Source organism: Yoonia sp. MH D7 (genome assembly GCF_054439475.1).
This window is the reverse complement of sequence record NZ_JBTJCF010000001.1, coordinates 57672-115342: the sequence shown is the minus strand read 5'-3', so window position 1 is coordinate 115342 and position 57671 is coordinate 57672. Positions and strand designations below refer to the sequence as shown.

General features: G+C 53.4%; 38 protein-coding genes, 3 tRNA genes, 3 rRNA genes, 4 pseudogenes and 1 riboswitch (2 of these 49 cut by a window edge). Of the genes and pseudogenes, 21 read left to right on the top strand and 27 right to left on the bottom strand.

The window, feature by feature from the left end; translation table 11 throughout:
• Positions 1 to 217, bottom strand: the 5' portion of a protein-coding gene (locus ACXLHR_RS00535; protein WP_458789606.1) for a cupin domain-containing protein. Its footprint begins 209 nt before the window's first position; only the first 217 of its 426 coding nucleotides appear in the window; its start codon is at positions 215 to 217; its stop codon lies off the left edge, out of view.
• A 339-nt stretch (positions 218 to 556) separates the two neighbouring features.
• Between ACXLHR_RS00535 and ACXLHR_RS00530 the strand changes: the two genes are divergently transcribed.
• The 12 genes from ACXLHR_RS00530 to ACXLHR_RS00475 all read left to right on the top strand — a co-directional run bounded on the left by ACXLHR_RS00530 (position 557) and on the right by ACXLHR_RS00475 (position 13991).
• Positions 557 to 1351 carry a cyclase family protein gene (locus ACXLHR_RS00530; protein ID WP_458789605.1) on the top strand — a complete coding sequence of 265 codons (795 nt, stop codon included), beginning with the start codon at positions 557 to 559 and terminating at the stop codon, positions 1349 to 1351.
• A 9-nt stretch (positions 1352 to 1360) separates the two neighbouring features.
• On the top strand, positions 1361 to 2926 hold the full coding sequence (locus tag ACXLHR_RS00525) for a phytoene desaturase family protein (protein WP_458789604.1): 1566 nt from the start codon (positions 1361 to 1363) through the stop codon (positions 2924 to 2926).
• Positions 2923 to 3369 (top strand): MarR family winged helix-turn-helix transcriptional regulator, encoded by a 447-nt coding sequence (locus ACXLHR_RS00520; protein WP_458789603.1) that lies wholly within the window; start codon positions 2923 to 2925, stop codon positions 3367 to 3369. The genes ACXLHR_RS00525 and ACXLHR_RS00520 overlap by 4 nt, the downstream gene beginning before the upstream one ends.
• A gap of 11 nt (positions 3370 to 3380) precedes the next feature.
• Positions 3381 to 5525, top strand: coding sequence for a thiamine pyrophosphate-dependent enzyme (locus ACXLHR_RS00515; RefSeq protein ID WP_458789602.1), 2145 nt, complete (start codon positions 3381 to 3383; stop codon positions 5523 to 5525).
• Between the two features lie 11 nt (positions 5526 to 5536).
• Positions 5537 to 7087, top strand: a complete 1551-nt coding sequence (locus ACXLHR_RS00510; RefSeq protein ID WP_458789601.1) for an indolepyruvate oxidoreductase subunit beta family protein — start codon at positions 5537 to 5539, stop codon at positions 7085 to 7087.
• Positions 7088 to 7092: 5 nt separating this feature from the next.
• The gene (locus ACXLHR_RS00505) at positions 7093 to 8640 is read left to right on the top strand and encodes a phytoene desaturase family protein (RefSeq protein ID WP_458789600.1); all 1548 of its coding nucleotides are present in this window, start codon (positions 7093 to 7095) and stop codon (positions 8638 to 8640) included.
• A 149-nt stretch (positions 8641 to 8789) separates the two neighbouring features.
• A complete protein-coding gene (locus ACXLHR_RS00500) occupies positions 8790 to 10328 on the top strand; it encodes an ABC transporter substrate-binding protein (protein WP_458789599.1) in 1539 nt (512 codons plus the stop codon).
• Between the two features lie 74 nt (positions 10329 to 10402).
• The gene (locus tag ACXLHR_RS00495; RefSeq protein WP_458789598.1) at positions 10403 to 11410 is read left to right on the top strand and encodes an ABC transporter permease; all 1008 of its coding nucleotides are present in this window, start codon (positions 10403 to 10405) and stop codon (positions 11408 to 11410) included.
• A 73-nt stretch (positions 11411 to 11483) separates the two neighbouring features.
• Positions 11484 to 11879 (top strand): ABC transporter permease, encoded by a 396-nt coding sequence (locus ACXLHR_RS00490; RefSeq protein WP_458792436.1) that lies wholly within the window; start codon positions 11484 to 11486, stop codon positions 11877 to 11879.
• On the top strand, positions 11786 to 12265 hold the full coding sequence (locus ACXLHR_RS00485) for an ABC transporter permease (RefSeq protein ID WP_458789597.1): 480 nt from the start codon (positions 11786 to 11788) through the stop codon (positions 12263 to 12265). The genes ACXLHR_RS00490 and ACXLHR_RS00485 overlap by 94 nt, the downstream gene beginning before the upstream one ends.
• Positions 12262 to 13161: an ABC transporter ATP-binding protein gene (locus tag ACXLHR_RS00480; RefSeq protein WP_458789596.1), complete on the top strand. Its 900-nt coding sequence runs from the start codon at positions 12262 to 12264 to the stop codon at positions 13159 to 13161. The genes ACXLHR_RS00485 and ACXLHR_RS00480 overlap by 4 nt, the downstream gene beginning before the upstream one ends.
• On the top strand, positions 13158 to 13991 hold the full coding sequence (locus tag ACXLHR_RS00475) for an ABC transporter ATP-binding protein (protein WP_458789595.1): 834 nt from the start codon (positions 13158 to 13160) through the stop codon (positions 13989 to 13991). The genes ACXLHR_RS00480 and ACXLHR_RS00475 overlap by 4 nt, the downstream gene beginning before the upstream one ends.
• A 720-nt stretch (positions 13992 to 14711) precedes the next feature.
• On the opposite strand, the pseudogene ACXLHR_RS00470 reads toward ACXLHR_RS00475, so the two are convergent.
• From ACXLHR_RS00470 to ACXLHR_RS00460, 3 genes and pseudogenes are all read right to left on the bottom strand, one after another.
• Positions 14712 to 14896 (bottom strand): annotated as a pseudogene (locus tag ACXLHR_RS00470) (IS3 family transposase); the annotation flags it as partial.
• Positions 14897 to 14912: 16 nt separating this feature from the next.
• Positions 14913 to 15965, bottom strand: a complete 1053-nt coding sequence (locus ACXLHR_RS00465) for an IS110 family RNA-guided transposase (protein ID WP_458789594.1) — start codon at positions 15963 to 15965, stop codon at positions 14913 to 14915.
• Positions 15966 to 16159: 194 nt separating this feature from the next.
• Positions 16160 to 17184 (bottom strand): annotated as a pseudogene (locus tag ACXLHR_RS00460) (IS3 family transposase); the annotation flags it as partial.
• A gap of 313 nt (positions 17185 to 17497) precedes the next feature.
• On the opposite strand from ACXLHR_RS00460, the pseudogene ACXLHR_RS00455 reads away from it, so the two are divergent.
• Together ACXLHR_RS00455 and ACXLHR_RS00450 are read left to right on the top strand one after the other, a co-directional pair.
• Positions 17498 to 18651, top strand: a pseudogene (locus ACXLHR_RS00455) (IS3 family transposase).
• A gap of 31 nt (positions 18652 to 18682) precedes the next feature.
• A pseudogene (locus ACXLHR_RS00450) lies at positions 18683 to 18868 on the top strand (glycosyltransferase); the annotation flags it as partial.
• 35 nt (positions 18869 to 18903) lie between these two features.
• Here ACXLHR_RS00450 and ACXLHR_RS00445 read toward each other — a convergent pair.
• Positions 18904 to 20246, bottom strand: a protein-coding gene (locus tag ACXLHR_RS00445; protein WP_458789593.1) for an IS3 family transposase whose coding sequence is annotated in 2 segments (ribosomal slippage) — positions 18904 to 19919 and positions 19919 to 20246 — 1344 coding nt in all. Because the reading frame shifts where the segments join, the coding sequence is not laid out codon by codon here.
• Positions 20247 to 20605: 359 nt separating this feature from the next.
• On the opposite strand from ACXLHR_RS00445, the gene ACXLHR_RS00440 reads away from it, so the two are divergent.
• From ACXLHR_RS00440 to ACXLHR_RS00420, 5 genes are all read left to right on the top strand, one after another.
• Complete coding sequence (locus ACXLHR_RS00440) at positions 20606 to 21787, top strand: tyrosine-type recombinase/integrase (RefSeq protein ID WP_458789592.1); 1182 nt, start codon at positions 20606 to 20608, stop codon at positions 21785 to 21787.
• A gap of 13 nt (positions 21788 to 21800) precedes the next feature.
• Entirely contained in the window at positions 21801 to 22580 is a 780-nt protein-coding gene (locus ACXLHR_RS00435) for a hypothetical protein (RefSeq protein WP_458789591.1), read from the top strand.
• A gap of 148 nt (positions 22581 to 22728) precedes the next feature.
• Positions 22729 to 22929: a helix-turn-helix domain-containing protein gene (locus ACXLHR_RS00430; RefSeq protein WP_458789590.1), complete on the top strand. Its 201-nt coding sequence runs from the start codon at positions 22729 to 22731 to the stop codon at positions 22927 to 22929.
• Positions 22926 to 23234: a hypothetical protein gene (locus ACXLHR_RS00425; RefSeq protein ID WP_458789589.1), complete on the top strand. Its 309-nt coding sequence runs from the start codon at positions 22926 to 22928 to the stop codon at positions 23232 to 23234. Before ACXLHR_RS00430 ends, ACXLHR_RS00425 begins: the two co-directional genes overlap by 4 nt.
• Entirely contained in the window at positions 23231 to 25297 is a 2067-nt protein-coding gene (locus ACXLHR_RS00420) for a P-loop NTPase family protein (protein ID WP_458789588.1), read from the top strand. The genes ACXLHR_RS00425 and ACXLHR_RS00420 overlap by 4 nt, the downstream gene beginning before the upstream one ends.
• Positions 25298 to 25543: 246 nt before the next feature.
• Here the strand turns inward: ACXLHR_RS00420 and ACXLHR_RS00415 are convergent, their stop codons facing one another.
• The 8 genes from ACXLHR_RS00415 to rpsD all read right to left on the bottom strand — a co-directional run bounded on the left by ACXLHR_RS00415 (position 25544) and on the right by rpsD (position 35563).
• The gene (locus ACXLHR_RS00415) at positions 25544 to 28003 is read right to left on the bottom strand and encodes a hypothetical protein (RefSeq protein ID WP_458789587.1); all 2460 of its coding nucleotides are present in this window, start codon (positions 28001 to 28003) and stop codon (positions 25544 to 25546) included.
• A gap of 436 nt (positions 28004 to 28439) precedes the next feature.
• A tRNA-Met gene (locus ACXLHR_RS00410) sits at positions 28440 to 28516 on the bottom strand.
• Positions 28517 to 28566: 50 nt separating this feature from the next.
• A 5S ribosomal RNA gene (gene rrf / locus ACXLHR_RS00405) occupies positions 28567 to 28681 on the bottom strand.
• A 137-nt stretch (positions 28682 to 28818) separates the two neighbouring features.
• Positions 28819 to 31653 (bottom strand): 23S ribosomal RNA (locus ACXLHR_RS00400).
• A 441-nt stretch (positions 31654 to 32094) separates the two neighbouring features.
• Positions 32095 to 32171, bottom strand: a tRNA-Ile gene (locus ACXLHR_RS00395).
• Between the two features lie 4 nt (positions 32172 to 32175).
• Positions 32176 to 32251, bottom strand: a tRNA-Ala gene (locus ACXLHR_RS00390).
• A gap of 171 nt (positions 32252 to 32422) precedes the next feature.
• Positions 32423 to 33891, bottom strand: a 16S ribosomal RNA gene (locus tag ACXLHR_RS00385).
• Together the 16S, 23S and 5S rRNA genes with 3 tRNA genes alongside form the textbook arrangement of a ribosomal RNA operon.
• Positions 33892 to 34942: 1051 nt before the next feature.
• Complete coding sequence (gene rpsD, locus ACXLHR_RS00380; RefSeq protein WP_458789586.1) at positions 34943 to 35563, bottom strand: 30S ribosomal protein S4; 621 nt, start codon at positions 35561 to 35563, stop codon at positions 34943 to 34945.
• A gap of 188 nt (positions 35564 to 35751) precedes the next feature.
• On the opposite strand from rpsD, the gene ACXLHR_RS00375 reads away from it, so the two are divergent.
• On the top strand, positions 35752 to 36216 hold the full coding sequence (locus ACXLHR_RS00375; RefSeq protein ID WP_458789585.1) for a DMT family transporter: 465 nt from the start codon (positions 35752 to 35754) through the stop codon (positions 36214 to 36216).
• Entirely contained in the window at positions 36213 to 36677 is a 465-nt protein-coding gene (locus ACXLHR_RS00370; RefSeq protein WP_458789584.1) for a DMT family transporter, read from the top strand. The genes ACXLHR_RS00375 and ACXLHR_RS00370 overlap by 4 nt, the downstream gene beginning before the upstream one ends.
• Here ACXLHR_RS00370 and ACXLHR_RS00365 read toward each other — a convergent pair.
• The 14 genes from ACXLHR_RS00365 to glgB all read right to left on the bottom strand — a co-directional run.
• The gene (locus ACXLHR_RS00365; RefSeq protein WP_458789583.1) at positions 36641 to 37729 is read right to left on the bottom strand and encodes an NADH:flavin oxidoreductase/NADH oxidase; all 1089 of its coding nucleotides are present in this window, start codon (positions 37727 to 37729) and stop codon (positions 36641 to 36643) included. The two genes, ACXLHR_RS00370 and ACXLHR_RS00365, sit on opposite strands and share 37 nt — an antisense overlap.
• The gene (locus tag ACXLHR_RS00360; protein WP_458789582.1) at positions 37729 to 38553 is read right to left on the bottom strand and encodes an NAD-dependent epimerase/dehydratase family protein; all 825 of its coding nucleotides are present in this window, start codon (positions 38551 to 38553) and stop codon (positions 37729 to 37731) included. The genes ACXLHR_RS00365 and ACXLHR_RS00360 overlap by 1 nt, the downstream gene beginning before the upstream one ends.
• A gap of 18 nt (positions 38554 to 38571) precedes the next feature.
• Positions 38572 to 39777 (bottom strand): NAD(P)/FAD-dependent oxidoreductase, encoded by a 1206-nt coding sequence (locus ACXLHR_RS00355; RefSeq protein ID WP_458789581.1) that lies wholly within the window; start codon positions 39775 to 39777, stop codon positions 38572 to 38574.
• A 144-nt stretch (positions 39778 to 39921) separates the two neighbouring features.
• Positions 39922 to 42765 carry an aminomethyl-transferring glycine dehydrogenase gene (gene gcvP, locus ACXLHR_RS00350; RefSeq protein ID WP_458789580.1) on the bottom strand — a complete coding sequence of 948 codons (2844 nt, stop codon included), beginning with the start codon at positions 42763 to 42765 and terminating at the stop codon, positions 39922 to 39924.
• Positions 42766 to 42777: 12 nt separating this feature from the next.
• Positions 42778 to 43137 carry a glycine cleavage system protein GcvH gene (gene gcvH / locus ACXLHR_RS00345; RefSeq protein ID WP_458789579.1) on the bottom strand — a complete coding sequence of 120 codons (360 nt, stop codon included), beginning with the start codon at positions 43135 to 43137 and terminating at the stop codon, positions 42778 to 42780.
• A gap of 14 nt (positions 43138 to 43151) precedes the next feature.
• Positions 43152 to 44267: a glycine cleavage system aminomethyltransferase GcvT gene (gene gcvT, locus ACXLHR_RS00340; RefSeq protein ID WP_458789578.1), complete on the bottom strand. Its 1116-nt coding sequence runs from the start codon at positions 44265 to 44267 to the stop codon at positions 43152 to 43154.
• A gap of 125 nt (positions 44268 to 44392) precedes the next feature.
• Positions 44393 to 44478: riboswitch (glycine riboswitch) on the bottom strand.
• Positions 44479 to 44581: 103 nt separating this feature from the next.
• Positions 44582 to 45652, bottom strand: coding sequence for a Hint domain-containing protein (locus ACXLHR_RS00335; RefSeq protein ID WP_458789577.1), 1071 nt, complete (start codon positions 45650 to 45652; stop codon positions 44582 to 44584).
• A gap of 115 nt (positions 45653 to 45767) precedes the next feature.
• Positions 45768 to 46670 (bottom strand): lipid A-modifier LpxR family protein, encoded by a 903-nt coding sequence (locus tag ACXLHR_RS00330; protein WP_458789576.1) that lies wholly within the window; start codon positions 46668 to 46670, stop codon positions 45768 to 45770.
• A gap of 135 nt (positions 46671 to 46805) precedes the next feature.
• Positions 46806 to 49214 carry a glycogen/starch/alpha-glucan phosphorylase gene (locus ACXLHR_RS00325; protein WP_458789575.1) on the bottom strand — a complete coding sequence of 803 codons (2409 nt, stop codon included), beginning with the start codon at positions 49212 to 49214 and terminating at the stop codon, positions 46806 to 46808.
• 73 nt (positions 49215 to 49287) lie between these two features.
• The gene (locus ACXLHR_RS00320; RefSeq protein WP_458789574.1) at positions 49288 to 50919 is read right to left on the bottom strand and encodes an alpha-D-glucose phosphate-specific phosphoglucomutase; all 1632 of its coding nucleotides are present in this window, start codon (positions 50917 to 50919) and stop codon (positions 49288 to 49290) included.
• Positions 50920 to 50924: 5 nt separating this feature from the next.
• On the bottom strand, positions 50925 to 53018 hold the full coding sequence (glgX, locus tag ACXLHR_RS00315) for a glycogen debranching protein GlgX (RefSeq protein ID WP_458789573.1): 2094 nt from the start codon (positions 53016 to 53018) through the stop codon (positions 50925 to 50927).
• Positions 53018 to 54448 carry a glycogen synthase GlgA gene (glgA, locus tag ACXLHR_RS00310; RefSeq protein WP_458789572.1) on the bottom strand — a complete coding sequence of 477 codons (1431 nt, stop codon included), beginning with the start codon at positions 54446 to 54448 and terminating at the stop codon, positions 53018 to 53020. Before glgA ends, glgX begins: the two co-directional genes overlap by 1 nt.
• Positions 54445 to 55701 (bottom strand): glucose-1-phosphate adenylyltransferase, encoded by a 1257-nt coding sequence (gene glgC, locus ACXLHR_RS00305; protein ID WP_458789571.1) that lies wholly within the window; start codon positions 55699 to 55701, stop codon positions 54445 to 54447. The genes glgA and glgC overlap by 4 nt, the downstream gene beginning before the upstream one ends.
• Positions 55702 to 55726: 25 nt before the next feature.
• On the bottom strand, positions 55727 to 57671 hold the 3' portion of the coding sequence (glgB, locus tag ACXLHR_RS00300; RefSeq protein WP_458789570.1) for a 1,4-alpha-glucan branching protein GlgB. 257 nt of this gene lie beyond the right edge of the window; only the last 1945 of its 2202 coding nucleotides appear in the window; the start codon falls outside the window, past its right edge; the stop codon is at positions 55727 to 55729.

The window sequence follows — 57671 nt, the reverse complement described above, 5'->3', positions numbered from 1 at the left end:
CGTGGCCCTTTAGAACGTACCCGCCTGTTTCGCATTCGTCGTGGTGATGTGGGGGGGAGCGGTGCCCGGGCTCGTTGGAAACTCGGCCAAACCAGATTTTGGTTGCAGGCGTATGTTGTGGGCTTACGCCGGATTTACGAACGCAATCACCAGACTGCGACGTTCCATCATCAAGCTCGGCTGCACGTGTAACAACGGGTACAACTTGTTCAGTCATAAGAACTCCTCCTAAGGCAATATAATTATTCAGTTAGATGCGAGTGAACGTGCCATCATTAATTTTAGACTTCAAGTAATTTATTGCGAACCTTGGATTATACGCACGCAAACGCCATTCCTTCTACATAAGATAAAAAGCTCAATACTGCGCAATTATTGCTTTTTATCGCGACATTACAGCCGCAACTCTAATCAAAGAGTGCAACCTAACCACATCTTGTCATGTAGAATTACAAAAAATATCACCAAAAATAAATTTTGCTCTTGAAGAATATATCTACATGCATTTGCATACACCTAAACAATACAAAATAAAACCAACGGAGGATTCCCCCTAATGAACGCTACAAACCTACTCGCCGAGGTCGCTTCGGGCCTGCTAGATGGCTCAGTTAAGGTCGTCGATTGCACCGCGCCCCTCGGCCCGGACACACCCTTGTTGAAGCTGCCCGAAGATTTTGCTGATAATACGCCGACCATCGAAATCCACAAGATTTCCAAATACAGTGATCGCGGTCCTTGGTGGGCATGGAACTGGCTCAAACTAGGCGAACACTCCGGCACCCACTATGACGCGCCACACCACTGGATCACCGGCAAAGACTATCCCGATGGCTCCGTAGACACTATCGCGCCACAGAATTTCGTCGCCCCCGCCAATGTGATCGATTGCTCAAAAGAGGCCGCAGCGGACCCCGACTTCCTGCTCACCCTCGAGCACCTCAAGGCATGGGAAGCGGAACATGGAGAGATCAAAGAAGGCGAGTGGGTCCTGATGCGCACGGACTGGGATCAATACAATACAGACGCAGGCAAGTTCCTGAATGCTGACGAAAATGGCCCGCATACACCCGGCCCGAACGCTGAAGTGATCATGTATCTTATGGAAGAGAAAAAGGCGCTTGGCTGGGGCACACAGTGCATTGGTACGGATGCCGGTGCGGCACTTGGATTTGACATCCCTTTCCCCGCACATAATTTACTCCACAAGTTCAACCGCTATGGCCTCGCGTCCTTGACAAACCTGAGTGAATTGCCTCCAAAAGGTGCGATCCTCATCGCGGCACCGCTTAAAATTGTCAAAGGGACAGGCTCGCCAATTCGCGCACTTGCCCTCGTTCCAAACGCATAGGAACGCGCAATGACCACATCAACTGACATCGCCATCATCGGCTCCGGGATCAATGCTTTGGTTGCGGGGGCTATGCTCGCGAAATCCGGCAAATGCGTCATGCTTTTTGAGCGCGAAGCGATTGCCGGCGGTTGCATGCGGTCCGAAAATCTGGCCGAGGGGGTGACGTATGATCCCCTCGCCACAACATTTGTGCTTTGGGTCACTGGCGCGGCGCATGGCGCATTGGGCGCAGACCTCGCGCGGCACGGCGTTGAATTTTGCGCGACCGATACACCGACGGGGGTTTTGATGCCCGACGGACGGGCGTTGACGTATAAAACCGATCGCGCGAGTAATGTGGCGGCTTTCAATGCTGCACAGACCGGCGACGGTATACAACTCGCGGCTGACCTTGACGCTTTTGGCGAGAATGCAGAGCTGCTGTTTGGCCTTATGGGTGGTGATCCATGGTCAAGATCGACAGCCAAACTCATGGCCAAAGAGACTTGGAAACGAACCCCCCGCGGCCTCGCCGCAACGATGGGCGATACACTAATCTCCATGCGTGGCTGGCTTGAGACCTCCTTTGACGGCGATCTCACACGTGCACTTTGGGCGCCATGGTGCCTTCATGCAGGACTTAGCCCCGAGGCTACATTCTCTGGGCAAATGGGCCAAGTCATTGGTTTCGCTCTTGAAGCGGCGGGTGCCCCAATTGTCAAAGGAGGCGCCGCAGAAATGGTGCGCGGCCTGATCGCTGTCATCGAAGAACATGGCGGAACCGTTCGAACCTCCGCCGAAGTCGCAAAAATCACAACAGAAAACGGCAAAGCAACAGGCGTTAAACTGGCCTCAGGTGAAGAAGTTTCCGCCAAAACGGTGTTAGCCTCAACCACGCCAAACCAGCTGTTCGAAACATTGCACCCCACGCCAGAGAAACAAGAAGACCTTCGCAAGTATCGCTATGGCAAGGGTAATTTTCAACTGCATTATCTTCTCGATGGCCCCGTAAATTGGAAAACCGATGGTCTGGAAAACGTCCAACTGCTGCATTTAACGGCCGGCATTGATGCTGTCTCAAAGGCTGGCAATGAGGCCGAGCGCGGGATGCTGCCAGAGCTTCCGACCATCTGCGTTGGCCAACCTTGTGCCGCTGATCCTAGTCGCGCGCCCGAGGGCCAAACTGTGCTCTGGTTGCAAATGCCTGAAGCGCCACGTTTTATTAAGGGTGATGCGAAAGGCGAGATCGAAGTTCCCGCCGATGGGAAATGGAACGAGGAATTGCGCGAGGCCTACGCCGACCGCATTCAAGCAATCCTTTCTCAACACATCGAAAACCTCGACGCACGTATCCTGACTCGCCGCGCCATCTCTCCTGCGGATTTACAAACATATAATATGAACCTTGTCGGCGGCGATCCGTATGGCGGCGCGTGCTCGGTTGAGCAGTTTTTCCTGTGGCGGCCCTTCAAAGACAGCGTACGGCACGAAACGGGCATCAAAGGCCTCTATCATATCGGGGCGTCAACGCATCCTGGTCCGGGCCTCTCGGGGGGATCAGGCTTTTTAACGGCCAAGGAGCTCGGCGCATGAGCAATCCCTCTGAGTCTCTCGAAAAATTCACCCCCTATCTGATGAACCGCATCGCCGCGCGTTACAATAAAGGCGTCGAATCCGCCCTTAAGGAGGCTGGTGTTTCAGTCGCTCAAATGCGGACATTAGCGTCTCTGGCGGAAAACGGCCCCTGCACCATCAATGCGCTGTCAGTGTTGACTGTTATCAAACAATCTACGCTCTCTCGGACACTCGACACGATGGAAAACGCGGGCCTGGTTTCACGCGAAGCGCCTGAAACAGACAGCCGTTACCGCCTCATCAGCCTAACCACAGAAGGCCGCGCCGTGCATGACGCCGCGTGGCCTTCAATGCAAACAATGCGCGACACGATGCTGGCCTCCCTAAGCCCAGACGAGCGCGAAACCTTCAACACATTTCTTGTGCGGATCTTCTACGACATCCGCCATCACGACTTTTAGAGGAGTAAATCATGGCAGAACGCTCATTCGCCAAGGAAGTTCAGAAACTAAAAAAGGGAGAGGGTGAAACCTTTACAGGCGAAGGCATTCTCGCCATCACCAAGGCCCTTTTGCAAAATGGCGTCGGCTATGTCGGTGGCTATCAAGGCTCCCCGATTTCGCATCTGATGGACGTCCTCGCGGATTCTCAAGAGATCCTAAGCGAGCTTGGCGTACATTTTGAGGCTTCCGCTTCTGAGGCTACCGCGACTGCAATGCTCGCCGCGTCCGTGCACTATCCCATTCGCGGAGCGGTTACCTATAAATCCGTTGTTGGCACCAATGTGGCCTCCGATGCATTATCGAACCTCGCCTCTGGCGGCGTGACCGGTGGCGCGTTGATTATCGTCGGCGAAGACTACGGCGAAGGCTCCTCCATCATGCAAGAGCGCACCTATGCGTTCGCGATGAAATCACAGGTTTGGATGCTTGATCCACGCCCCAACCTACCCTCCATCGTTAAAGCTGTAGGCGACGGGTTTGAACTGTCGGAAATTTCAAATACCCCCGTGATGCTCCAAGTTGGCATTCGCTCCTGTCACGTCCACGGCCACTTTATTGCCGAGGACAACAAGCCGCCAAAAGTGACGGTCTCGGACGCTTTGGAAAACCCGCAGCGTAATCTCGACCGCATCGTTTTGCCCCCTGCAACCTATATCCACGAGGAAGAAAAGCTCACCAAACGGCTCCCTGCCGCGCAAAAATTTATTATCGACAATGAAATCAACGAGCGGTTTGGCAAAGACAGCAGTAAGGTCGGCATCATCCTGCAAGGCGGGACGTATAACACAGTTATCCGTGCCTTAAACCGTCTTGAAATGGCCGATATATATGGCGATACCGATGTGGATATGTTGGTGCTCAACTGTGTTTACCCGCTGGTTCCCGATCAGATTCTAGACTTCTGTGAGGGCAAGGACGCCGTTTTGATTGTTGAAGAGGGCCAGCCTAACTATGTCGAGCAACAAATCGCACATATGCTCTATCAAAACGGAAAAACTCTCAAATTAGAGGGCAAAGGCGTTCTGCCAATGGGCGGCGAATACACCGGCCAAGTGATGGTCAAAGGGCTTGGAACTTTCTTCTCTCAACACGCACCAAATATGGTGCCAACCGCCAAAGTCATGAGCAACGAAGAGCCTGTAGCGATCCCCGATCTCTCCAAAAGCTTGCCCTCGCGCCCGCCCGGATTTTGCACGGGCTGTCCAGAGCGCCCGATCTTTGCCGCAACGAAGCTGGTTGAAGAAGAGCTTGGCGAGCATCACATTGCGTCCGACATTGGTTGTCACCTGTTCTCGATCATGCCGCCGTTTGACCTCGGCGCGACAACCATGGGCTATGGTCTCGGCCCCGCTTCGGCGTCTGCCCTTCAGAACGTAAATAAATCTGGGCGTCGCTCAATTTCCTTCGTGGGCGATGGTGGATTTTGGCACAACGGCCTGACCTCATCAGTCGGTAACGCGGTTTTCAACAAGAACGACAACGTGATTGTTATCGTCGACAACTTCTATTCTGCGGCGACGGGCGGCCAAGATAACTTGTCTTCCCGCGCGGATAACAAAACCAAACAGACCCAGAACTCCATCGTTTCTGCCTGTAAGGGGATGGGCGTCAAATGGATCCGTCAGTTGGACAACACCTATGACGTGACAAAAATGCGCGACACTTTGAAGGAGGCACTGACCACGGATGCCGAGGGGCCAAAGGTCATTGTTGCCTCGTCAGAATGCATGCTCAACAAACAACGCCGCGTCAAACCCCAGATGGCCAAAGCCGCCAAAGAAGGCAAACGCGTTGTGCGTCCGCGCTTTGGAGTCGACGAAGATATTTGTACCGGCGATCACGCCTGCATGCGCCTGTCTGGTTGTCCGTCCCTGTCGGTTAAAGACACAGGCGACCCTTTGCGCGACGATCCCGTGGCCGCGATTGACCAGACATGCGTTGGCTGTGGCAACTGTGGCGAAGTGGCGGATGCGGCGGTCCTTTGTCCGTCATTCTTCCAAGCGGAAATCATCACAAATCCAAGTGCGCGTGAAAAACGTCGCGCCAAAGGCACGGGCAAAGTTATCGCGTGGCTTCAAACACGCCGAGACGCCAAGCGCGTCACATTTGCCTAAGGAACTGAACAATGAACATTCAAAATAAACCGATTGTCGCCCGTCGTTCCCCCGGTTCCACTGGCGAAAAAATCATCACGCTGGCGGCTTTGGCCGTTGGGGGTCAGGGTGGTGGCGTCCTTACAAATTGGATCGTGGCCGTCGCCGAAGCCAGCGGTTACCGCGCACAATCCACTTCCGTCGCGGGCGTCGCACAGCGCACAGGTGCAACGATCTACTATATCGAAATGTGCCGCGATACAGGGCGCATGCCCGTGTTTTCGCTCTCGCCATCGATCGGCGACGTCGACATTTTGATGGCATCAGAATTGATGGAAGGCGGCCGTGCAATCATGCGGGGATTTGTAACCCCCGGTCGCACGACGTTGATCACATCCACCCACCGGATCGCTGCGGTTTCGGAAAAAATCGCACCGGGTGACGGCCGTGTCGATGGCGCCGACGTCATTGAAGCCATGGGCATTGCGGCGGATCACGTCGTGGCCTTCGACATGGAAACTGTGGCCAAGCGAGCAGGATCGGTGATCTCGTCATCACTTTTGGGCGCATTGGCGGGATCGGGCGCATTGCCGTTTGAGCGTTCCAGTTACGAAGAGGTAATCCGCGCGTCTGGCCGAGGCGTCGAGGCGTCCTTGCGTGCGTTCGGCGACGCTTATGACATCGCCAAGGGCGACAAACCCGCACCGGAACCAGAGGTCGCCGCGGCCCTACCCGTTGCCGTTTTGAATGTGCCAAACTCCCTCAAGAAGGCTTGGGGCTCACTCGAAAAGCGCCTGCTGGCTTTGCCAGGCGAGATCCAAGTGATGACTGGGCTTGGCATTAAAAAAGTCGTCGATTTCCAAGATATCCGCTATGGCCATCAGTATCTTGATATGGTCGAGAAAGTTGCCGCACTTGATGCGAGCCCTTTCGATATGAGTAACAATGCCGCCAAATATTGCGCGCGCGCTCTGGTTTATGATGATCTATTGCGGGTTGCCGATATTAAAACGCGCGCCTCCAGATTTGAGCGCGTAAAGGACGAGGTCATCGTCAAGGACGATCAAGTGCTACACCTCACCGAATATTTTCACCCGCGTTATGAGGAGTTTACCACAACCCTTCCACGCGCTCTTGGTCGGTTTATGCAACGCCGTAAAGGTATCGACGCCTTTTATTTCAAGCACTTTGACAAGGGCCGACGTATTCGCACCGACAGCTTGTTTGGCTATCTGTCCCTTTGGTTTGTGTCCTCTCTGCGCCCGATCCGCCGGAGCCTTTTGCGCCACGACAGCGAAATGGCGCATATGAACATGTGGTTCGCCACCGTTCTAAATATTGCCGAAACGGACACCGCGCTTGCGAGCGAAACCCTTGCCAATTACCGGCTCATCAAAGGCTATTCGGATACACATGTTCGCGGCATGTCCAAATTTGCCCGCGTTATGAGCGCGGTTGACCTGCTCAACGGACGCGCGGATGCCGCAGATTGGATGCGCCGTCTACGGACTGCGGCGCTTGATGATGTCGAGGGCGACAAACTCGACGGCGCGCTCGAAACCGTCAAAAGCTTTGCGAGGTAAGTGATATGCCTGCACCCATTGTTATCATCGGCGCGGGCATCAACGCGCTCGTCGCCGCTGCGGACCTCGCAGCGCGCGGGAAATCCGTGCACATCTTTGAGCGCGGCCCCACTCCGGGCGGCGCGGTTCGCACGGAAGAACTCACCGTGCCAGGTTTTCGCCACGACGTCGCGGCGATGAACCTGTCGATGTTTGCGGGTTCTGCGTTCATGTCCAAACATGGCGCGGAACTTGCTAAACACGGCGTCGAATTCGTGCCCATCACCCGCCCCTTCGCACAAGCCTTGGCGCCGGGTGACCATTTAGGCGTGACAACGGATGTCGACGAAACGCTTTCGACCTTTCACTCTGACGCAGATAAAGAGACATGGCGCAATTTGATGGAAGCTTTCCCTCAGCGGGCCAGTGTTGTGGGTGGCCTGCTAGGCACCCCCATGCGGCCAGGTCCGTTGCTAAAGTTTTTCTGGAAAACATGGCGTGTGCTGGGCACCGCGAAAAGCCTTGAGATTGCGCAGTTTTTGCTGACCTCGCCTCGTGCTTGGCTTGAAGAAAACTTCACCGATCCGCGCCTGCACACGGCCTTGTCCACATGGGGTATGCACCTCGATTTTGCGCCCGATATCGCTGGCGGCGCAATCTTTCCCTACCTCGAAGCCATGGGCGGTCAGGCCATGGGAATGGTGATCGGCAAAGGCGGCGCCGATACTGTCACCCGCGCGCTGGTTTCAATGATCGAGAGCCATGGTGGCACGATCACCTGCAATGCCGAAGTCGACGAGATTTTGCACAAAGATGGCGTTGTCACGGGTGTGCGTATTAACGGAAAAGAAATAGAAGCTTCAACTATACTGGCCGGACTTGCCCCGAAACACTTGCTTCGTTTGATCGGCGAAGACTCTGGAAATACCCGCTTTAACAATGGACTTAAAAAGTTCAAACATGCGCCAGGGACGATGATGATTCACCTCGCGCTGAATGGTCCCGTCCCATGGCAAGCCGACGCTCTCAGGGCATTTGCCTATGTGCACATCGGGCGCACAATGGAGACGGCTTCCTTCGCATATGCGCAGGCATCGGCAGGCCTTCTTCCTGAAACTCCCTTACTTGTCGTCGGACAACCCACAGCCTTTGACACCAGTCGTGCGCCCGAAGGGAAACACGTTCTTTGGGTGCAGGTACGCATGGTTCCCTCCGACATAAAAGGCGATTCTGCGGGCCAAATATCAGCAAAATACTGGGATAAAGCGAAAATACCAATGGCGGAACGGGCGCTCGACTTGATCGAGGAGCAAGCTCCCGGCTTTCGCAAAACCATCTTGGCGCAATCCGTTGCGTCCCCACTTGATCTGGAAAAAGAGAACCCTAACCTTGTTGGTGGAGATCAAATCTGCGGCTCTCATCACCTCAACCAAAACTTCCTTTTCCGTCCCGTGCGTGGTTTTGCTGATGGACGCACACCGCTGAACGGGTTGTTCATGATCGGAGCCTCATGTTGGCCCGGTGCAGGAACCGGCGCAGGATCGGGCACTTTTGTGTCTCAAATGATTAAATAGCCTCGGAAACCAGAAAATTGAGCCGTTTGCGAAATATTACTTTAATTATAAAATTTTTAGGCTCAAACTAATATCCAAGAATAAGTAAACGCCTAAAATCGGACCAAGAGCCCTACAAAGGGCCCTTATCAACCAACGGGAGTTAAAAAATGATGAAAAAAACACACCTTACAAGACGTGGCTTTGTGGGCGCGTCTACCGCGCTCGCCGCATTATTAGCCACGAACGTACCAGTCTTTGCCCAAGACGCCGACACCTTGACAATCGCCTATAATACCTCCGTTCAAAGCTGGGACCCAACCACCGGTCCAGCCGCCGTAAACCCCGCGCTGCAATCCGTGTATCTTGCGGTTTTCGACCGTTACATCAACCAAGCGCCGGACCTTTCGTTCGGGCCTGGCCTTTTGACGGACTGGGGCTTTAACGACGACAAGACCAAAGTGACTATGACCGTCCGCGAAGGTGTCAAATGGCACAATGGTGACGACCTGACGCCAGAAGATGTGGTTTGGTCCCTCACGCGCGCAGCAAATCCACAAACCGGCAACCCCATGCAATTTGTTTGGTCCAAGATCGGGAATTTCACGGTTGAGGGCAACACAGTCACCGCCGATGTGTTTGAATTTGAACCCGCACTTTTCAAATGGATGGCCTTCTTGACGGCCTTTATCCTACCGAAAGATTATTACGAAGAAGTTGGCTCTGAAGGATTTGAACAAGCCCCCATTGGGTCGGGGCCTTATATGGTCGACGCATTCGAGCCAGGTGCCTATGTACGCCTAAAAGCGTTTGAAGACTATTGGGGCGGTGCGCCAGAATTCAAATCCGTAACGATCAAATTCGTAACTGATGCGGCCTCGCGCGTGGCGGAAATAGAGTCGGGCAATGCCGATATCACAACCAACATTCCATATGAAGAATATGACCGCCTGATCGCCAAAGACGGCCTCTCTGGCAAGGCGATACCGATCACCGATATCGGCATGATTTTTCTCAACGATATTGACGTCATGACGGATAAGAACGTGCGTCTTGCGGCCCACCACGCGATCAATAAACAACTTCTCATCGACCGTCTTTTGCACGGCTATGGTGTCCCGCTTTCGACACTCGAAGCCCCCGGTTATGCGGCCTATGACGACAGCATCGAAGTTGCTTATGACCCAGAAAAATCGATCGAGCTTTTGGCGGCATCAGGGTACTCCACTGACAATCCAGTGAAGTTCACAATCCAGACCACGCGCGGCTTTAAGCCCAAAGACTACGAAATGATCCAAGCCATCGTTGGCATGTGGCGCAAAGTGGGGATTGAGGCCGAAATCGAAGTCTACGAGATCGCAAAACACTATGAATTGCGCGCGACAGACACGCTCGCTCCCGCGGCCTTCTACAATTGGGGCAACTCGATTGGCGACCCGTCCACATCCACAGGCTTCTCGATGTTTGGCCCTTCCCCCCACGCGGTTTGGGATACACCAGATCTCGTTGAAAAAATCGGTCCACTATTTGTCGAAGCTGACGAAGAAAAACGGATCGCGGGCTACAAAGCCGTGTCGCGTTACATCGCCGAAGAGGGCTACGTCATTCCGCTTTTGCAATATGTGACACCGATTGTTTTCAACTCGAACATTGATGTTGAACCTTTCGCGTCTGGCGATCTTCTGCCGCAAGCCGTGAGCAAAAACTAATCATACTTGCCCATCAATGATACCTCGGACCGCAATACATACGCGGTCCGAAACCTTATCCTAATGAGGCTTCTATGCTTTTGAAAACCATTCTTATCCGGCTGCTCAGCACCATGGTCACACTATTCGGCGTGGCCGTTGTTGTGTTCGTTCTGGTGCGCGTCGCACCCGGAAACCCGATTTCGATGATGCTACCGCCGGGGGCGACGGATCAAGACATCGCAAATCTGACGGCGCTGTATGGCTTTGACAAAAGCTTGCCTGAACAATTTTTTATCTGGATGGGGGGGGTGCTGCATGGTGACTTTGGCACCTCAATTACCCTGCGCCAACCGGTCGCAGGCCTCGTCCTTGGACGGCTGCCCGCCACGTTGGAACTCTCGGTGATGGCGCTTTTGATTGCGGTGTTCCTTGGCGGCTTGATCGCAACTATCGGCGCGCGCAAACGGGGAACCGGCGTTGAAACCGGTCTTGATTTGGCCAGCGGCGCGGTCCTGTCGATCCCTGATTTTCTGTGGGGTTTGATATTTGTTCTCCTGTTCGGCGTTCTCTGGCCTGTGCTGTCCATTTCGGGGCGGGTTGATCCACGGATCGACATAGATTTCACTACAAATTTCTACCTGATCGAGGGCTTACTGCGTGGCCGCTTTGATGTGGTCGGATCCACTCTTTCGCACATGTTGATGCCCGCCACGTCCTTGGCGCTTCCGTTGGCCGCGATGATCGCCCTGCTCCTGAAACAAAACCTCAAGGAAATCCTGCTTCAGGATTACACAACCCTTGCCCGCGTCCGTGGTTTTAGCGAAACCTCGGTGATCATGCGCGAGGCTCTTCGCAATGCTGCGCTGCCAACAATTGCGCTGATCGGGGTGCAGTTTACCTTTCTCATTGGCGGTACTGTGATCGTCGAGCGCCTCTTTGCCTACGAAGGCCTTGGCAACATGGCCATTGATGCCGTGATCAATCGCGACCTCCCATTGGTACAGGGCATTGTGCTTTTATTTGCGGCCCTTTTCACCGTGATCAACCTGTTGGTCGATCTCTCTTACACTCTTTTAAATCCGAGGTTCCGGCATGGCTGATGTCACGACACCAACCGTCCGCGCGTATCGAGCGGATGTAAATTTACGGCTGTGGTTGCCGCTGACGTGGATCATGATTGTTGTGATCGCCGCGCTTTTTGCACCGCTGATTGCACCTCATGACCCCCTCTCTCAAGACCTCATGCTCGAACGTCTTCCCCCCTTTTTCATGGAGGGCGCCGAGGCTGGTCATTGGCTGGGTACAGATAGCCTTGGGCGTGATGTTCTCTCGCGGATCATTTACGGCGCGCGCATCGCTCTTTTCGTCAGCGTCGTCGCGGCAACAACAACCTGTATTTTTGGCTCCACTTTGGGCCTGATCGCAGGATATTATGGCGGCTGGCCGGATCGCATCATTTCACGGCTTGTGGACATTTGGATGGCCTTTCCCCCGTACTTTTTGCGGTGCTTCTGGTGGCCGTCATCGGCACTGGTCTTGGTTCCGTCATTGCGGCCATCGCCCTTATAGACTGGACACGTTTCGCCCGTGTTATTCGCGCCGAAACCATGGTGCAGGCCCAGATGGATTACGTCGACAGCGCACGGATCGGCGGCGCACGTCGGGCTGCGACCTTGTTTAGTGAAATCCTACCCAATGTCCTGCCTTCCATTATTGCGCTTCTGATGCTGGAAATGGGAATTGCAGTGATCGTCGAGGCCATCCTGAGCTTCGTCAATCTTTCGATCTCGTCAGATGACCCGACTTGGGGCAGCATGATCGCCGAGGGCCGTGGCTCTATTCATTTCGCGTGGTGGGTTCTGCTGTTTCCGCTTATCACCCTTTTCTTGTCCGTCCTGAGTTTCTCGACCCTCGGAGAAGGCCTCAAACAACAATTTGATCCGGTGCTCCAATGACCACACCCTCCCCTCACGCCAAAACTCTGGACATCATCAAGCTCAATATCGCCCTCCCCAGCGGCCGACGCCTGTTGCGTGACGTCTCTCTCGACCTAAAGCCTGGCGAAGTGCGCGCATTGGTCGGCGAAAGCGGCGCGGGCAAGTCGATGATAGGCAAAGCCGTACTTGGAATTCTGCCCAATAAGGTTCAAGTGACCGAGGGCGAAATCCTGCTGGAGGGCGCACATTTAAATGCCATGTCCGCCAAAACGCGCCGGCAAACCGTAGCAAAAATGTCGGCGCTGATACCCCAAGATCCCCTCACAGCCCTCAACCCTGTGCGCAAAATCGGCCCACAAATCACCGACACATTGACCCGCATTCATGGCTGGAGCACCGACCGCGCCTTGGCGCGAGCCCGTGAGCTTTTGGACCGTGTACATATTCAAGCGCCCGAACGCGTGATGGCTAGCTATCCGCATGAATTATCCGGTGGGATGCGGCAGCGGGTTTTGATTGCGGCGGCTTTTGCGCCTTCGCCGCGTTTGATTGTGGCGGATGAGCCGACAACCGCGCTTGACGTCACTGTGCAAAAACAAATCCTCAAACTAATCCGCGAGCTGCAACACGAAACAGGAACCGCTGTCCTGTTTGTGACCCACGACATGGGCGTCGTCGCCAAAATCAGCCAGAAAGTGACCGTTCTGTTTGCTGGCCGCGTGATGGAGGATGCGGTGACGCGCGACATTTTTGAAAACCCAAGCCATGCCTATACAAAAGCCTTGATCGAGGCGACGCCCACGACCAAATCAACCGCGAAATCCTTTTCCCCTGTGCCTGCGGAATTGATCGCTCAACTTCATAGCGACATTGCCCAGATCGACGCCGCTTACGCCAAGGGAGATCGGACATGACCCAAACGCAAAACACCGCTTTGCTTTCTATTCACAACCTCTGTTTGTCCTTTCCAGACCGCGCCCATAAACCGCTTCTCGGTCCGGCTCCGCGCATTGAGGTGCTCAAAAACCTAGACCTTGATATTGCAAAGGGAAAGATCACCGGAATCGTCGGGGAATCCGGATCTGGAAAATCCACTTTGGGTCGGATATTTGTTCGTCTTCTGCAGCCTGACTCTGGGCAAGTTATCTTTGACGGTATAGACATCAGCACGTTAGACGAAGTAGCGTTGCGCCCTTTGCGTCGCGACCTTCAGATGATTTTTCAAGACCCGATGTCTTCGCTCAATCCACGCCACAAGGTTTGGCGCATTATTGCCCAGCCGATGAAGCGATATGGCCGAGGCGGCACACGCGCCGATGCCTTGGCGGCGCTTAAAAAGGTTGGACTCACGCCAGACTTTGGCGATCGCTACCCGCATGAGCTGTCCGGCGGTCAGCGCCAGCGGGTGGGTATTGCGCGCGCCATCGCGCTTGAGCCGCGCTTCATCTTGGCCGACGAAATCGTCTCGGGTCTGGATGTATCGAGCCAAGCCCAAATCCTTACACTCTTGCGCGATTTGGCAAGGGACATGGACCTCACTGTCGCGTTTATTAGTCACGACCTCTCGGTTATTCGTTACTTATGCGACGACGTAATCGTGTTGAATCATGGTGTTATCGTGGATAAAGGTCCCGTTGATAAAGTGTTCGTATCCCCAAAATCTGCAATTACAAAAACACTTCTGGCCGCAATCCCACTCCCCGAAATTGATGAGGATTGGTGGGAAAGCACCGCAGAGCTTTAACGGAAAAAGCGAATATTGCGGAAATCAAGGCTTGCTTCACTTCAAGTGATTGCCGCGACCTAGCGCAGAAGTCTAGTATTGCCCGATCCTACCTTGCCGACAATCGCCTTAATCGTGGCGGTTTTCACAGTCATAAAGACCGGAGCCACCACGCGTTTTCCATCATAAAACTTGGTGATCCGGACTATCTCGATCGTGTTTTATGCTCCAGTATGGGGCCGGCCAACGCGACGAGGAGGCAGGACGGCACAGAACCGCGATGCTCTCCTCACCGCGCAGACCCGCCAAAACAATGCGGATTTTTCTCTCCGTTGAATAGGCCTAGCGGTCTTGCGCCGGTTGCTCCTGATCTATCGTCTAATCGAAAAGATGAACCAGAAACTCTCCCTTATTCAAATTATCAAATCTACCCTACGGGTGCTGACGCCTTTAATTTATCATTCCCGCACCTAGCGACGTTTCGGAGCGATTAGGTGTCAGCACCAAGTCACTTTACACGTGGAAGGGCCAGTTTTCGCAACCGCGCAAGCAGATCATCGAGACCGCCGACTAAGCTGAAGAGATTAGGCGCTTAAAGAAGGAACTCGCCCGGGTTTCCGATGAGCGTGACATACTAAAAAACGATGAGACCAATTTCCGCCATTGGCCGAGTACAATGGTCGTCTACGTAATTCGCTAGGGATGGAGCTGTCGCGCTTTCGTGCCGCCCCAAGTGCTCGTTTAAGCCACCTTGCGTTCGAAGGCGACCGGGCTTTTCCAACCCAATGCTGAGTGGCGGCGTCGCGGATTGTAGAACCCGTTGATGTATTCGAAGATGGCATCTCAGCCTTTCTGCGGGTTTCCCATGTATCGCGCCAGATCAATTCCGCTTTGATGGTTTTGAAGAACGTTTCGACAACCGCATTGAAGCTCCTATATTCGTCAAGTTGCGATTTGATCTGTTTTCGATACACAGAGCTGGCTGTAGATTTCGCGGACGATGTAGCGTTTCAGGCATCGAATTATCTCGCTTTTGCTCTTCCCGTCTTTCGTGCGTTTCTTGACATATGCAAGTTTCGGTTGGTGGCTTCGCATTCTAACGATAGCAACACGATTGAGTGCTGCGTTGGCCTGTCGATTGCCGCCTCTGTTTAACCGGAAGCGGTGTGTTTTGCCGCTGGAAGCTGGGATTGGGCAAACACCGCAGAGCTTTGCCAATGCTGCTTCCGAACGGATGCGCGTTGGGTCGTCGCCAACGAGGATTAGCATCTCTGCGATTGTCAGTGTTGCTATCCCATGAGATGCCATCAGGTCTGGTGCGCGTTCGGTGACAAGGCGTTCCAGTTCCTTGTCGTGGGCAATAATTTCTTCATGCAGCCACAGCCACCGGCGCGCCAATGCCCGCATGGCGGCTTTTGCTGAGGCCAATGGCGTGTCGATATCGCCAGGCCGAAAGGCCGCAATATGCCGGATCAACGCGACTTTCCCTCGAATTGGATCCAGTGCCTCCCGAAGATCAGCAGGTGCATTAATGATCAACGTCTTCAGCGTTACCATCGCCTGTGAGCGTGATTTAACGCCAGTATCGCGTGCAATCTTCAAATGTCTGATCATTTCGGATGACCCTGTTTGTGTCTTGGGTCGCGCTGTTGCCTGCCCAGAAAGAACGGATCGTGCAGCGCCCTCTGCGTCCAAACTGTCTGTTTTACCTTGCGTGTATCGCAGCTGTCGGTTTGGTCGTGTGACCTCAATGACATTGTGGCCTTGAGCCAACAAAGACCGGGATAGGCCCGCACCATACGAACCAGTCCCTTCGATTCCGAATGCTAGAACGTCCCCAAAAGACTGCGACCAGCGTTCCAGCTCCAAATACCCTTTGGGATTGGTGGGTATAGATAATGCGGCCAAACGGGTGCCTTGCGTATCGATTGCGACGGCAACATGTGTTGCTTTGTGTGTGTCGATGCCAATAATGATTGGATGTGTAGTCTTCATGATGCCCTCATTGCTAAGAATGCCCAGGCACCGATCCGAGGGGACAGGACTGTGATGGTACGCTGACCGTCAGGCTCCTATAAAGTCACATCTCGCCCGTTGCCGGGGCGACTTGACGGTCGACACGTCAACGCAATGACACGCAGTCAATCGTAGCATGGGTCAGGCCATCAAGCCGCAATACCATACTCACAGTCATAGCAATTTCCCTTTCCACTCATGGACACTTTGAAGCCGTGCTGTCTCAGGATTTTTTGATAGTCGTGCGAACAGTATTGCGACCCGCGATCCGTGTGATGGATGCAGCCCTTTGGCGGCGCTCGGAAGGCGATGGCCATGTTCAATGCCCGGATCGCCAGGTCCCGCTTCATCCTGTTGCTCACCGCCCAACCGATCACGCGCCTTGAATGCAGGTCCAGTATTACAGCGAGATACAGCCATCCTTCGCGCGTCCGGATATACGTGATGTCACCGGCCCATTTCTGGTTTGGTTGATCAGCCGTGAAGTTACGATCCAGCAGGTTTGGCGCAATGTTGAACTTATGATTGCTGTCCCCCTCTCGGCAGATTGCTTTGCAATCGCCTGCCGGGCAGTGGTTATCGCCTTGTGTTTGCGCGTTCTAACAACGGCAATGCCGTTCTGGCGCATTAAACGCCCTACGCAACGGTGGCCGACATTCAGGCCGATCTCCTTCAGCTCCTCTGTCATTCGTGGACGTCCGTAACTGCCCAGACTGAGACGCGACTGTTCCTTAATATGGGCCAGCGTGACAAGATCGGATCGTTGGCGGCGGCTGGCAGGGCAACTACGGAACGCACGCAAACCGCGTGGACTCACATCCATCACGCGACACATGCGTCCGATAGAAAATGCAAATCGGTGTTCTTCGATAAACTTAAACCTCACGGCTTTTGGCTTGCAAAGATCCCTCTCGGGACATTGCTGCGCAATACCCTGCGGTCGGCGCACCGTGGCCTTTTTTAAGATTTACCGCTCCTCCTTGAGAATACGGTTCTCGCGCCGGAGGCGGTCATTCTCTTGAGCCAGTCCCAAATCTTCTTTCGACACCACCTCTTTGTCTCGATGTGCCGTGATCCATTTGTTCAGCGTCGACATCCCGACGCTAAGATCGCCAGCCACTTGCTTGCGTGTCAGCCCACTGGTCAGCGCGATGCGCACCGCATCTTGGCGGAATTCGTCCGTCCGTTTCAGTCCCATAGTCAATCTCCTTTATTGCAGTAAATGCTATCAAAGGAGCGGCATCAAACCGCGACAGGTCCAGTCCTTTTTGGCCCCGAAATGTGCAGATAAGCTTGGGATTACTAATGCTCTAGAACTGTGAGCCCAAATAGGTCAATGTCAGTTAGGCCAGATGAATACGATGCCACGAGAGGAAATATTTTACGTATGATATCTATCATTATTCCAACATATAACCGCCCCCTGCTTTTAGGCCGAGCCGTTCAATCTGAGGTGCCCCTAGATTTGTAGACGCTTTGCTTGGTAATTTTGGAACCAAGGAGAGACGGATATGACCAAAGGAATACGGTTTACAGACGAGTTCAAACAGGACGCTGTGGCGCAGGTTGTTGAGCGTGGATATGCGGTCAGCGAAGTCGCCGAGCGGCTAGGGATAAGCACCAAGTCGCTGTACACTTGGAAGGCGCAATTTGCGAAGTCGCCATGTCAGATCGGAGGTTGCGGAGCAGGCTGCTGAGATCAGACGGTTGAAGCGAGAGCTGGCCCGCGTCACCGAGGAACGCACAATCTTAAAAAAGGCGACCGCGTACTTCGCGCGAGAGTCTCAGTGAGGTACGCGTTTATTGAGGGTCATCGTGCGGAGTTTTCGGTGCGGTCGATGTGTCGTGTGCTGGCTGTGCATTTCAGCGGGTTCTATGCATGGCTTAAAGAACCGTTAAGCGTACGCGCGCTTGAAGATGCGCGGCAGACAGAGCTGATCCACCAAGCATGGACAGATAGCGGGAAGGTCTATGGCTATCGGAAGCTGGCCGATGATCTACGTGATGCTGGCGAGACCTGCTCCGAGAACCGTGTGGCACGATTGGCTAGCCTTGCGGGCATCACAGCACAGATCGGTACAAGCGTCGGCCTAGTCGCTATGGCGGCAAACCTGCTGTTGTCGCTGACAACACGCTGGACAGACAGTTTGAGGTTGCGGCACCTGACGCGGTTTGGGTGACCGACATTACCTACATCAGAACCCATGAAGGCTGGTCATATCTCGCTGTGGTCATCGATCTGTTTTCACGACGTGTCGTTGGTTGGTCGATGCAATCTCGCATGACAACTGACCTGGCCTTGCAAGCCTTGTTGGCTGCTGTTTGGCGGCGCAAACCAAAGCAAAAAGTCATGATCCATTCAGACCAAGGTTCACAGTTCACTGGCAAAGAGTGGCAGTCGTTCCTTAGCAAACACAATCTGGTTGCCAGCATGAGCAGACGTGGGAATTGTCATGACAACGCGGTCGCAGAAAGCTTCTTCCAGCTTTTGAAGCGGGAGCGCATTAGGCGGCGAACATACCTCACACGCGACGCCGCAAGGCAGGATGTGTTCGATTACATCGAGATGTTCTACAACCCTACACGCAAGCACACGAACAACGGCATGCTGTCACCGGTTGACTATGAAATGAAACAGCAGAAAATGAACGAGGCAGGCGTCTAGGAAGTTAGGGGCACCTCAATCTGCACTTACTGCATGCCCCTATGACGGCGAGGTGATTGTAGTGGATGATAGGTCTGATACCGCTGAGGATGCCTTGCGAAACAAGTTTACTGATGCCCGCTTAAAGGTAGTAACAAACAAAGGCGATAAGGGAGCTGCTGGTGCGCGTAACTTTGGTTGTCCGTCGTCAGGGTTTTTGGCACCAAAGGCGGCCTAGACTAAGAGAGAGTTCGGCTCATCTGGTTGGTTGCATTATGCGGCGTGTTGTCTGTGATGCAAGCGTCGCGTTTCGAGCGTCTTACGTTTGATCCTTTCCCGTTGCTGTAGAATGGCTTTGTCGCGTCCGAAGTATACGTCGGCGGGTGTAACGTTGTTCAGGCTCTCGTGGTAACGCTGGTGATTGTAGTGGTCTACGAAGGCTTCGATCTGAGCCTCAAGATCGCCGGGTAGGAAGTAGTTTTCCAGCAGGATGCGGTTCTTCAAGGTCTGATGCCACCGCTCGATCTTGCCCTGCGTTTGAGGATGATAGGGCGCGCCACGGCTGTGCTTCATATCCTTGTCTTTCAACCATTCCGCCAGCTCCCCCGAGACGTAGCTGGAGCCGTTATCACTCAGCAGGCGAGGTTTGTGGACGACATGAACTTGGTCACATCCCGACGCTGCCAAAGCCAAGTCCAATGTGTCCGTCACGTCTTGGGTTCTCATGTTGGTGCAAAGTTTCCACGAGATTATATATCGGCTGTAGTCATCGAGGATCGTGCTGAGATAAAACCAGCCCCATCCGATGATCTTCAGATATGTGAAGTCCGTCTGCCACAACTGATTGATGCCCGTGGTTTTGTCTTTGAACTCGCTCGCCGCCTTTATAACGATAAACGCTGGGCTGGTGATCAGATCGTGCGCCTTCAAAATCCGATACGTCGAAGCCTCTGATACGAAATAGCTTTCTCGATCCGTGAACGTCACGGCCAGTTCACGTGGCGACAACTCGGTTTCTTTCAGCGCCAACTTCACGACCTTGCGCCGCACCTCGTCAGGAATGCGGTTCCAGACGTGTTTGGGCTTCGGCGATTGATCCTGCAGTCCAACTTCGCCACGCCGCAAATATCGATCATACCAACGGTAGAATGTGGTGCGGGGAATGCCCAGCTTTGCCAACGTGAGCCGTGCTGACAGGTGGCTTTCCTCGACCAGCCGGATGATCTCCAGTTTCTCAGATGCAGGATATCTCATTCGTGGTTGCCCCCATCGCCCAGCATGCTTTTTTTAAGCAAACGGAGTTCGAGCGTTTGTTCCGCCACAACTTCCTTGAGATCATGGGCCTCACGGCGCAGATCCTTCACCTCGTCAGTGTTCGCCGCACGTGCCGTATCGCCCGCAAGGCGCCGCTTTCCGGCTTCCATGAAGTCCTTGGACCATTTGTAGTAAATGCCCTGAGAGATACCCTCACGGCGGCACAGCTCTGCAATGCTGTCTTCACCACGCAGACCATCCAGAACGATCCTGATCTTCTCTTCGGATGAGTAATGCTTGCGCGTGGCGCGTTTGATGTCTTTGACGATCTTCTCGCCAGGGCTCGTCGTTGTTTGTCTCATCTTCCACTCCTCAGTGGTGACGATGAGCCAGAAACACTCTCTTATCAAATAACGCTATTTGGTCCCATAGGCGCTGACGTCAGACAGGGAACGCAAAAAGCCACCTTGCGGTGGCGTGTAACGTATTGATATTATTTGATACAATTTGGTTGCGGGAGTAGGATTTGAACCTACGACCTTCAGGTTATGAGCCTCACCGGCCACTCATTGACGTAAATTGCTGAACGTATTTCTTTGTATATTTATCAATATGTTAAGAGACATATAAACACTCTCTACGTTGTCCGACATTGCCCAAAATTGCTCCAAAGTGTAGCACCAGCGTAGCACCAGTGTAGCACCGGATTTAGGAGAGCGGTTTGGCCAGTCATCATTTGAACTTCACGAAAGCCGCTTTGTTGAAGGCTCCAGCTGCCAAGAAAGGGGTGAAGGATTATTACTACGACGAGCGCGAGAAAGGCTTGTTGTTGGCGGTCACACCCGCTGGGACCAAAACCTTCTATCTCTACAAACGGATTGAAGGGCGACCGGAGCGGCTCTTGTTGGGACGCTTCCCCGATATCAGCATTGAAAACGCCCGTAAGCTGGCGACGGCTGCGAAAGGTGATATCGCCACCGGAGCCAACCCGCAGAAAGACAAACGCGCAATCCGCGATGAAATGACTTTTGGGGCGCTGTTTACCGAATATCTGGAAAAGTATTCAAAGGTGCATAAACGGTCGTGGGCTTACGACGAACGCGAGGTGAACAAGTTTTTATCGCGCTGGTTTAAGCGCAAGATATCATCGTTTGACCGCGCTGAAATTGAACGGCTGCACGCCAAGATCGGCAAAGAGAATGGCTTGTATCAGGCCAACCGCTTGCTGGAGCGGATACGGTCGATCTTTAACAAGGCTATTGAATGGGGCTGGCAGGGGCAAAATCCCGCTGTTGGCATCAAGAAATTCAAAGAGCAAAGCCGCGATAGGTTTTTACAACCCGACGAGTTGCCCCGCTTCTTTGCGGCGCTGGCCAATGAGCCAAACGCGGCGGCACGTGATTTCTTTATGATCTCGCTTTTGACGGGGGCGCGTAAATCCAACACGCTTGCGATGTGCTGGCGAGATATCAATTTTGCCGCTGAAACGTGGCGCATTGAAATGACCAAGAATGGTGACGCGCAAACCATCCACCTGCCAAAAGAGGCAATGGACATTTTGACCGCCCGTAAGCTGGTATCGGAAAGCCCTTGGGTGTTTGAAGGGTCCGGCAAAAGCGGACACTTGGCCGATCCTAAAAAGGCATGGGAGCGCATCTTGACCGAGGCTGGTATTGAAAACCTGCGCATCCACGATCTGCGCCGGACGTTGGGCAGCTATCAGGCGGCGACCGGAGCCAATGGATATATCATTGGCAAATCGCTTGGGCATCGCAGCCAACAATCGACCGCGATTTACGCCCGTCTAAATCTTGATCCGGTGCGCGAAAGCGTCAACAAAGCCACTGAAGCGATGTTTGGATATCGCGGCGATCAAGACGGAGACTCTGACAGTGCTGAATAATGCCCATTATCCATTGCTTAACTTTGATTTTAACGATGCAGCCGCCCCGCAAATATCAGCTTTTGTAGAGCGATTGCCACTAGATGCGATTGCGGCGCTCATTCAAGTCGTGCCTCAGAATGTGGATATTGAAACCCTGAAACTCGCGCTTTGCGATGCGTTAGATGCTTACATCGACGGTGCATTAGAGCGCATGCTCCAGAAATCCGAGAAAGAGGACAATCGTGCCTTGGATGCGGTTACGAACAAAGCACAGGCGCTTTATGACGCATTGTTTGATGTGATGGACCACCCTGCCCTTGTTGGACGTGTGCAAAAGGCTGTGAGGAATTTAGGGGCGCTTCACAACTTACCCAAAGGTGACACGCTTGCCGACCTTGTTGGAAATGATCGCCGCTCGTTTGGTCATTTCTGCGAATTGCTCGTTGATCTGCAAATCGGCGTTGAAGATGCAATTTTACGCAAGCCGAAGCCCTATATTTTAGAAGATATCGGTGATGAACCCGATATTCGCCTCGATACTGATGAAGAACTGGCAGAAAACATGCTGGAGTACCGCAAGCGATCAGCGGAACGGCGGATACCAAAGGACCATGCTCTGCAACAGTTCCTAACCACGTTCAAAGAATACTGGCAGCAAGCCTCACCGCATCCATTTACAGAGGGGATGCACCATCGCGATCAGGGCCAAACCATCTCAAATGCTGTTGATGTTGTGGAACTTGTATTGCGCCCTTTCGACGGTGACGTGACGCGGCAACGGATTGTAACAGCACTCAGGAAAATGACGTAACGCATGCGGCGTTTTCCGTTTTGCGTAATGTATCGCAGGAGTCGGGAGCGGTTTGACGCCCCACTTTTGCGATCAGGTTTGTTGGCTTAAACGCATCAAAACATTCACAATAATCTCCATAAACCAACCATAATGGAGATTATTTAACATGGCTAAACTACAAACACCTCACCTGATGACGCCCGACGAAGTTGCGGCATATTTGGGTGTTTCAAAAGAAACGCTGAATGTTTGGCGCTGCACAAAGCGCTACAACCTGCCCTACGTCAAAACGGGGCGCTTGGTGCGCTACCGCCCCGAAGACGTAACGACTTTTGTGACGTCCCGCCTACAGGGGGATTTGTCATGAGCCGCAATTGGACACATGTTAAATTTGCCGCTGTGAACGCCGTTTGCTTGCCGCGCTTGCCAAGTCTTGTTGCGCAGTGGTTGCCGGAAGGTCGCTTGCAGGGGCATGATTGGGTCGCTTTGAACCCCACCCGCGCAGATCGCCACGCTGGCTCTTTCCGCATCAATGTGGAGAACGGGCTTTGGGCCGATTTTGCAACTGATGACCGTGGGGGCGATCCGATCAGCCTATACGCATATCTCAACCGTTTGTCCCAAGTTGCCGCTGCACGAGAGCTTGCAGCATCTTTAGGAGTTGCCGCATGACCAACACTTTTGCAACGCTCACACACCCCAAAGCTGGCAAGCCTGATACCAGCTACATTTACCGCAATCAGGACGGTGAACCCGTCTTGATCGCCAATCGGTTTAACAAGCCGGACGGGGGCAAGTTCTTTGTGCCGTTTGATGTGACCCGCAATGAGTGGAAAGCACCGGAGACACGACCGCTCTACAATCTCGACAGGCTCATGCAAGCCGATCCGGCGGAACCTGTTGTTTTGGTCGAAGGCGAGAAATGCGCCGACGCTTTAACGGCGCTTGGATACCTTGCCACGACGACCTACGGCGGCTGCAATGCGTTGCGTAAAGCGGACCTGTCTCCCCTATGTAGACGTACTGTAATGTTATGGCCCGATTTGGACGCGCCTGGCTTATCTTACGTAGGAAAAGCCGCGCTTACATTACATAGGGATTTTGAGGCGGTCCCAAAGGTCGTTCCGATCACTGAAACGCTCCTATGTAATGTAATGATAGATAGCGGGGGCAATTTACCCGCCACTTCCCCTATGTACTGTAAAGGCTGGGACGCCGCTGATGCGATTGCTGAAGGCTGGGGCAATGCGCTCATTGATCGCCTGTTATCTTACGCTGCACCGCTGGACGCGGCCAACGCTAATACCGCGCCAACCGACACGAACAACACGGCGTCACCAGCGGCATCTGATTTGGCAGATATTGAGGTTTGGAAAACACCGGACGGTGAACCCTATGCAACGCTGCGCTTGGATGGCCATTTTGAACACTGGCCGATTGCGTCACCGACATTCAAAAAATACCTGTCATTCCAGCACTACCAAGCCACGGAAAAGATGTTGTCACAATCCGCGCTCGACGATCAGCGCCGGACCTACGAGGGCCAAGCGCTGTTTGGCAGTGACACGCATCCCGTATTCAACCGCATTGGAACTTTGGGCCGTACGCTTTACGTAGACCTCGGCTGCGACGATTGGAAAGCTATCGCGATCAATAGCGAGGGCTGGCAGATCATTCATCACCCCCCTGCCCGTTTTACCCGCGCAAGGTCGATGCAACCACTGCCACACCCAGCCATGAGCGGCGGCGATATCAACTTGCTGCGCCCATTCTTGAACACTGCCAATGAAGCTGACTTCCAAATGCTGATTGCGTGGCTGATTGGCTGTTTCCACCCCAAAGGCCCGTATCCCATTTTGATCCTGAACGGGGAGCAAGGCAGCGCTAAAAGTACAACGGCGCGCGTCCTACGTAATCTTATCGACCCCGCCAATCCGGTTGCCCGTAGCGCGCCAAATTCAGAGCAAGATTTGGTGATCGCAGCAAAGCACAATCATGTGCTGGCCTTTGATAATCTCTCGACCATCAAACCAATGATGGCAGACGCGTTTTGCCGGATTGCAACGGGCGGCGGATTTGGGACGCGCAAGCTGCACACGGACGCAGATGAAATGTTGTTCAGCGCCACGCGGCCTTGCTTGCTCAACGGTATTCCAGACTTGGCGGGGCGCCCTGATCTGGCAGATCGCGCCATCGTCGTCACCCTGCCCGTCATTGCGCCCACGGATCGCGCTTTTGAAGGCGAGTTCAACAAAGCCCTAGACGCTGCCATGCCGCGCATTTTGGCGGGCTTACTGGACGCGGTATCAACGGCGCTGGCCAACCTTGCCTCTGTGCGACTCTCAGAGCGGCCTAGGATGGCCGACTTTGCCAAATGGGTATCTGCAGCCGAACCCGCCCTAGGATGGACTCAGGGGGCGTTTCTGGCGGCTTACGCGGAAAATAGGGAAACGGGCGACCGCGCCACGGTTGAAGGCAACCCCGTTGGCTTGGCTATTCAAAAGCTAGTGCAAGATGACGTGCGCTGGTCCGGCACTATGACCGAGTTAAAAACCACCCTGCGCAATCGTTATCCGCTTCTCACTGATGATCCCTACAGCTTCCCGCGCCAAGAGAACAAACTCTCAGCCGCGATCCGTAGGATTATCCCGCCCCTGCGACGCATGGGGGTCGAGATCAGCTTTGACCGTCGCGGTCATTCCGGCGAACGCATCCTCAGAATAGAAAGAGCATAATTGATCGTCAGCATCGTCAGCATCGTCAGCAACCGTCAGCGCTGACGATGCTGACGATGCTGACGATAGAATTTGGTGTTTGGGACTTACGGCCCTAAGCTGCCGTTCACTTCTTAGGCGCTGCTGCATTGCAGTATGCCATCTATGGATATTCAAAGAACGAGAAAAGCTACTGCAACAAAATACCGCTTACCTGCTTTAGATAGGCCAGTTTTCAAGCTAGAAGATCACAACAAAAATTCCCTTCTAATTCCCTCGAATATATTTTTGCTTCTCTGCGCTGGCTAGAATTCGTAGCTTTTCAACCTCAAATAAGGCAGATAGCCTTTCGCCGAAACTTTCCCCGTCAGGGATTTTTAAGTCGAATATTTCCATCTCTCGCTGCTCTTCCTCTACGAGGTATTTCAAAAAAGCTTCGGCCCTACGCAAGCGAACACGTACTCGATCAGTTCTTTTCCTGTCCGAAAATAACTTGTATTCTTCGTTTGCCAATCCAACTACGCTGTTACATGCCTCTTCATCGAAATAGTTGCAGTCGATGCAAACAAGGTCTAGATATGTGAAGCTGAAAGCCAAATCTGACAACATATAGATGCCGTAATTCGTCACTCTTACGCGATCAACACTTTCATCAAAATAATCAAGGCGATTGTTTGCTTCGATGAACCCATGTCGCAAAAGAATATCTAGGCATAGATTAAAGTCAGAGACCATTCTGAATTTTTCTGAGAAATACGCGCGAAGCTCGGCCATGGCGATAAATTCCGTAGAACCTGCACCAATATTTTTCGAAAGACGGCGCAGAATTCTAAGGCTTGTAAAGTGTGATGACAGACGGCTATCTCTCGCCTGAAAAATATTGGGGATGTCACTAAGTTGTTCATCGTAAAAGTATCTCGATGGGATCATTACAGGTTTAATCACTTGGTGTATTTGAAAAACCCAGCTCCCCGCATCCAACATTTCTTGTACATTTGTGTAACCTGACAAAAGAAAGGAGCGGAATAAATCAAGTGTGAGGCGAATATCACCATGCCCGCAAGCTGTAAGAAAGGCATTCAGAGGAGAATTGGGTTTTCTTATGCCATCAGCCACAATGCGAAGATAGGAGCAGCAATCTGCGATTGTGCCTTCATCGGTAACGTAGGTCATTTCCCCTCTTCGGGCAGGGTTTTCCAAAATGTCGATAGTGTACTCGAGGCGCTTTAGAAAAACGGTTGATGGCTTTGGTGAACTTAAGTGAAACCCAGAGTTCTGAAATGCATCAAGTACGCCGTGAATCTTAGAGTTATGGAAGCGCTCTTCGCGCATAGAAATAATGGTTACACACGACAGACTGCGAGCTATTTCTTGGGCCGTTGTGAAGCAGTAATCTTGAATTTCACCGCCGTATTGATCCGTGTTGTCAATAACTACAATCACACCCTTTCCGTTTTCGATACAATTCACGGCAAGGCGCTCTGCGCAGTATTTGTGATCTTTTTTCCATTCCGACACTAAGCTATTAAGGCGATCATTGTACAACTCACCGGCTTTTGGGAGACCTGATAACTCTTGCTTAGAAGCTATGGCGAAACGATCTTGGAAAAGATGGTTAAGCAGTGTGTCGCGTGGGGCGTTTAAGAGCTGTTCGGTATCTAGATCAGAGACCAAGCGACGCCAAATCTCGAAATAGACCTTACTCCTCTCCTCCGGTACGTTCAACAGATCGACAACAGCTGCAACGGAGTTTTCTTTCAACCATTTCGGCGGTGTATGCCGAAGAAGACGACGGATGAAAGTCGACTTGCCAGCGCCTTTGCCACCAAATAGTATTAGAACCTCTCCACCTCTGACATTTTTTATATTCTTTGTAAGACGGCCACCAAATGCCCCGCCTTTTCCCGTGTCCTCTAACTGCTCAACACCATATTCTTGAAAATAAGGTGTCAGGGAATCTCTGATAATTGACCTCATTCCAGTCAAGACCTGCGTAAAGCCACGATCAGCCACATAGCATCGATCCATTAGCTCGATTTGATGATCTTCGATCACGCCAAAATTACTATTGGCGATTGGGCGTAACGTTGTCGCAAGTCTATTCGAGTTGATGGGGTGGGAGTGTGCTGCAATACGATCTTTGGCGACGTAAACTTGTCGATCTTTCGGAGGTGCGCTCGCCAAGTGCGTTGATAGGGACGAGTGTTCTGTTATGGCAATATAGGAAAAGACGTTTTTTGACTTGATCTCATCATCGATGAAAAAATCTGGCCCACGGATCACAAGTGCCTTTAGTTGATCCCACCGTTTCCCTTTTTCAAAACATTTGAAGCATACCCATTCATTGCCGTTCGTTACCGCACCGTACTCGCAACCTGTATCCATGCAATATCCACGAACTTGCTTCATCACAGAACAGATAGTTTCGTCCGAGAGAAGCGTTTTGATCGGCATATAGCAGTGAGTTTCGCCCTTTTTGTGTGGAAATGGTAAAGTGAACTGTTTGCCCGCTCTTTTAGCCTCGACAAAGAAAAGAAGGTCACCGTTTGGCTTGGTAAGGACATAATCCGAGAATCCTGGCGCAATGTAATCCTCAACTTTTGTTAAAGCTCTGGGCCAAGCAAGTATGTCGTGCAAGACAGTGTCAATCACTTCGTGACGTGTCTGGGCCTCGTTTGCGTCGCCATTACGAAGCTTTCTACAGAGTTCTATAAGGTTTTCTGTCATTCTTTCACCAATACGTACGCGCGGGTAAGATTTCATTTAGACTTCTGGGAGATATTAGTCTCGTTACTAATTAAGCCAATCAAGCTGATCGCAGTGACATATGCAACCCTGAGTGATGCTGCGGTCAGCACATATTTAGCCTCCAACGCCCTAGTCTCCTTAAGATGGTTTCAACTGGGGGAAACCCCGCCGAGAGTCAAAAGGGTTCAGTCGCTTTGATTACTGACAAAGCAGCAGAGCAGTTCGCCCAAATAACGTTTGCACACTCTCATGCGCCGCCGCAGCGAACTTCTGCTTTCCGCCCCGCCCTTCAAACATCGCTCTACTGCTTCCACTATGCTTCCAAACGTAGCACCAGCGTAGCACCGCGCTTTTCTGGAACGCAAAAAGCCACCCGAAGGTGGCGTGTAACTAGTTGATATTACTGGGTTTTTATTGGTTGCGGGAGTAGGATTTGAACCTACGACCTTCAGGTTATGAGCCTGACGAGCTACCGGGCTGCTCCATCCCGCGACAGAGGTATTGTTTTCATCGTAGAGAGATACGTTTTGGCTTCTTATTAGGTGTGGCAATGACTTACTCTCCCACGCCTTAAGACGCAGTACCATCAGCGCAGCGGCACTTAACTGCCGAGTTCGGGATGGGATCGGGTGTTTTGCTCGCGCTATGATCACCACACCAAAAAAGAAGCCAACATCAGAGTGCCGCCCTCCCTTATGCAGGGGAGGACAACGTTGTTCAAGTCAAACACGCTTATGGTGTTGTGTGTGTATGTATCTTTGTTCTAGCAAAAGTAAGTCTTACTTTTACTGGATCAAATCAAGCCTATCGAGCCATTAGTACCAGTCAACTGAACGCCTTACAGCGCTTACATCTCTGGCCTATCGACGAGGTGGTCTACCTCGGCTCTCAGGGATACCTTGTTTTGAAGGGGGCTTCCCGCTTAGATGCCTTCAGCGGTTATCCTGTCCGATCATAGCTACTCTGCACTGCCGCTGGCGCGACAACAGATCCACCAGTGGATCGTTCACCCCGGTCCTCTCGTACTAGGGGCAACTCTTCTCAAGTATCCTACACCCACGGAAGATAGGGACCGAACTGTCTCACGACGTTCTAAACCCAGCTCACGTACCTCTTTAAACGGCGAACAGCCGTACCCTTGGGACCTGCTCCAGCCCCAGGATGAGATGAGCCGACATCGAGGTGCCAAACGGTGCCGTCGATATGGACTCTTGGGCACCATCAGCCTGTTATCCCCAGCGTACCTTTTATCCGTTGAGCGATGGCCCTTCCACTCGGGACCACCGGATCACTATGGCCGTCTTTCGACTCTGCTCGACTTGTCAGTCTCGCAGTCAGGCTGGCTTCTGCCATTGCACTCAACGAGCGATTTCCGACCGCTCTGAGCCAACCTTCGCGCGCCTCCGTTACAATTTAGGAGGCGACCGCCCCAGTCAAACTACCCACCACGCAGGGTCCCGGATCCGGATAACGGACCGCGGTTAGACATCAAACAGAATAAGGGTGGTATCTCAAGGGTGGCTCCACGGAAACTGGCGTTCCCGCTTCAAAGCCTACCACCTATCCTGCACATACTGTGTCTGATGCCAATGCGAAGCTATAGTAAAGGTGCATGGGGTCTTTCCGTCTAACCGCGGGTAACCGGCATCTTGACCGGTAATTCAATTTCGCTGAGTCCACATTTGAGACAGCGGGGAAGTCGTTACGCCATTCGTGCAGGTCGGAACTTACCCGACAAGGAATTTCGCTACCTTAGGACCGTTATAGTTACGGCCGCCGTTTACCTGGGCTTCAATTCGGAGCTTGCACTCCTCCTTTTAACCTTCAGGCACCGGGCAGGCGTCAGACCCTATACGTCGTCTTACGACTTCGCAGAGCCCTGTGTTTTTAGTAAACAGTCGCCACCCCCTGGTTTGTGCCCCCGGCAAACACTTGCGTATCTACCGGGCCTCCTTCTCGCGAACTTACGGAGGTATTTTGCCGAGTTCCTTAAATGTGGTTCTCTCAAGCGCCTTGGTATTCTCTACCTATCCACCTGTGTCGGTTTAGGGTACGATCTTATAGGAGGGCTATTTCCAGGAACCCCTTGGCAGCCCATTCAATCCAATAAGGATGAACTACTTCCGGGATCCGTCACCACTCCATGGCCCAGGAATATTAACCTGGTTCCCATCGACTACGCCTTTCGGCCTCGCCTTAGGGGTCGGCTCACCCTGCTCAGATTAGCTTTAAGCAGGAACCCTTGGATTTTCGGCGAGGGAGTCTCTCACTCCCTTTGTCGCTACTCATGTCATCATTCTCACTAGTGATCTCTCCACCGGATCCCTCACAGGCCGGCTTCACAGAAAGCTCCTTGCGTCCAACACCTTCCGAAGAAGGCTAAAGACGCATGGAACTATGTCACACTACGCTCTGCTACCATGCAATAAATTGCATCCTAGACTTCGGCTCATGGCTTGAGCCCCGTTACATCTTCGCCGCAGGACAACTTATTTAGACCAGTGAGCTGTTACGCTATCTTTAAAGGATGGCTGCTTCTAAGCCAACCTCCTGGTTGTTTTGGTCGTCCCACCTGCTTTCCCACTTAGCCATGAATTAGGGGCCTTAGTCGTAGGTCAGGGTTGTTTCCCTCTCCACAACGGACGTTAGCACCCGCTGTGTGTCTGCCGGATATTACTCCTCGGTATTCGGAGTTTGATTAGGATCAGTAAGGCTGTGGGCCCCCATTACCCATTCAGTGCTCTACCCCCGAGGGTATTCGTCCGACGCTCTACCTAAATAGATTTCGCAGAGAACCAGCTATCTCCGAGTTTGATTGGCCTTTCACCCCTAGGCACACCTCATCCCGACCTTTTTCAACAGGTGTGGGTTCGGACCTCCAGTAAGTGTTACCTTACCTTCATCCTGGACATGCCTAGATCACTCGGTTTCGGGTCTGATCCCACAAACTCATTCGCCCTATTAAGACTCGCTTTCGCTGCGCCTACACCTAACGGCTTAAGCTTGCTTGTGAGACCAAGTCGATGACCCATTATACAAAAGGTACGCTGTCAGGTCTCATGGACCCTCCAACTGTTTGTAGGCGTTCGGTTTCAGGAACTGTTTCACTCCCCTCGTCGGGGTGCTTTTCACCTTTCCCTCACGGTACTGGTTCGCTATCGGTCAGTAAGGAGTACTTAGCCTTCGAAGGTGGTCCTCCGATGTTCAGACAGAATTTCACGTGTTCCGCCCTACTTAATACGTCCAATCATGCTTCATATACGGGGCTGTCACCCACTATGGCTGTGCTTTCCAACACATTCTATTCACACTCATGGCTCGGCTGGTCCCCGTTCGCTCGCCGCTACTAGGGGAGTATCTATTGATTTCCTTTCCTCCGGGTACTTAGATGTTTCAGTTCCCCGGGTTTGCTTTTTTAACCCTATGTATTCAGGTTAAAAATACCTAGTTTACCAAGTTATTAAGTGCAGCGAGCTGCAATAATAACAAAGTATTAGGTGGGTTGCCCCATTCAGAAATCCATGGATCAAAGCTTATTCTCAGCTCCCCATGGCTTATCGCAGAGTATCACGTCTTTCATCGCCTCTTACTGCCAAGGCATCCACCAAACGCCCTTTTCGCGCTTGATTTGATCCAGAAAAAGTCAGACTTCTTCTGCGGGTCCTCCCTTTTGTACGTAAAAGGACCCATTAATCAAAAATGCATACATTGTATTGACGGCCACTGGTTCAGTATCCGTCAATATTCGAATGAGATTACTCTCATTCCGGTTAGTGTACTTGACTTGAACAAAATAGATTTTCAAAGGATCATTGGGGTCCATGCGGATCCCTCCCCAGATCTGGCTAACTCCTAACGCGGAGCGCCTCTATTCTGATGTTGTATCTCTCTTTACGATGTCACTTGATCCGAAGATCAAAACGTCCAATTGGACGGCAAAGCAGCGATGCTGCTTAACGGTCAAATTGTATGCTTTTTGTTTTTCTGTTCTACCTGAAGACGCGTTGTAGGGCTCTCGGTGATTGCGACGCATTCACCTGCCACCCGTCGCCGTTTGCAAACAAACGTCGTGGTGGGTCGAGGAGGACTTGAACCTCCGACCTCACGCTTATCAGGCGTGCGCTCTAACCACCTGAGCTACCGACCCAACTTGGTGGAGCGTATCGGGATCGAACCGATGACCCCCTGCTTGCAAAGCAGGTGCTCTCCCAGCTGAGCTAACGCCCCATTAGGTTATGTTCCATTTGGTGGGAACAAAGACTGAAGAGATATGAGGACGGCCTGGCTCTAGGTCACATCGAAGGAAAACGATGTGCCTGATTTGGTCTGCTTTGTTTGCAGACACTGCTAAGTGTTTCACGAGTAAGAACAAGTTCAAACTGCTAGAAACATCCTTAGAAAGGAGGTGATCCAGCCGCAGGTTCCCCTACGGCTACCTTGTTACGACTTCACCCCAGTCGCTGAGCCTACCGTGGTCCGCTGCCTCCTGCAAGCAGGTTAGCGCACGGCCGTCGGGTAGATCCAACTCCCATGGTGTGACGGGCGGTGTGTACAAGGCCCGGGAACGTATTCACCGCGTCATGCTGTTACGCGATTACTAGCGATTCCGACTTCATGGGGTCGAGTTGCAGACCCCAATCCGAACTGAGACATCTTTTAGGGATTAACCCATTGTTGATGCCATTGTAGCACGTGTGTAGCCCAACCCGTAAGGGCCATGAGGACTTGACGTCATCCACACCTTCCTCCCGCTTATCACGGGCAGTTTCTCTAGAGTGCCCAGCTTAACCTGCTGGCAACTAAAGATGTGGGTTGCGCTCGTTGCCGGACTTAACCGAACATCTCACGACACGAGCTGACGACAGCCATGCAGCACCTGTCACTTGGTCTCTTACGAGAAAACTAGATCTCTCTAGCGGTCCAAGGATGTCAAGGGTTGGTAAGGTTCTGCGCGTTGCTTCGAATTAAACCACATGCTCCACCGCTTGTGCGGGCCCCCGTCAATTCCTTTGAGTTTTAATCTTGCGACCGTACTCCCCAGGCGGAATGCTTAATCCGTTAGGTGTGTCACCGAGTTGCAAGCAACCCGACGACTGGCATTCATCGTTTACGGTGTGGACTACCAGGGTATCTAATCCTGTTTGCTCCCCACACTTTCGTACCTCAGCGTCAGTATCGAGCCAGTGAGCCGCCTTCGCCACTGGTGTTCCTCCAAATATCTACGAATTTCACCTCTACACTTGGAATTCCACTCACCTCTCTCGAACTCTAGACTAACAGTTTAGGAGGCAGTTCCAGGGTTGAGCCCTGGGATTTCACCCCCTACTTGCTAATCCGCCTACGTACGCTTTACGCCCAGTAATTCCGAACAACGCTAACCCCCTCCGTATTACCGCGGCTGCTGGCACGGAGTTAGCCGGGGTTTCTTTACCAGATACTGTCATTATCATCTCTGGCGAAAGAGCTTTACGATCCTAAGACCTTCGTCACTCACGCGGCATGGCTAGATCAGGCTTGCGCCCATTGTCTAAGATTCCCCACTGCTGCCTCCCGTAGGAGTCTGGGCCGTGTCTCAGTCCCAGTGTTGCTGATCATCCTCTCAAACCAGCTAAAGATCGTAGACTTGGTAGGCCATTACCCCACCAACTATCTAATCTTACGCGGGCTAATCCTTCTCCGATAAATCTTTCCCCCGAAGGGCGTATATGGTATTACCCCCAGTTTCCCGAGACTATTCCATAGAGAAGGGTATATTCCCACGCGTTACTAACCCGTCCGCCGCTCCTACCCGAAGGTAAGCGCTCGACTTGCATGTGTTAGGCCTGCCGCCAGCGTTCGTTCTGAGCCAGGATCAAACTCTCAAGTTGAAAGCAACTTACGTTGCTGTCCTTGACGTTCGAACCTCTGCACATCCACCACATGATCTTACTGAAATCACATGGCGTCTTAATTCTGTTTGATGTACTTTCAGTTAACAAAGTTAACCAAGAGCCATACAAACAGTGAAGCTGACACTACATCATCGGACCTAAATCCTAGTAGCGTTGATATACAGACGTCTGATCCATCGAACTGAACCAAACCGCCCACATATCTCTTCAGATATATCAATTTCAAAAAGCGTGGAGACAAAAACTAACAAGATGCGCTAATTACTCAGCGCGCCCCGCCAATAGTATCTCCAAATATCGTCTCGCGTCTCGCTAGCAGTTCAGTCCCAAAGCTTCCCGTTTCCAGTCCCGCTTCCGTTCCGTCCCGCCCGTCTGGCGCCCCGTGTCTGACTGTGTGTCTCTCCGGTAAGGGGGGTTCTAAGGTTAGTAATCATTACCCGCAACCCCTAAATTGATCTAATGCTATTTTTCCTAACTTCATCTCGCACTCACTCTTAAATCCTTTATTTTTAAGGCGTTTCGCAACCAACTCATTTTGCGAGAAGCGAGATACCCGACATGGGGCCATTCAGTTTTGACGATTTTTTCGGGATTTTACTGTGGTTAAACCTATGACCGCAGGGATTCCCCTGAATCGCGACTCGTCTCAATGACAATCTCAGGCGAGTCGCGCGAATTGATTCTCATCCTGCGCTCAGCGGGCCTTATGCAATCGTATTTGCGAGTCGGCTCTATTCATACAGATGCCTGATTACCTTTATTGTCCCGATCCACCTCATCACATTCACTGCACGAAATGGATGTGCGTATATACTGTAGATACAAGACGTGTGCGTTGGAGCGCGTAACGCATCCAGCACCCGCTTTAGAAACCTCCGCCTATCTGGCTTTACGCTTGGAAAATTTGGGAGACGTCCTAAAGACAAGGAAGATCTCTGCTAGCCCCCTCGCGCCGAGCTAGCCTTCCAAAAACGCAAAAGGGCCGCACCGAGGTGCAGCCCTTTCAGATCGACATGATTAAGAACGATTAGTTCTTAGCGTAGAATTCGACTACGAGGTTTGGCTCCATCGCAACTGCGTAAGGAACGTCGCCGAGTGTTGGTGTACGTGTGAACGTTGCAGTCAACTTGGAATGATCAACATCCATGTAGTCAGGCACGTCGCGCTCTGGAAGCTGTGTAGCCACCAAAACCAATTCCATTTGCTTGGACTTCTGACGCACGGAAATGATGTCGCCTTCTTTCACGCGGTAAGAAGGAATGTTCACTTTCTTGCCGTTCACTTCCACGTGGCCGTGGTTTACGAACTGACGTGCAGCAAAAACAGTTGGTACGAACTTGGCGCGATAAACAACTGCGTCCAAGCGGCGCTCAAGCAAACCAATCAGGTTCTCGCCTGTATCACCTTTTACGCGCTCAGCTTCGCCGTAGATGCGACGGAATTGCTTCTCTGTCAGGTCGCCATAGTAACCTTTAAGTTTCTGCTTTGCACGCAACTGCAGACCGAAGTCGGACAATTTGCCTTTACGGCGCTGACCGTGCTGGCCTGGGCCGTATTCACGGCGATTTACTGGGGATTTAGCGCGGCCCCAGATGTTTTCGCCCATACGGCGGTCTAATTTGTATTTGGCAGCGGTACGTTTAGTCATACGCTGATCTCCTTCGTCTAAGTTCATCCCGAGAGTGGGATATGAAGGGCGTTGTCCTCTGGCCGAAGCCTGACAGGGTTCCGCTTGCACGGTCCACCAACACCAATGAATTCGCGGTTTATACGCCTGCGCGGCGCAGAGTCAACACGTCGCTTGCAAAGTCGCCGCGAGAGGCCCAAACAAGCGCCATGACACACAATCCCCCTCCCCGTTTTATTCACTTCCTTGGCGCATTCGGCGCCGGCGCATTGATCTCGCTGGCCTTGCTGGCAAATGGGACGCTCGCGCAATACGGTAGCTTGCTGTTTGCGAGCTGGGTGCCCCACCTCACCGGTACTATTTTGGCAATTGTCATCCTGCTTATCCTACGGCCAGCACGCGCCAGCACCATACGGCCGCCGAATTGGGCCTACTTGGGCGGTGTCGCAGGCGGGTTGACTGTTGTGGCGACCTCGGCGGCGATGAACTCTGCGCTTGCCTTATCGGGCACAATTGCCTTGGGCCTTGCCGGACAGATCGTCTTTTCATTATTTGCCGATGTGCGTGGTTTGTTTGGATTGCCAAAGCGCACACCGGTATGGCGGGACTTTGCGGGGCTTGGCCTGATCATAGCAGGCGCCCTTATCCTGATCTTCTTCGGAGGTGCAGCGTGATTTTTTTTGGTATCGTTGCCGTAATTGGCGGTCTGCTCGTAGGCTTGAGCCGCCAGCTGAACGGACGGCTTTCAATGTCCACCAACGCAATGGAGTCGTCATTCTGGAACCACATTGTGGGCTTCGTTTTTGTCAGTCTGCTTGCGCTTGGCATCGGCGGCATGTTCCAAGGCGCACCATTTGATGCCCCTTGGTGGGCCTATCTTGGCGGACCGATCGGGTTTGTGTTTATCGCGACTGGCAGTTGGGCGATTGGACGGATCGGCGCGGCGCAAACCGCGATGCTGATTATCTCGGGCCAGATGATCTCTGGCGTCCTACTTGATATGGCGAGGGGCATTGAAGGTAATCCCATAGCGCGTGTTATTGGCGTCGCGCTCATCATTGGCGGCATGTGGGTGACACGCGCCGCCAAAGAAAAATCTCAACCGACAAAATGTCCGACAGGCACCGAAACCTGAGTTTTTGCATCCACACCTAATTCCTGCGCAAAATGCATCGTCGCAAAGGGATTACGCAAATACTGCCTTGCCATCAACGCAATGTCAGCTTTCCCTGACGCGATGATCTCTTCGGCTTGGGGTGCTGTTGTGATGCAACCAACCGCCGCAGTGATCAGCCCGGTCTCAGCGCGCATTTTTGCTGCCATATCAATTTGCTCCGCCGTGCGTGTGCCAATCGATGCACGCGCAGCAGGCGTCGCCCCGCCGCCAGAACAGTCAACGATATCAATTCCCAGATCACGCAAAAGCGCGGCAAGCTGGATGTTATCCTCAATCGTCAAACCACCATCAATCCAATCAGTCACCGACAGGCGCACCGCGAGCGGCAGGTTTTCCGGCCAAACCTCACGCACAGCGGTTACAGTCTCGATCATCATGCGACTACGGCCAGCAAAATCACCGCCATAAGCATCTGTGCGGGTATTCACCAAAGGCGTGAAAAAGCTGTGCATCAAATAACCATGCGCTCCATGGATTTCCAACAATTGATAGCCCGCGTCCAATGCCCGCTTTGCACAAGCGACAAAATCGGCCTGCACGGCCTGAATGTCGTCAACGGATAGCGCACTTGGCGCTTTAAACAAACGGGTGCTATCACTGTCGAATGCCTCGTCCGTCGGCCCGACAATCGGCCAACCACCGGCATCATCGGGCAAATGCGCGCCGCCATGCCACGGACGCGCTGACGACGCCTTGCGACCCGCATGACCAATCTGCACCCCAATCACCGTCCCTTGGTCGCGGGCAAACCTGTTGATCGGGATCAATGCCTCTACCTGCGCGTCATTCCACAGCCCGGCACATGCAGGCGTGATCCGGCCCTCGGGTGAAATCGCCGTGGCCTCGGCAATAATCAAACCGGCCCCGCCAGCAGCACGCGCACCGATATGCGCCATATGCCACGACTGCGCGACCCCATCCACGGATGAATATTGACACATTGGCGCGACCCCAAGCCGGTTGCGCAGGGTGACATCTTTAATTTTCAGCGGTGTGAATAATGCAGACATTATGTGTTCATCTTCTTGATTTGAGCGACACCAGATTCTCCCAGATCAATCGACGCAAATGGCCCACCAATACACAGATGCATTGGATCTTTGTTGTTAACGACGGGCGATTTTGCAAACACGTCTTTTGCGTAATCCTCGGCGTTGTCTTTTGGACGGTAGCCCAAATGCCCCGCCTTACTATTATCTACCACCGCACGGTCATTGTTGGACAAACCAAAAATCGTTGTGAACCCTACAACTGGACTATCAATCGCACGTTCAACCAGTTGGATCATATCTGGGGTCGACAACCAGGTGCCAATCGCCCGCGCATTGGACGGTGGTCCCGCTGAGAAAATCCGTAAACAAACCGCCTCAACCCCACGTTTGTCCCAATACAGCGAGGCCAGATCTTCGGCGAAACACTTAGCCAATCCGTAATACGTGTCGGGTCTGTGCGGCGCGTCCAGTCCGATAGTGTCGGTTTTCAAGTGCATCCCAACCGCGTGAACGGAAGACGCATAAACGACGCGCTTCACACCGTTGCGATACGCCGCTTCCCAAACATTATACGCACCAACGATATTGGATTGCAGAATGTCATCCCACGGGGCCTCGTCGGCAATCGCACCAAAATGGATGACCATATCGGCACCCTTCAGCAGATCCTCCATCGCGGCTAGATCAGAGACATCGGCTTTTACATACCGCTCGTTTGCACCCATTTCAGGCAGATCATCAACCAGATCCGATGAGACCAATTCCGCGCACATCGCAGCCAAAGGCGCACGCAATTGCGAGCCAAGCGCGCCAGCAGCGCCAGTAAGGACGAGTTTTTTCATGAAGTCTCCTTTTGCGGCTCAGATAACCGCTTGTTCTACAAATTTTTCACCGCTCTTGATACGGTCGCAACCAAATGGGGTCAAATCAAGGGTCTGGTAGGCGCCCGTAGCAATCAATTCGGCAATACCGCGCCCGATTGCTGGCGATTGCTGGAAACCATGCCCCGAAAACCCGTTTGAAAAGATGAAGTTCGTCACCACATCATGCGCTCCGATAATCGCGTTCTGATCCAGCGTGTTATAGGCGTAATGACCAACCCAAGACCGGATCAACTTGACCCGCTCAAACGCAGGCACACGGTGGGCGATGGCAGGCCATACCTTTTCTTCCCAAATACTATGGTCAGCCTCAAAATCCGCAGGGTCCACAGGCTCGTCAATATCGGGCGGACACCCGGCCATATAATACTTTCCATCGCTGCGAACATGCACGCCAACAGGGTCGATCGTCAGCGGCAGATCACGGTCCAGCGGCTCTGCTGCGGCAAAAATAAAGGTATAGCGCTTGCGCGGCTCTACCGGAATCTCCAGACCCGCCATCTGACTAGTCAGATTGGCACGCGGACCAGAAGCATTCACAACCGTGCCGCATGCAATAACCTCGCCAGTCGCAAGCGTGACACTCTCAACCAGACTGCCAGCCGCATTTTTGGTCATGGCAATAACCGTGTTATGAACATACTCTACACCACGCGCCCGCGCCGACCGCTTCCACCAGTCAAACAGTGTATTGCCGTCAAAATAGCCCTCGTCGATCAGGTTGTGATTACCCGCAACAATGTCGTCCACATTATAAAACGGATAGGCATCCTTGATCTGCGCTGCGCTCAAATGCTTGGTGCCGGCCCCGTTGGCAGCCTGCACAGCTTGGGTCGCTTGCAAGCCATCGGCCGCCGCCTGACTATCCGCCAGATACATGTATCCAAACGATTGCAACGTGACCGCAGGCACCTGCACATCACCGCCCATATAGCTTCGGAAATTCTTGACATAATCCGCGCCAAACTGACTGATCTTGATGTTGATCGGCTCGGAAAACTGCTGCCGCATGCACGAGTTGGTATGTGCGGTCGACGTCCATTCATAAGTCGGATCACGCTCGACCACCAGAACAGAGCCGTTGAAATCCTTGTGCTCTGATAGCCACCACGCAATCGACGACCCATACATGGCCCCACCGACGATGATGACATCATACGAATTTGCTTTAGGTGCTTGGGTCATTATGCTGCGCCATTGATAATATCCGCGGCACCGGTGCATTAACCGGTGCGCGAGTGAGTTTCGCCTGAACGAATGTCACCATCCATGGCGCGATAATGCAAGGACCTATCGCGCCATGTCACACACAAGATGACTTGAGGTGGTTTACTCCGCCGCGTCCAGATAGTCTTCCATCGGCGGACAGGTGCAAATCAGATGCCTGTCACCATAAACATTGTCTACGCGGTTCACCGGCGGCCAATACTTATCAACGCGAAACGCCCCTTTGGGAAAACAACCCTGCTCGCGGGTATAAGGACGGTCCCAATCGGACACCAGATCCTCGACCGTATGCGGCGCATTCTTCAGCGCGTTATTCTCGGCAGGCATATCACCATTTTCAATTGCACGGATTTCCTCGCGGATCGCCAGCATCGCATCGCAAAAACGGTCCAGCTCGGCCTTGGTCTCGCTCTCGGTCGGCTCAACCATCAATGTACCAGCCACAGGCCAAGACATTGTCGGCGCATGAAACCCAGCATCCATCAAACGTTTGGCAATATCGTCCACCGTCACATGCGCACTCTCGGCAAAAGGACGCGTATCAATAATGCACTCATGTGCCACACGACCGGTCGGGCCTTTATATAGCACCTCAAATGCCCCCTCCAACCGCTTGGCGATATAGTTGGCGTTCAAAATCGCGACGCGGGTCGCTTGCGTTAGCCCCTCGCCGCCCATCATCAACACATAGGCCCATGAAATCGGCAACAAACTCGGCGAGCCATAAGGCGCCGAAGAAACCGGCCCGACGCCACCATTGGGATCACCGGGTAAATGCGCAATCAAATGTGTCTTTACGCCAATCGGCCCCATGCCGGGACCACCACCACCGTGAGGAATACAAAACGTCTTGTGCAGGTTCAAATGGCTTACATCACCACCCAAATCACCGGGCCGCGAAAGCCCCACCATCGCATTCATATTCGCGCCGTCGATATAAACCTGACCACCCGCATCATGGGTCATCTTGCACACGTCGATCACGGTTTCCTCAAACACACCGTGCGTAGACGGATAAGTAATCATACACGCCGCAAGGTTATCCTTGTGCTGCGCAACCTTGGCAGCAAAATCCACCACATCAATGTCGCCATTGGCAGCCGACTTGATCACAACAACGTTCCAGCCAACCATCTGCGCCGACGCAGGATTGGTCCCATGCGCCGACATCGGAATAAGGCAGATGTTGCGATGCCCCTGACCTTGCTCGCGATGATAGGCAGCAATCGTCAAAAGCCCCGCATATTCACCCTGCGCACCCGAATTGGGCTGCATCGAAATCGCGTCATATCCGGTAACGTCACATAACTTGGCCGACAGATCGTCGATCATGTCTTTATAGCCCAGCGCCTGATCCTCAGGACAGAACGGATGTAGCAAGGAAAATTCCGGCCAAGACACAGGCATCATTTCCGCCGCAGAGTTCAGCTTCATGGTGCAAGACCCCAGCGGAATCATCGCGCGATCCAGCGCCAGATCGCGGTCGGCCAAACGGCGCATATACCGCATCATCTCGGTCTCGGCGCGGTTCATATGAAACACCGGATGGGTCAGATAGTCTGTCTCACGCACGAGGTTTTCCGGCAAACGATACGTCACTTCATGCGCATCATCTTCCGTTTCAATGCCAAACGCACGCCAAACCGCCTCGGTCACATCACGGCGGGTCAATTCATCCAAAGTAATCCCGACACGCGTCTCGCCCAAGGCCCGCAGGTTCACACCATTCTCGACCGCTGCGGCCATAATCGCATCACGTTTTGCGCCCACTTCAAGGGTCACAGTATCAAAGAAAGTATCCTGCTCGACAGCAAAGCCGCCAGCCTCCAACCCTTCAACCAAACGCACAGTCTTGCGGTGGATCCGCTGCGCAATCGCACGCAGCCCTTCCGGTCCATGAAACACCGCATAAAATCCTGCCATAACCGCCAGTAACGCCTGTGCCGTGCAAACATTCGACGTCGCCTTTTCACGGCGAATATGCTGCTCGCGGGTCTGCAACGACAAACGATACGCCTTGTTGCCATGGGCATCAATCGACACCCCGACCAACCGGCCGGGCATATTTCGTGCATACGCAGCTTTGGTCGCCATATAGGCGGCGTGCGGGCCACCGTACCCGACCGGCACGCCAAACCGCTGGGTAGACCCTACCGCGATATCAGCGCCCATCGCGCCTGGTTCCTTGAACAACGTCAACGACAGCGGGTCAGCCGTGATCACGCCAATCGCTTTATTCTCGTGCAGCGCCGCAATCTGATCCGTGAAATCGCGCAAATGCCCGGTCGTCCCGGGGAATTGGAAAATCGCACCAAAAACTGCTGTTGCATCCATATCATCAGGGCAGCCAACAATCACGTCGATACCCAAAGGCGCGGCGCGGGTCTTCATAACCGCGATATTCTGCGGGTGGCAATTCTCGTCCACAAAAAACGCTGTCGCCTTCACCTTGGCAACACGCTGCGCCATGGTCATCGCCTCGGCACAAGCCGTCGCCTCATCCAGCAACGATGCGTTGGCAATCTCCAGCCCGGTCAGATCCGACACCATTGTCTGGAAATTCAACAACGCCTCTAAACGACCCTGTGAAATCTCGGGCTGATAGGGCGTATAGGCCGTATACCACGCAGGGTTCTCAAAGATATTGCGCTGGATCGCCGGCGGCGTGATCGTGCCGTGATAACCCTGACCAATCAGCGAAGTCAGTACTTTGTTCTTCTTGGCGACCAGCTTCATATGGTGCAAAAGCTCACGCTCGGACTTCGGTTTGCCAAAATCCAGCGGCTTTTTCTGACGAATTTTCGCAGGCATCGTATCGTCGATCAAGGCATGTAACGAGGGCGCGCCAACAACCTTTAGCATCTCCTCCATTTCCGCTACAGACGGGCCGATATGGCGGCGGTTCGCAAAATCGTAAGGCAGGTAAGATGTAGGTGCATATGGCATTGGCGCGTGTCCTTATCCGACGTATTTTTTGTAAGCAGCTTCATCCATATACTCGTCCATCTGGGACGGGTCGGACGGCGCAATTTTGAACATCCAGCCGTTGCCGATCGCATCATCGTTCACGGTGGCAGGATTATCGGTCAGCAGATCATTCACTTCAACAATCTCGCCATCAATCGGGGCCAGAATATCGGAGGCGGCTTTCACGCTCTCGATAACCACAACTTCATCGTCTTTTGTAACAGTCATGCCAACGTCAGGCAGCTCGACAAATACAATGTCGCCCAATTGCGTCGCGGCATGCTCGGTAATGCCAACGACAACGATGTCGCCTTCCATGCGCAGCCATTCGTGTTCTTCGGTAAATTTCATGTCAGATCCTTTGCTTATCGTTTGAAGTTAGCGGGTGTAAACGGCATTTTGGCCCGTGTCAGCGGCAAGCGCTTGCCGCGCAATTCACCGAACACCGGCCCGTCGTAGTTTGCAGGCAAATAGCCCATGGCAATAGGGTATCCAACAGTGGGGCCAAACCCGCCAGAGGTGATTTTCCCAATTGGCGCACTCGATGCTTCGTCGCCGAATAATTCAACACCTTCGCGCATCGGTGCCCGCCCCTCGGGCAGCAAACCAACACGTTTCTGCGGCGCACCATTGGCAATCTGATCCAAGATGACATCCGCGCCCGGAAAACCTCCAGCACGCGCACCATCACTGCGGCGCACTTTTTGAATGGCCCACGTGAGGCCAGCTTGCGACGGCGTCACATCCACATCGACGTCATGCCCGTAAAGACACAACCCCGCCTCCAGCCGCAAACTATCGCGCGCACCAAGACCGATCAACGCAACCGCCTCATGCGCCAACAGCACCTCGGCAAGGGCAACAGCAGCATCATTTGGCACCGAAATCTCGTAACCATCCTCGCCGGTATAGCCCGACCGCGACACCCAGCATTCGGCGCCATTCAGCGTCAGCGTGGCAACATCCATAAACTGCATCTCAACCACAGCAGGGCAAAGGCTTGCCAACACTGCCTCGGCGCGCGGCCCCTGCAACGCCAACAGCGCACGGTCTGTCACTTCGTTCACCGTCACACCGTCCGGCATATTTGCTGCCAAATGCGCAATATCTGCCCGCTTGCAACCCGCATTTACCACCACAAAAACATGATCGCCACGGTTCGCCAGCATCAAATCATCCATAATGCCGCCCTGCGCATTGGTGAAATACCCATAGCGCTGGCGGTCCTGCCCCAAATCCAGAATATCAACGGGAATCAATGCCTCTAGCGCGAGCGCCGCACTGGCATAATCGGGGCCTCGCACCACCACCTGCCCCATGTGACTGACATCAAATAATCCGGCATTCTCGCGTGTGTGAATATGCTCTTTCATCACGCCAAGCGGATATTGAACCGGCATGTCATAGCCGGCAAAAGGCACCATTTTCGCGCCATGCGCGACATGGAATGCGTGTAGCGGCGTGTGCAGTAAGTCGGTCATCAGACCCCCCTTAGCATCAATTGAGCGCGAGGTTGCCCCCGTCGCGTGATGCCCCCTCTGTCCGTTGCGCCTGAGATCGTTATCCCTTCGGCGGATGCATTTCGCACCTCTCTCCAGAGTCTTATTGTCGCTCGACGGTCCTTGGGCCTGAGAGTTTCCGGGGCGGTTGCTCCTTCGGCACCGCATATTGCGGTTCTCCCATCGAGTTGACCGAATGTTATTGCGACATTGAATTGCCTGCAAGGACTTTCGTATGCAGTGGTGTGCCACACAGGCATCCTGCCAAAACATACCGCAAAAGCCTCAACATCAAACTAATGCCGCATGCCGTCATATTGCATCATCGCTGCTTCACTGCCGGACAAAACCCGCCGTGCATAGTTGCCGTAATTGCCCATATCACCACGCAATTCTGGCAAACGGTCATATAAACGGCCCTCTTCGATCTCGTCCATCGCAGATAGCTCTGCGGCAGCAGGATGAAAACTCTCGGTCGCCACACCATTAGCAAACACGACCTCATGCTGCGGCAGCATCATGTGAATATAGCGGACGTTACGCAATGAATGATCGCGGATAATCGAATGATCGTTGATCAAATCACGCGCCGTTACCAACACCTCGTCGCAATTATACAATGCACGCGCCTGCGGGCCGCGCAGCACGATTCGGTGATCCGGCGACACCAAAAGCCCCGCATCGGGCACATCCCTATCCAATGCACCGGGCCGCAAACGCACCGGCATCAACGATGGAATCGCCCGCATGCGCGCACCACTCACATTGCGACCACCGAGCCATAAAACCTCCGCACGGCCATTGTCAGCCGTCTGCACAAAATCACCCTCCGACAGGCTTGCAACATCACGCGCACCGTCAGGTGTCCTAATCATCGTGCCAGGCGTGAAACAGATCACACCGCCCGAAATGGCCTCATCCGCGACGCGCAACGGGGTGCGCGTATGATGATCCACAACCCATAGCTCGCAATCCTGAGGCGGAATTTCATTCATGAACATGCATAGCGGCTCGCTGGCGGGACCCGTTTCAAGCACCGTGATCGTCCAGACATCATACCCGTTTGTGACTCGAAAACTGTCACGAAACAACGGATCCAGATACGCCACAGAATCCATCCTGCCCGCATCAATCTGTGTCGACGTCAAAAGGCGACGCACTGTCAGTGCTGCCCGTTTGCGAATGTCCGCCTCTCCCGCGGCTGGCCCAAGCGGCAAAATACCATTTGGTCCGTCCACACGTGTCGCATGGCCACCCCATGACCACGCGGCGCCAACAGATAAATGCGACACAGGCGTTGCACGCTGCCCGTCGATTTGTGTCTGTGACCAAGAGATGACAAACGTGCCATTAAAGCCCGTTTTCATGCCTGTTCCTTGCCTCAACTATATCCGCGTCATTAAACGCGCGGAATTCTGCATCAAACTTAGCAAGCGCAGACGTTTTTGATCAACCCGTTTTCACAAACGGCGTTACTAATATCTAGAAATTGAAATTCAGCCTCAGCGATCCGACCACCTGTCCCTCACCCTGACCCTCGAACTCTTCGGACAGGTAGGTCGCCCCGTAAAACAACGTCTTGTCGCGCCCCAAGTTGAATAGCACACCAGCCCTAGCGCGTGCGCGGGTCTCGGATACGACATACCCCTGATCCTCGGGCAGATAGGCCGACCCGAAAACCGAGGCCAAATCACCACCAAACGTAAATGTCAGACCCGACTTAGGGCTTTGCGTCGCACGATAGAGTTGCCCCGTTACCACATCGCGCAGCATCATATCGTCATGCGGCTGCGCCCCGATAACCACATCGCCACCAACCCGAACTAGGTCTTCAACCCCTGCCAATCCTTCAACAAAAGGGCGCAGCATAACACGGTCCGATAGCATTACATCGCGCGACGCCTCAAATGTGCTGTTAAAGAAAAACACGTTGCCCAGCTGTTGATCGACATGGGGCGGCAGCGGAATATCAAACTTGTTATGAAATTTACGCTGGAAATCGGATAGACCGGTTTGCGGTCCGATCGCCATCACCTCACCGCCCATGCTTAAATCTGTGCCACCAAAATCGAAATGTGTATGCACACCCAATGAAATCGCGCCAACATAGGGCCGGTCACCCGGCGCCCCACTGCCGCGCGTGCCAGAAATGATTTGCCCGCCAATCCGGTATTCGATGAGATCACCAAACCCCTCCAGACCGGTATAATCCTCCCGTCCGGTCACAACAGACACCACAGATGACCCCGTACGCCAGCGATCATGCCCGTCGCCAAAATAGTCATTGGTGAACAAACGTCCGACGCCAATCACCTCGCGACCCTCTGCCCATAAAGGTGCGGAAAATGTCGAAAACGCTAGCAAAACAAGTAATAATAGCCGCATAACAAATCCCAAGTTTACGCCCCCGAACCCCACCTCGATAGCGCGCGACATCGTTTAGTAAAATGTGAAATTTACCATAATCGCAACGCTATAGCGCCCAGGTCACACCCTATCACCCGCAGAATTACCAATGGGTTAAGGCACGGGCAACAAACTCTGCACATCCCAAACCTCAGTCATATAACCGCGAATGGTCCGGTCCGACGAGAAATACCCGGCCCCCGCAATATTGCGCAATGCCAAACGGTCCCACGCGGCCCCATCACGGTAAGCATCATCCACCTGCGCCTGCGCCGCTATATAACTGTCATAATCAGAAGCGACCAAAAACGGATCATGGGTCCATGTTTGTTCAATCAAGTTGCCATATCGATCCGGCTCATCAGGACTGAACCAGCCCTCCGCGATCATCTGCAACACGTCTTGCAAGCCCTGACTGGCAAGGATCGCGCGCCGTGCATGGTCCGGCACCTTATAACGCTCCTGAACCTGCGCCGCCGTCATGCCGAATAGAAAGAAATTCTCTGCCCCCACATGGTCACGAATTTCGACATTTGCACCATCCAGCGTGCCAATCGTCAGCGCACCATTCATCGTGAATTTCATGTTGCCTGTGCCAGAGGCCTCTTTGCCCGCAGTTGATATCTGCTCGGACAAATCCGCCGCAGGAATAAGCCGTTGCGCCATCGAGACATTATAATTGGCGGGATAAACCACCTTCAACAGATCACGCGTCAAAGGATCACTGTTCACAACCACAGCCACATCATTGATCAGGCGAATAATTTCCTTGGCCGTATGGTAACCGGGTGCTGCCTTCCCACCAAAAATCTTGACGCGCGGGACCCAATCACCTGTCGGGTTTTCACGAATAGCCTTCCAGCGGGCAATCGTCTCAAACACATTGAGCAACTGACGTTTGTATTCATGGATCCGCTTGATCTGCACATCAAACATCGCATTGGGATCAATAGAGATACCCATATTTGCCTGCACCCAATTTGAAAACGCCACCTTATTTCCATGTTTGGCTGTACGTATTTGCCCCAACATCTGCGCATCATCTTCAAACTCACGCAACTCTGCTAGACGGTCCAAATCACTTTCCCACCCCGCACCAATCGCTTCTGTAATTACCCGCGATAGTGCAGGGTTGGATAAGCGCAGCCAACGGCGCGGCGTCACACCATTGGTCTGGTTAAGAATGCGGTGTGGATATAGCCGGTCCAGATCCGCAAAAACTGTCTCGCGCATCAGACCCGTATGCAGCGCCGACACCCCATTCACATGCGCCGCCATCACAAAGGCCAGCGTGCCCATATGCACCTGATCCTGATAGACAATCTTCAACGCAGGCTCACAACGCGTTGCCGCCACATGCTCCGCATCAATGCGCTCGATGATCTGCATGTGACGCGGCAAAACGCGTCCCATCAACCACGTCGACCAGCGCTCCAATGCTTCTGGCAGCAAGGTATGATTGGTGTAATTCAGACACTTGCCAGCAACCGCTTTGGCCGCATCCCAGTCCATGCCATGCACATCGACCAACAAACGCATCAACTCCGGTCCTGCCAATGCAGGATGCGTGTCATTCATCTGGATCGCGACTTTATCGGGCAACAAAGCCAAGTCATCATACTCGCTTAAAAACCGGCGCAAAATATCCTGCAACGACGCCGAGGTCAGGAAAAACTCCTGCTTCAGGCGCAACTCTTTGCCGCCCTCGGTGGCATCCTCCGGATACAAAACACGGCTCAACGTGCGCGCCAACGCCTCTGGCTCGGCCGCTGCAGCAAAATCACCGGCATTAAAGCGTTCCAAATCGAACGTCTCGGTCGGCAACGCCCCCCACAAACGCAATGTATTCGACCACTGACCCTGCCAACCCACGACAGGCGTATCATAGGCACGGGCCAAAACAGTTTCACCCGCTTGCCAGACGGCACAGCCACCCACCACCTCAACGAAGCCCTTAAACGGAATAGTATAATGCGCCTCGGGCCGCTCAAATTCCCACGGATGGGGCTGGTTCAACCAATCCTCTGGCGTTTCAACCTGACGCCCACCCTCAAAACGCTGGCGAAACAGTCCATGCTCGTAACGAATACCATAGCCGAACGCAGGACATCCAAGCGTCGACATCGATTCCATGAAACACGCAGCCAAGCGACCAAGCCCGCCATTGCCCAGCGCCGCATCAGGCTCGTCCTCGGCCACATCAATTAGCGAAATTCCGTCTTCTTGCAGCACATCTTCAATCTGCTGATGCAGCCCGAGATTGATCACCGCATCCTCTAAAATACGACCAATCAAAAACTCCATCGACAGATAATAAACCCGCTTGCCCTGCTGCTCATAAGTGCGGCGGGTCGCCTTAAACCACGCATCCACAATCAAATCACGCACGCTAAAGCTGACAGCCATCCGCCAGTCATAGATGCTTGCGTGCGGCTTATCCTTACCAATGGTATAAGTCAGATGACGGTGAATACTCTCGCGCAACGCGTCCTTGGTGACCTTCAGGCTCGTTATCGTATCCATCGCTTTTCACTCTCTCGGTTTGGCTGGCGTCATACGAGCCAAACCTTTAAAAGAAAAGCGGCCCCTGCGGATTTCAGGTGATCACATGCGGGCCATCGCGCCCCGTGTGACGTTTGAGGTCAGACAACTTTAGGGCCGCTGCCAAAACCCGCGCCAAGGCAACCTCTGCGGGCTTATCAAACGCACTTGGATCGGTCTCCAACTGTTCCAAGTAAACGCGGATCGTTGCCCCAACCGTGCCAGTGCCAGACAAGCGAAACACAGCACGCCCGCCACCTTCAAACCCGATCCGAAGCCCCTGCCCCGCCGCATGCGAACCGTCAACTGGATCATCATAGGCAAACTCGTCGGCGTAAGAGACGGTCAAATCACCTACTTTGGTCCCCGCCAGATCAGGTAACTTGGCACGCAGTTCCGCTATCATGCCTTCCGCCTTTGCAGCCTCTACATCCTCATAATCATGGCGCGAATAATAGCAGCGGCCATATTCTGCCCACAGCCCCGTCATCAATTCGGCAACCGATTGCTTGGTCTCGGCCAGAATGTTCAGCCACAACAAAACCGCCCACAGCCCGTCTTTTTCACGCACATGGCTCGACCCGGTACCCGCACTCTCCTCGCCACATAACGTGGCCATGCCAGCATCCAGCAGATTGCCGAAAAATTTCCACCCTGTAGGCGTCTCATAACAGGCAATCCCCAGTTTTTCTGCCACACGGTCCACTGCACCAGATGTCGGCATAGACCGCGCGACCCCAGCCAGCCCCCCCGCATAGCCCGGTGCCAGATGCGCCTTAGCGGCAAGTAACGCCAGACTATCAGACGGCGTGACATAGGCATTTTTGCCCACAATCATATTGCGATCCCCATCGCCATCCGAGGCCGCGCCAAAGTCAGGCGCATCAGTGCTATACATCTCGTCCATCAACGGCTTGGCCCATATCGGGTTCGGATCAGGATGCCCGCCACCAAAATCAGTCAACGGCACGCCGTTCACCACAGTCCCCTTTGGCGCCCCCAAGGCCCCTTCCAAAATCGCTTTTGCATATGGCCCCGTCACCGCATGCATCGCATCAAAACGCATGGTGAACCCGCCTGCAAACAACGTACGAATTTTCCCGAAATCAAACAGCGTCTCCATCAACGCGGCATAGTCCACAACAGGATCAACGACCTCAACAGTCAAGCCACCCAACTGCGTGACGCCGAGCATATCCAGGTCAACGTCAGCAGCGACCGTAATTTTATAGCTGTCAATCACCTTGGTCCGCGCGAAAATCTTATCCGTCACACCTTCAGTCGCAGGACCACCATTGGGTCCGTTATACTTTAAACCAAAATCCTCGTCAGGACCGCCAGGGTTATGACTAGCCGAAAGAATCAATCCGCCCTCAGCACCACGCAACCGGATCAAATGGCTCGCAGCGGGCGTCGATAGAATCCCGCCCTGCCCGACGATACAACGCGCAGCCCCGTTCGCCGCCGCCATGCGCAAAATCACCTGAATCGCACGATCGTTAAAATACCGGCCATCTCCACCGACCACCAGTGTGCACCCTGCAACACCGCCAATCCCGTCAAACGTTGCCTGCACATAATTCTCTAGGTAATGCGGCCCCATAAATACCTTGGTCTTCTTGCGCAGACCGCTCGTTCCGGGTTTCTGACCCTCAATCGGCTGTGTCTTAACTGCTTCAATCTGCATGCGGTTCATTCCTTAATACCGGCGTTTTGCGCGCATAGCACAAAAACAACCACACTTTCATTTTCAATCGTCCAATGGCCCAAATTACGCGCCTCGCCGTCCTGCGCCGTATCAAACCCGCGCACCCAGACCATACCGTCACGTGTTTCCGGCACCGCCACATCTATCGCGCCACCCGTGTTCAAAACAATCAGCAACGCGCCTTCACGCTCGACATATTCCGGCGTGCCAGACGCCATACGCAACTCGGCAATAATCACCTTTCGGTCAGGATCATCCCAATCACTTTGCTGCATGGCGTGACCGTCTTCGCGACGCCAGAACAAATCGCTTTCACCATCAATCAACCGCTCGCGCGAGTGCAAGAACCGGCGCTGGCGCAAAATCGGATGTGCCTTGCGAAACGCAATCGCCTGCCTGCAAAACGCAAAAAACGCATCATCACGCCCTGCCCAATCGACCCAGCCCAGCGGGCTATCCTGACAATACGCGTTGTTATTGCCTTCCTGACCGTTACCAATCTCGTCCCCCGCAAGCAACATCGGCGTGCCTTGCGACAACAGCAAGCTGGCGATCATATTGCGACGACGCCGCGTGCGCGCAGCAATAATCCCAGCATCATCCGTAGGCCCTTCAACACCAAAATTATCCGAATAATTCCCTGCATGACCGTCGCGGTTATCCTCGCCATTGGCCTCGTTATGCTTGACCGCATAACTCACCGTATCACTGAGCGTAAAACCATCATGGGCCGTGATAAAATTAACCGAAGACGTCGCCGCACGCCCCTCATGATCAAAAAACTGCGCAGAGCCCGTCAGCCGCGCCGACATACCCGCCACCAGTCCTCGATCACCACGCCAGAACCGACGCGTATCGTCACGATACTGGTCGTTCCACTCGGCGAATGGCGCGGGACAGGCCCCCAGCTGATAGCCACCGGGACCTAAATCCCAAGGCTCTGCAATCAGTTTGCACTTGTTCAACACAGGATCCTGACGGATCGAGCGGAAAAACGGACCGTCTCGGTCAAACCCGCCCTGCGTACGCCCCAGCGTGGAACACAGATCAAACCGGAACCCGTCCACATGCATGACCTCAACCCAATAACGCAGACTGTCCATCACAAGCCGCAGCGCAAACGGGTTGTCCATATCCAGCACATTGCCGCAGCCCGTATCATTGGCATAATAGCGCGGATTGTCAGACAATCGGTAATAACTGGCATTGTCCAAGCCGCGAAACGCCAGTGTCGGTCCCAACTCGGACCCTTCGGCGCTGTGATTATAAACCACGTCCAAAATCACTTCGATCCCCGCACTATGGAACCGCGCGACCATCTGTTGAAACTCGGCAATCTCGCCTGTTTGCATATAGCGCGGATCAGGCGCAAAGAACCCGTAGGTCATATAGCCCCAGTAATTCGTCAGCCCGCGATCAACCAGAAACTTGTCGTCCAAAAACGCCTGCACCGGCAGCAACTCAATCGCCGTGACGCCCAGCTGATTTAGATGATCCAACATCGGATCCGATGCTATCGCCAGATAAGTTCCTGCGTTTTCAATGTCCTTACGACCCGCCGTCAACCCCTTCACATGCGCCTCATAAATGATCGTATCTCCCAGATCATGGTCCGGTGCAGGCTTGTTGCCCCATGTAAACGACGGATCCACAACCACACTGCGCGGCATAAACGGCGCACTGTCGCGGGTGTCAAAACTCAGATCCAGATCAGCATGATCCACATCATAGCCAAACAACGCATCATTCCAAACCGGATGCCCCGTCAGACGCTTTGCATAGGGATCAATCAACAGCTTGTGGTGGTTAAACCGGTGACCCTCGCGCGGCAAATAAGGCCCGTGCATCCGAAATCCATATTGCTGTCCCGCACGCATTCCCGGAATATAACCGTGCCACACATTACCTTCCCGCTCTGGCAGCGCAATCAACTGCGTCTCGCGGCCCTCGTGATCAAACAAACATAACGTCACCTGGGTGGCATGCTGCGAAAACACCGCAAAATTCACACCATCACCATCAAACGTCGCGCCTAGCGGATAAGCATGACCCGCAAGGACCGGAAAGTTACGTTCCATCAACCAGCCTTACGCGTGACATCAGCGTATAACGCGTGATACGCCGCAGCCGAGGTTTCCCACCCGACAGGCTGACGCATCGCATTGCGCTGCAAAACACCCCAGACCGCAGGGTCGGCAAATAGCGCACAAAGCCGCGCAAACCCGTTTGCAATCGCCCCCGCTGTCACCGGATACACCTGCACCCCCGTGGCCACTCCGCTCGCAAGCGCTGCGGGCGAGGCGTTAATCACCGTATCCGCCAATCCCCCCGTCAACGTCACAAACGGCACTGTCCCATAGCGCAAACCGTATAGCTGCGTCAGGCCACAAGGCTCGAACCGTGACGGCACCAAAATCGCATCACCGCCCGCAATCAAACGGTGTGCCAATGCCTCGTTATAGCCGATCTGCACGCCCACATTCGGGTCGGTTGATGCCAATTCCATCAACTTCGCTTCCAACCCCGCATCACCAGAGCCAAGCAGCGCCAATTGCCCCCCACGCTCCAACAGCGCGGGCAAGGCTTCCAGCAACAAATCGATACCCTTTTGCCCGCTCAACCGCGATACTAAAACACACAGCGGCCCCTCCGCAGGCGGCAATCCGAACTCTTTGCGCAGCGCCGCTTTGTTCGCCGCTTTACCGTCCGGATCCTTGTAGGGAATAATATCAGGGTCCGTCTCAGGATTCCAAACCGTCGTATCAATTCCGTTCACAATCCCCGTCAGGTCCGCATGACGAGCGCGCAAAACCCCCTCCATGCCCATACCAAACTCAGGCGTCATCAGTTCCTCAGCATAGGTTTGCGACACAGTGGTGATCTTCGCCGCGCCCATGAGCCCGGCTTTCATCGCCGAAACCTGCCCCCAAAATTCGTAATGCGCAGGCGTGAACCGCCACGGATCGAGCCGCAAATCCACCACCCTGTCACCCGCAACATTACCGTGAAACGCAATGTTATGCACCGTAAACACAAACGGCACCTGCGCACCAAGCCCGTGCAAATACTCGGGCGTCAAACCCGCCTGCCAGTCATGACCGTGTACAACCTCCGGCGTCCACTCCGCCGCGCCATACATCGCAATATAAGCAGCGGCATAACTTAACGCGGCAAAACGTTCCGCATTGTCTTGCCAGTCATGGCCTTCGGCATCCAAATAAATCCCGCCCGCACGTTGATACAAGTGCTTGGCGTCCAACACGAACAGGTCCAGACCATCAACTCTGGCCGAAACCACCGCCGCAGGTCCACCAAACAGATCATCAAACACAATAACCGTTTCGGTCTTCCCGATCTTCTCCATCACTGTCGGATACCCTGGGATAAGAGTTCTAACCTCAACACCGATCGCACCCAACGCCGCAGGCAAAGCCCCCACAACATCCGCAAGCCCCCCCGTTTTCACGAATGGCACACATTCCGAAGCAACTGACAAAATACGGGTCATAGCGTGCTGGCTCGCCTGTCGAGCATAGGCTGCGTAATCAACGTGGTGCCGCGCTCCGTGACGTTAAACCAGCGGGCATCCTCCGTCGCATCCTCGCCGACAACCAGCCCCTCGGGAATAATCACACCCTTATCAATCACCACACGACGCAACCGCGCCGAGCGGTTCACCACCACATTGGGCAGCACGACCGCTTGATCCAGAACAGCATAGGAATTGGTATGCACCCCGGTGAACAAACACGAATTGCGCACTTCTGTGCCTGAAATAATGCAGCCCCCAGAGATCATAGATGATATCGCCATCCCGCGCCTGTCACGCTCGTCATGAATGAATTTCGCAGGCGGCGTGCTCTCGGAATAAGTCCAGATCGGCCAGTTTTTATCCCACAAATCCAGATCAGGGGTAAAGCTGGTCAAGTCAATGTTGCTTTCCCAAAACGCGTCAATCGTGCCGACGTCTTTCCAATATACCGGCGCACCCTCGGCGCGAACACAGCTTTCATCAAAACGGTGGGCCACAGCCTTGCCGTGCTTCACGACATGCGGGATCAGGTCGTGACCAAAATCGTTGGTCGATTCTGGATTAGCCGCATCGTCCAACAACAAATTACGCAGAAACTTCCAGTCAAAAACATAAATACCCATCGACGCCAATGCCTTGCTCGGGTCCTCCGGTGTCGCTGGCGGATCGGCTGGTTTTTCCAGAAACGACGTAATCCGCCCTGTCTCGTCCGTAGCCATCACGCCAAAAGCCGTTGCATCCTCGCGCGGCACCGTCAAACAGCCCACCGTCACATCCGCACCGCTCTCCACATGCTGTCGCAGCATCAGCTCGTAATCCATCTTATAAATATGATCACCCGCTAAAATAATAACATAATCAACACCGTAGCTATCAACAATATCGATGTTCTGGGTCACGGCGTCAGCGGTCCCTTTATACCAGCTTTCGGTATTAGAGCGCTGCGAGGCAGGCAGAATATCCAAAAATTCATTCCGCTCGGCACGAAAGAAACTCCAGCCGCGTTGCAAATGACGGATCAGGCTATGCGCCTTGTACTGGGTCGCCACAGCCATCTTGCGAATGCCCGAATTAAGCGCATTTGACAGCGCAAAATCGATAATCCGCGTCTTCCCGCCAAAGTAAACCGCAGGCTTCACGCGCCTGTCCGTCAACTCGTTCAATCGCGAACCGCGCCCTCCGGCCAGCACAAAAACCATTGATCTATGCGTTAATCTTTTCTGCTCCACGGGTATTCTCCTCCCAGAATGATACCTACGACTTTAACCGGAAAACCACTGCGGACAACGGCGGCAAGGTCATCTCAATAGACGCCTCATGACCATCGCAGGGTAATAAACTGGCCACCACACCCCCAAGGTTCCCGCGATTCCCACCACCATATGCGTGTGAATCCGTGTTCAGAACCTCGTCCCACAAGCCCGCACACGGCACACCGACCCGCAAACCTGTGTGCAACACCGGGGTGAAATTACACATCACAACAACCGGCGCATCATCCTCGTCACCATGACGCGCAAACCCCATTGTAGAGGCCTCCGCATCGCTATTCATCCAGCTAAACCCGCGCGCCTCACAGTCATATTTATACAAAGACGGAGTACTGACATAAAGCCTGTTCAAATCCCGCACGAGGGTCTGAACGCCTTTATTGGCAGACCGCTCCGCCGCATCCCAATTCAGATCGCTGTTATAATTCCACTCCTCGGGCTGGGCAAATTCACAGCCCATGAACAACAGCTTCTTACCCGGATGCATCCACATAAACGCATAATAGGCGCGCAGATTAGCGAACTTTTCATCCGCATTACCCGGCATCTTTTCGATCATAGAACCTTTACCATGCACCACTTCATCATGACTGATCGGTAGCACGAAATTCTCGGTAAACGCGTAATGTAGACCAAACGTCATTTCGTCTTGATGGTATTTGCGGTGAACCGGATCACGCTCCATGTAGCTTAACGTGTCGTTCATCCAGCCCATGTTCCACTTATAGCCAAAGCCCAAGCCGCCCGCATCCACAGGCTGCGACACGTCAGGAAACGAGGTGCTTTCCTCGGCCACAGTCATAACAGAGGGGTCGGCGGCATAAACAGCCGTGTTCATCTCGCGCAGAAACGCAATCGCTTCATAATTCTCGGCGCCGCCATCCTCGTTGGGTATCCATTGCCCGTCTTCACGCGAATAATTGCGGTATAACATCGACGCCACCGCATCCACACGCAACCCGTCGAGGTGATATTCCTCCATCCAATACAAGGCGTTAGACACGAGGTAATTCTTAACCTCCACACGCCCGTAATTGAAAATCAGTGTATTCCAATCCTGATGGAACCCCTCGCGCTTGTCCGCGTGCTCATATAGCGCCGTGCCATCAAATCGTGCCAAACCATGCGCATCGGACGGAAAATGACCCGGCACCCAATCCAGCAAAACACCCAATCCCGCCTCATGCGCCGCATCAACAAAATCACGAAACTCGTGTGGCGGGCCAAAACGGATCGTCGGCGCAAATAGCCCGACCGGCTGATACCCCCAAGATCCGTCAAACGGAAACTCGGACACCGGCAGCAATTCGATATGCGTAAAGCCCATATGCTTCACATACCCCACCAAATCAGCCGCCAGTTCTTTATACGACAGCGGACGCCCCGCATCATCCCACTTGCGCCGCCACGACCCCAAATGCACCTCGTAAATCGAGATCGGCGCATTGCGATTGTTATGAACCGCACGCGCGTTCATCCACTCCGCGTCCTTCCAGCCATAACCGGAGATATCGCGCACAATCGACGCCTTTTCAGGCGGATGCTGCGACCCGTAACCAACCGGATCAGCCTTCAGGCCACGCGCCCCATCAGCGCCAATCACCTCATATTTATATAGCGCACCCTCACCAACATCAGGCATGAAAATATCCCACACACCCGTCTCTTGCACGCGGCGCATCGGATGCCTGCGGCCATCCCAGACATTAAATTCGCCAACAACAGATACGCGCTGCGCATTTGGCGCCCAGACCGCAAAATGAGTGCCAGCAACACCCTGATGCTCACAAACATGCGCGCCCAAAACACGCCAAAGTTCGCGGTGCGTGCCCTGCCCTAACAGATAACTGTCAAAATCCGACAAAACGGACGAAAACGCAAAAGGATCAGCCGCAACATGGGTATAATCATTGGCGTATCGCGTGGAC

Bases quoted from the DNA above. Each gene is read 5' to 3' on its own strand.
- ACXLHR_RS00530 (WP_458789605.1), top strand. From the start codon at position 557: ATGAACGCTACAAACCTACTCGCCGAGGTCGCTTCGGGCCTGCTAGAT.
- ACXLHR_RS00525 (WP_458789604.1), top strand. From the start codon at position 1,361: ATGACCACATCAACTGACATCGCCATCATCGGCTCCGGGATCAATGCT.
- ACXLHR_RS00520 (WP_458789603.1), top strand. From the start codon at position 2,923: ATGAGCAATCCCTCTGAGTCTCTCGAAAAATTCACCCCCTATCTGATG.
- ACXLHR_RS00515 (WP_458789602.1), top strand. From the start codon at position 3,381: ATGGCAGAACGCTCATTCGCCAAGGAAGTTCAGAAACTAAAAAAGGGA.
- ACXLHR_RS00510 (WP_458789601.1), top strand. From the start codon at position 5,537: ATGAACATTCAAAATAAACCGATTGTCGCCCGTCGTTCCCCCGGTTCC.
- ACXLHR_RS00505 (WP_458789600.1), top strand. From the start codon at position 7,093: ATGCCTGCACCCATTGTTATCATCGGCGCGGGCATCAACGCGCTCGTC.
- ACXLHR_RS00500 (WP_458789599.1), top strand. From the start codon at position 8,790: ATGATGAAAAAAACACACCTTACAAGACGTGGCTTTGTGGGCGCGTCT.
- ACXLHR_RS00495 (WP_458789598.1), top strand. From the start codon at position 10,403: ATGCTTTTGAAAACCATTCTTATCCGGCTGCTCAGCACCATGGTCACA.
- ACXLHR_RS00490 (WP_458792436.1), top strand. From the start codon at position 11,484: ATGATTGTTGTGATCGCCGCGCTTTTTGCACCGCTGATTGCACCTCAT.
- ACXLHR_RS00480 (WP_458789596.1), top strand. From the start codon at position 12,262: ATGACCACACCCTCCCCTCACGCCAAAACTCTGGACATCATCAAGCTC.
- ACXLHR_RS00475 (WP_458789595.1), top strand. From the start codon at position 13,158: ATGACCCAAACGCAAAACACCGCTTTGCTTTCTATTCACAACCTCTGT.
- ACXLHR_RS00465 (WP_458789594.1), bottom strand. From the start codon at position 15,965: ATGAAGACTACACATCCAATCATTATTGGCATCGACACACACAAAGCA.
- ACXLHR_RS00430 (WP_458789590.1), top strand. From the start codon at position 22,729: ATGGCTAAACTACAAACACCTCACCTGATGACGCCCGACGAAGTTGCG.
- ACXLHR_RS00425 (WP_458789589.1), top strand. From the start codon at position 22,926: ATGAGCCGCAATTGGACACATGTTAAATTTGCCGCTGTGAACGCCGTT.
- ACXLHR_RS00420 (WP_458789588.1), top strand. From the start codon at position 23,231: ATGACCAACACTTTTGCAACGCTCACACACCCCAAAGCTGGCAAGCCT.
- ACXLHR_RS00415 (WP_458789587.1), bottom strand. From the start codon at position 28,003: ATGACAGAAAACCTTATAGAACTCTGTAGAAAGCTTCGTAATGGCGAC.
- rpsD (WP_458789586.1), bottom strand. From the start codon at position 35,563: ATGACTAAACGTACCGCTGCCAAATACAAATTAGACCGCCGTATGGGC.
- ACXLHR_RS00375 (WP_458789585.1), top strand. From the start codon at position 35,752: ATGACACACAATCCCCCTCCCCGTTTTATTCACTTCCTTGGCGCATTC.
- ACXLHR_RS00365 (WP_458789583.1), bottom strand. From the start codon at position 37,729: ATGTCTGCATTATTCACACCGCTGAAAATTAAAGATGTCACCCTGCGC.
- ACXLHR_RS00360 (WP_458789582.1), bottom strand. From the start codon at position 38,553: ATGAAAAAACTCGTCCTTACTGGCGCTGCTGGCGCGCTTGGCTCGCAA.
- ACXLHR_RS00355 (WP_458789581.1), bottom strand. From the start codon at position 39,777: ATGACCCAAGCACCTAAAGCAAATTCGTATGATGTCATCATCGTCGGT.
- gcvP (WP_458789580.1), bottom strand. From the start codon at position 42,765: ATGCCATATGCACCTACATCTTACCTGCCTTACGATTTTGCGAACCGC.
- gcvH (WP_458789579.1), bottom strand. From the start codon at position 43,137: ATGAAATTTACCGAAGAACACGAATGGCTGCGCATGGAAGGCGACATC.
- gcvT (WP_458789578.1), bottom strand. From the start codon at position 44,267: ATGACCGACTTACTGCACACGCCGCTACACGCATTCCATGTCGCGCAT.
- ACXLHR_RS00335 (WP_458789577.1), bottom strand. From the start codon at position 45,652: ATGAAAACGGGCTTTAATGGCACGTTTGTCATCTCTTGGTCACAGACA.
- ACXLHR_RS00330 (WP_458789576.1), bottom strand. From the start codon at position 46,670: ATGCGGCTATTATTACTTGTTTTGCTAGCGTTTTCGACATTTTCCGCA.
- ACXLHR_RS00325 (WP_458789575.1), bottom strand. From the start codon at position 49,214: ATGGATACGATAACGAGCCTGAAGGTCACCAAGGACGCGTTGCGCGAG.
- ACXLHR_RS00320 (WP_458789574.1), bottom strand. From the start codon at position 50,919: ATGCAGATTGAAGCAGTTAAGACACAGCCGATTGAGGGTCAGAAACCC.
- glgX (WP_458789573.1), bottom strand. From the start codon at position 53,018: ATGGAACGTAACTTTCCGGTCCTTGCGGGTCATGCTTATCCGCTAGGC.
- glgA (WP_458789572.1), bottom strand. From the start codon at position 54,448: ATGACCCGTATTTTGTCAGTTGCTTCGGAATGTGTGCCATTCGTGAAA.